We start from the raw sequence: 55,661 nt of genomic DNA on the forward strand, positions 1-55,661 counted from the left end.
AGGGAGGCGCTCGCTAATGTCGGGGTCAGTTAGTCAACTAACTGACGGCCGATTCCGCCCGACCCTGTCGATCGGGATCGCCTCCTGTCTCCACCGCTGAAAGGACCACCATGCCTGTCACCCGTGTACTCGACTCGACCATCTACCACCGTGAAACCGGCACCGGCGCACCGATCGTGTTCCTGCACGGCAACCCCACCTCGTCGTACCTGTGGCGCAATGTTCTGCCCGGTGTCGGCGCCGGTCGCCTGCTCGCTCCTGACCTGATCGGCATGGGCGAGTCGGGAAAGCCTGCGATCGACTACAGCTTCGACGACCATGCGCGCTACCTGGATGCCTGGATCGAGGCGATGGGGTTGGACAGTATGGTGCTTGTCGGCCACGACTGGGGTGGCGCGCTCGCCTTCGACTGGGCAGCACGGCATCCGGATCGGGTGCGCGGGGTCGCGTTCACCGAGACCATCATCAAACCCATGAGCTGGGAGGAGTTCCCCGAAGCCGGTCGCGATCTGTGGCGTGCGATCCGGACCGACGGTGTGGGCGAGTCCATCTTCCTCGAGGATTCGTTCGTCCGAGACGGGCTCGCCACCATCTCGGATCGGCTCGAGCCCGCCGACCTGGCGGTGTACCAGCGCCCGTTCCCGACGCGGGAGAGCAGAATTCCCGTGCTGCGCTTCGCCCGATCGATGCCGCTGGACGGAACGCCGACCGATGTCGTCGCGCGCGCCGAAGCGTACGACGAATGGCTCGCGTCCAGCCCGGACGTGCCGAAGCTGATGGTGAACTTCACCCCCGCCTACGGTGCGATGACCGAACCCGCCGTCATCGACTGGTGCGCGAAAACCATTTCCGCCCTGCATATTCGGCAGTACGACGAGGTCGCCGGCCACCACACTCCCGAGGATCAGCCGGATCTGCTGGCGGCTGCCATCTGCGAGTGGCTCGACCGCAATGATCTGCGCCGGCAGGTACATCATGCCGAGGCGCTGGTCTGACCCTGTGCGCTGCGGCGTTTGTCAGCCACCTCGGCTATCCGCAGTAAGGGTGCGCGCCCCCGGCCATCGGATCGAATGCGCCGCCCAGGCAGCCGACTGCCCCTTCGGCGCCGCTTCGAAGAAGACGGACTCACCCGCATCGGCCAGTCGAAGGCGAGCGCACCACCCCTGAATCGCACTCGCGGTTCTCGGGTGGGGGCTGGTGGCATTGCCATACTTCGACCATGCAGTCTTCGCACCGCGCGGTCGGTGGCCCAGCGTATCGGGCCGCTCCTGGGCAGAACACATGACCGGATGGATCGGGACGATGCTGTTGCGGCCCGGGTTGATGGTGCTGACGGGTGAGGTCGGAACCACGGCGCTGCATGCGCACCACACGGTGCAGATCATGCAGAGCGAGTCCGCGTTCCGTATCGGTGACGCACACGGATCGACCGCGAGCTGCCGGGCCGCGGTGATTCCGCCGAACACCAGCCACCGAGTCGTCGAGGGCACCGCCTCGGCGACATTGATCCACTTGGCGCCCGAAGCGGCGGTGGCGACCGCGCTGTGTCGCGATCCCGCGGATGCGGTCGATGTCTGGGTGCGTCACGGGGCGATGTTCAGCTGCGGCCCGATCGGAATGACTGCCCTTGTCACCGGCGCCGGCGAGCCCGGCCGTAGCGCCTGGCATCCGGCGGTGCGCCGTTCCTTGGCCGATTTGCCCGGGCTCCTCGCCGACGGCCCGGTGCGGTTCGGTGAACTCGCCCATCGGGCGGGGCTGTCGGAGAGCCGACTGGCGCACCTGTTCTCGGCCGAAGTGGGGCTTCCGTTCCGGGCGTACGTGCGTTGGCTGCGGATGCAGCACGCAATCCGGCTGTTCGCCGCAGGTCGGACCCTCACCGAGGCCGCTCATGGTGCCGGATTCGCCGACAGCGCCCATCTGAACCGCGTCTGCCACAGCATGTTCGGCGCAGCCCCGTCGCACTTCGGGCAGCTGCGGTTGGTGGACGAACTCGACGGCCCGTAGCAGGTTTGTTCAAGCAGGCGCCGCGGTGGACAGCAACGCTGTCGGGAGGCAATCCAACTCAGGAGGTCCCCATGTCCCGCATGCCTGCCGGCGTCCGATCCGCGTTCGAAGCCGAACTGAACCGCGCTCGCCTGACCACTGATATCGACGAGATGTGGCACGCCCTCGAACGGGCCCACATCCTGTCGCAGGAGTGGGCGTGGCCGCACACTCGCGCACATTGGGAGATGCTCCGACTCGCCATCCGCTGCCGCGACCGTCATGAAGTCGTCGGCCAGGTGCTCCGACTCGCGTTCGGCGGCATCGCGTCCGCAACCGGCCGCGCGCCGCTCGGCAACAACGGTAGGTCAGATGTCGGCCCCTTCACGCCCATGCCGATCCCTGAAGATCTCCTTGCCATACTTGCCGCGGGTGCTACCGCCGCACGATGACGAAGACCCCGCCGTTGTCGTGAGCGGCTCCGACGCCCCGCCGCGAACCTCCTGCCGCATTCGGTACCGAACCGAAGTACCCGACGGCAGGGACCACGGCACGATCGAGGAGAACACGAACCGCGAACCCGGCATCACCGCGTGTCAGAGGCCGAGTTTGGTGACGGCGTTGTCTTCGAGGGGGTTGGCGGTGCGGATGTAGCCGTGGACGGTGCGCGGGTTGGACCAGCGGCCCTGGCGCATGATTTCGCGGTCGCTGGCGCCGCCGAGAGCGGCTTGGGTGGCGAAACCGGCGCGTAGGGAGTGGCCGGAGAACAGGTCGGGGTCGAGGCCTGCGCGGGCGGCGTAGCGTTTGACCAGTTCGGCGACGGCGCGGCCGGACAGGGCGGTGGGGGCGATGGTGCCGTGCCGGTTGACAGTGGGGAACAAGGGGCGGTGGGGGTCGCCGCTCAGCGTGGTGCCGGTGAAGCCGTGGCAGCGGTGGATGGTGGTGTCGGTGATCGGGTTCGCGGTGACCCAAGTGCGCAGATCAGCTGTGCTGGAATGGTTTTCGAGGAGCTGCACCCAGTCGGCGAAGGCGCAGACGGGGCAGGTGTGCGGGTGTTTACCGCGTGGCAGGGCGACGCGCTGTTCGCTCGCGCCGGTGGGGTCGGTTTTGGTGGTCGGCAGGTGCACGATCAGCAGTGGTTCACCGGTGTGGTGATCGGTGCGTACCTGGACGTCGCCGATGCGCAGGGCGGCCAGTTCGCTGCGTCGCAGCGCACCGGCGAAACCGACCAGCAGGGCGAGGGCGTCGCGGCGGCGGGCCGGTTCGGTCGGCCAGCCGGGGGCGGGGAGTTCGGCGAGGAGCTGTTCGAGGGTGTGCAGCAGGACCGGGCGTTTGCGGGTCGGTGGGGTGCGGCGGGTGCGCCGGATGCCACGCAGGGTGAGGCGCACGACGTCGGACCTGGTCGGGGAGGGCAAACCGTTGGCCGCGTGCACGGCGGAGATAGCGGCGGATTTGCGGTCGAGGGTGGCGGGGCTGAATGCCCACGTGCCGTTCTCGCGGCGGGCGTCGGCGGCCGCGGCCAGATACACCGCCACGTCCAGGGGGTCGGCGGGCAGCGCCTGGCGGTGTTCGCCCGCGCACCAGCCCGCCCACGCGATCCAGTCGGTGCGGTACGCGCGCAAGGTGTTGGCCGACTGTGATGCTTCGAGATAGCGGCGTAGCGCGCCCGCTTGGTCGTCGTCGAAGCGTTCACCGACGAGCCGTAGTGCGGCGGTGTCGATCAGGACGCTGCGCACGCCGCGGCGTAGTTCGGTGCGGACCCGTTCGGGTAGCACGACCGCCTCGCTCACCGCAGCCCTCCTCGCCCGCGTCGTCGCCGCTGATCTACGGCGCGCCCAGCTTAATCCGGGTCAGGGCAGTTCCTCGAGTTCGGCGAGCTTGGTGTGGATGAACGCGGCGAGGCGGTGCTTGGCCGCGCCGGTGAGGAAGCTGGTGTCGCCGAGGCGAGGGAATCCGTCGTCCGCCGATGCCGCGGGTTCGGGGGTGTCGGTATCGCCGACTAGTTCGAGACGTGCCGGATGCTGCTGGGGGAGAGGAACATTCGGTTCGTCCGGTTCTGTCTGCTCTGCTCCGGTACGTACCATGACTCGAACAATAACGTTGTGGTCACGGCCGTTGCCAACACGATAGGCCACGGAGTGATAACAGACACGTTTTGTTCGGATTTGCGTAATAAGTCCGGTTTCAGGAGGCTCGGGCCTGCTGAGTGGTCGCGCGCACGTACCCGGCGACCGGGCTCAACCGCAGCACATCCGGCATCCGGCGGGTTACCGCGTGCGGGCCGATGAACCGCACCCGTCCGGTGTGCTGGGCGTGCGTCAGCGGCAACCGGCCGAGCCACACCTCGTACAAACCGGCCACGTCGGCGCTGATGGTGACATCGACCGGATATCCCGGATCCGTCTCGCACACCGACGCCGCGCCGGCCTCGACCACGATCCAGAATCGGCGCGGATCGTCGGTGAACCGGACCGCGAGCACCTGACGGCGACCCGGCAGTTGTGTGGTGTCGAGGCGGTTGTGCATCCACCACACGAGCAGGGCCGCGTCACGTTCGTCGGGGCGTGGTTCGCCGAAGGTCCACCGCGCACCCCACTCGCCGAGGCCGAACAGGATCGGTTCCAGGTCCCGGCCCGCCTCGGTGAGCACGTACTCGGTGCCGAGCTTGTCGACCAGGCCCGCGCGTTCGAACTGGCGCAGCCGTTTGGCCAGCAGGCTGCGCGACAGGCCGGGCAGGCCGCGGGCCAGATCGTTGAATCGGGTGGTGCCCAGGAACAGGTCGCGGGCGATGAGCAGCGACCAGCGTTCACCGAGCACGTCGAGGGCACGCGAAATGGGGCAGTACTGGGCGTAGCTGGGGGTTGTGCTCGTCATCATCACCTCGCCGACGGGGTCCAGATATTGGACCGGGGGAGTCCACTTTCTGGACTATCCGGTTATCGCGCCCGTCCCTACCTTTCGAAACATGACTTCCACGATTACTTCCGCAACCGACCGGGTCGCCCTGGCCCGCACGATCGGTGAAACCCTGCGCACCGAGGTCGCCGAGCGCGACCGCACCGGCGAGATCTCCGTCGCCGCCTTCGACCTGCTGCGCTCTTCCGGGCTCTCGGCCGCGCTCGTTCCGGCCGAATTCGGGGGCGGCGGGGCCACGCATACCGAAATGGGAGCGGTGCTGCGTGAGCTCGGCGCCCACGATCCGTCGACGGCGGTGGCGTTCGCGATGCATTCGCATCTGGTCGCCGCGCAGGTGTGGCGGCACAAGCACGGTATCGACGCCTCGGGCGTGTTCGCGAAGGTTGTCGGTGGGGCGATTCTCGTCAGCACCGGCGCCTCGGACTGGGTGGATTCCAACGGAATGGCCGTGCCGGTGGACGGCGGGTACCGGGTGAATGCGCGCAAAGCGCCCGCGAGCGGATGCGAGGTGGGCGACGTGCTCGTCACCAGCGTCCGCCTCGAAGGGAACCAGGTGCTGCACTGTGCGATCCCGATGTCGGCGGCTGGTGTGCGGATCGAGAAGACCTGGGACACACTGGGTTTGCGGGCCAGCGGATCGCACACCGTGGTGCTCGACGACGTGTTCGTGCCCGCGGCGGCGGTGTCGCTGATCCGGCCCGCCGGTGCGTGGCCCACCGTGCTGAATGTCGTGATGGGCGCCGCCCTGCCCCTGATCCTGGCCGCCTACCTCGGCATCGCCGACGCGGCGGTCGCCCTCACCGCCCACCTACTGCGCGGGCGCGCCGACGACCACACCCTGCAGACCGCGGGCGAGATGCTCAACGCCCACACCACCGCCGACGACGTCGTCACCGCCATGTTCACCGACGCCGCCGACCTCACCTTCCCCAACACCGACGCCTACGCCGCCCGCGCCCTCAGCCGCAAAACCGTCGCCGCCGAGGCTCTCATCACGACCGTCCGCCTGGCCATCGAAACCACCGGCGGCGCCGGCTACTCCCGCACCTGCGACCTCGAACGCCTCTACCGCGATGTCCTCGGCTGCCAGTTCCATCCCCTGCCCCGTCCCAAACAGACCCGCTTCACGGGGCGAGTCCTGCTGGGGCACAACCCGATCGGGTAGTGCGATCCCGCTTGCGGCGCAGCGAGCTGGGAGTTCCTCGGTGCCGGCTCCGCATCGGCCTGTTCGCCTCAGTGACATTGCAGCCGCGGGCGCGGTGCCGGCCCATCCGGATCCGCAATGACGCCGCCCTGCGGTGCACTCCTCCACCTTCCGGCGGGCAGTCCGCACAATGAGCGGGCTTCCGGTGCTGGAGGAGATCGCGGGCGCGGGCGCGGCGGAATGTGGTTGCGGGAGGAAGGAGCGGCTGGTGTACTCGGGCCGTGATGATGTTTGCGCAGCAGTGGTGGCCGGTCCGGTAGCGGTCGGCGCCGTTGTTGCGTGGCCGCCTCGCGGGCGGTCGGGTGCTTGTCGTGACGACATCTGGACGGGTCCGGGCGGCGGTCCTGGATAGAGAGGTCGACAGATGGGCGACAGCACTTCAGCTTCGGGAACCGGTGGGTTCGGGGAGATCTTGGTCAGTTCTCGTTCGCTGGACGAGTATCGGGCGATGTTCGCGCTCAGCGAGCAGGATCTGCGCCGCCGGATCCTCGATTGTCCCGGTAGTGCTGCGGGTTTCACCGCCGAGGTGTGTGCTCGGGGTGGGGACGTGACCGCATGCGATGTCGCCTATTTCGGTGACGGGTCGGCGAAGGTGGCGGCGACCGCGGTTGCCGAGGCCGAACGCGGCAACGACTTCGTTCGCGCACACGCGCAGGATTATCGGTGGGAGTTCTTCGCCGATCCCGACGCGCATCGCCGGGCACGCTCCGAGTCGGCCCGGCAGTTCGCCGCCCACAGCGGTTCGCATCCGCAACGCTACGTTCCGGGACGGTTGCCGCAGCTGCCGTTCGCGGACAACAGTGTCGACCTCGTGCTGAGTTCACACCTTCTCTTCTGCTACGCCGACGATCTCGATCCCGAGTTCCATCGTCGAGCCATCATCGAACTGCTGCGGATCGGTACCGAGCTCAGGGTGTTCCCGCTTGTCCCAATCGGTTCGCGCACCCCGTACCAACGACTGCGTGCGTTGATTTCCGAACTGGCCGACGACGGTGTCGACTGCCGAGTTGTCGATGTCGACTACGAATTCCAGGTCGGGGCCGCTCAGATGCTGATGTGCCGTCGGGCGAGAGAGAGTGCGACCCGCAGCTAGCAAAATTCCACGACGCTAACTGGGCGATCGTCCATGTTGTTCTATTGTTCATCGAAACGCGCTGGATGCGGTGCCGTAGCGGCCGGGGTGTTGTGCTTCGATCGAGCGGTCGACGGGTGAACTCGGAAAGGTGAGCATGGACGAGCAGCTCAACGTGCGGTCGAACGGTATGGGCCGGCGCGAGGTTCTCGCGGGCGCGGCCGGTGTCGTCGCGGGTCTGACGTTGGTCGGGCTCACCCCGGCCGGTGCGGTGCCCGCCGCGGTGGCGAAATTCCCGCCGACGGCGGGGCGCGGGGTGCGGGTGCTGGTCACCGGCGACGCCGGGACCGGGACGCGCACACAGTGGGCGGTGGCCGATGCGGCACGGGAATTCCATGCGCGCGAACCGTTTTCGCTCGCGGTCGGCCTCGGCGACAACATCTACGACTCCGGTCCGAACGGGCCCGACGACATCCAGTTCGCGACGAAATTCGAGGACCCCAACACCGGCCTGGACTTCCCGTGGGCGATGGTGCTCGGCAACCACGACACCAGTTCGGTGTTTCCCGGCGACGGCGGCTGGCTGCCGCGCGGCAACCACGAGGTGGCCTATCACGCCCATTCGCCGCGCTGGTGGATGCCGAGCCGCTACTACTCGCTGCGCGTACCCGAGCAGAACCCTGTCGTGGAGTTCTTCGTTCTCGACGTGAACCCGCTGGCCGCCTACATTCCGCCCGTGTTCGACCCGTACTGGGCGGTCGACGGCCCCTACATGAACGAACAGCGCGCCTGGCTCGACCGGGCCCTGGCCGAGTCGACCGCGCAGTGGAAGATCGCCTGCACCCACCACCCCTACCTGAGCAACGGCTCCCACGGCGACGCGGGCAACTACGAGGGCCTGCCGATCGAACCGCTCAACGGCATCCACGCCAAACGCTTCTTCGAAGACCACGTCCTTGGCAAGGTCTCGCTGCTGCTGTCCGGCCACGACCACACCATGCAGATCCTCGAACCCACCCCCGCCACCAAGGGCACCCGTCAGATCATCTCCGGCGCCTCGGCCAAAACCTCCACCGGCCAGCCAGGCGAACCCGCCGGCCGCCACAACGCCCTCTATCAAACCCATCACGAACTGGGCTTCATGGTTCTGGACCTGCACCCCGACTCGATGCGCGCCCGCGTCGTCACGGTCGACCCGGCCACCGGCTCGAGCACCCAGGTCTTCGACCGCCACCTCGCCTGAACCGACTCTGACTGAGCTTCGCCGGTCGTGCGGCTGACGCTTATCGGGTCTTTTCTGGTGGCTGGTCGGCGAGGATGATCGGGGGATGGGCTTTTATACCGATCGGGTTCTTCCGCATCTCACCGACAAGGTGTGTGGGGCGCGGGTGAACGACTCACTGCGGCGGCGGGTGTGTTCCGGGTTGCGGGGGAATGTGGTGGAGGTGGGGTTCGGGTCCGGGAACAATGTGGGGTTCTATCCCGAGACGGTGGAGCGGGTCAGCGGGGTCGAGCCCGCTGAGGTGGGGTGGAAGATCGCGGCGAAAAAGGTTGCGGCCAGCGGGGTTCCGATCGAGCGGGCCGGATTGGACGGGCAGGCACTGCCGTTCGGGGACGGCAGTTTCGACACCGCACTGTCGACGTTCACGTTGTGCACGATTCCCGATGTCGCGGCGGCGCTCGCCGAGATCCGGCGGGTGCTCAAGCCCGGCGGCACCTTGCATTTCGTCGAGCACGGGTTGGCGCCGGACGAGTCGGTTCGGGTATGGCAGCACCGCCTCGATCCGATCCAGCAGCGGATCGCGGGCGGGTGCCACCTGACGCGCGACATCCCCGCGCTGATCGCCGACGCCGGATTCGAAATAGTGGAACTCGACCGGTTCTATCAACCCGGAACCCCGAAAACCTTCGCGGCATTGTCGCTGGGGGTCGCCCGTTGAGCAGGGGTTGAAATCACCCGGAAATCATCGGTTGGCCAGGCATCTACGCGTCGATAGCGTGCGGGCATGACCAGTCAGCTCGCGGCCTTGAACAGCATTTCCGAAGCGACAGCGAAAGCGGTGGCCCTCGATACCGCCAATGCGCACGTGGTGTTCCGTGCGGCGGCGACGCCCGAGGGCACGGTGGGCAGCGTGGTCACCGCGCGCACCCACACGGTGCGCGTGGACGAACCGCCCGCGCTCGGCGGCGCCGACACCGCCGCCAATCCGGTGGAGGTGTATCTGGCGGCACTCGTTTCCTGCCAGGTGGTGACCTACCGATTCTGGGCGGAGCGACTCGGGATCAGCGTCGACGATCTCGAGATCACCGCCGAAGGCGACCTGGATGTGCGCGGGTTCTTCGGCATCGATGACACGGTGCGTGCGGGGTTCCAGGCGGTGCGGGTCACCGTGCGGATCAACGGCCCCGAGACACCGCAGCGCTACGCAGAACTGCGGGAAGCCGTCGACGCACACTGCCCCGTGCTCGATTCGACGACCGGCGCCACCCCGGTGAACACCACCCTCGAGGTCGGCTGACTCACCGTTCCGTCGGGCGGACCGTTGTGCTGGTGAGGAACTCGGTGACAGCGGCGGCGACCGCGTTCGGCTGGTCGAGCATCGACAACACGTAGGCGTCGTCGATCTCGACCAGTCGGGCGCGGGGCATCAGGTCGGCGAGGCGACGGCCGTGCTCGCGGGGCATCACCTTGCCCGCCGACGACCACAGGATCAATGCCTCACCCCGGAAGTGTTGCAGCGCTTCGGTTGCGGCGATCAATTCGGCCTTGTCGAAACCGGAGCGGGTGTAGGCGAGCAGGTCGCGGCGGATACCGGCATCGCGCAGACCGGGGTCGGTCCAGGCGCGCACGAGCTCGTCCGACAGAGGGAATTTCGCCATCCAGCCGAACAGCAGTGGAGTCTCGCGCAACCAGCGCACGCGCAACTGGCGCAGGGCCAAGGTGATACCGCCCGGCAGGTAGGAGGCGAGGATCGCGGATTTGCCGGGCAGGCCGGGCGGGAAGTTGTCGAATGCCTCGCTGGGGAAGACGATCAGCCGACCCACCCGCTCGTCGAGACCGTAGGCGGTCAGGAACAGTCCACCACCCCAGTCCGAGTGCACGAGGGTGACATCGTGCAGGTCGAGAGCGGTGAGGAAGTCCGCGATCAGCTGATTGAGCCCGCGCAGACTCAGGTCGGTGCCCGGTCGCAGCGGCTCGGGGTGCGCGCCCAACGGCAGGTCCGGCAGCACATAGCGGAACCCGGTGGGCAGCAGATCGATGACCGAATCCCAGACCCGGTGGTTCATCAACAAGCCGTGCAGCAGCACGACCGGCGGTCCCTCCCCACGCTCTGTGTAGTGGATGCGGCCGGCGGGCAGTTCGACGGACGGCATGAGAACCTCCAGTTAGAGCGAACACTCTAGTGCGTTTGCTCTAGTCTGGAGCGGTGAGGGAGAAGATGTCAACGCCCACCCGGGAACGCCTGGTCACCGCCGTCGCCGAACTGATGCGCACGCACGGGTACAGCGCGATCACGGTCAAGCAGATCACCGCCGCCGCCGACGCGCCGATGGGCTCGCTCTATCACCACTTCCCGCAGGGCAAACCGCAGATCGCCGCGGTGGCGCTGCGCGATTCCGGTGCCGCCTACATCCAGTTGCTGCCGCTGCTGATGGACCCGCACGAGGACCTCGCCGTCGCGGTGTCGTCCGCGTTCGCCGACGCCGCCCGCACGCTCGAGGAATCCGGGTGGATCAATATGTGTCCCGTCGGGACCGTGGCGGGCGAGATCGCCGACTCCGAACCGGACCTGCGGGAGGTGGTGGCCGAGGTCGTCGCGGACTGGATCGATCAGGGCACCACGTATTTCGTGCGTCGTGGACTGGTCCAGGACGAAGCACGCGATCTTGTGCTGGCGATTCTGTCCGCGCTGGAAGGGGCGTTCGTGCTCGGCCGGACATTGCGCTCGGCCGAACCGCTGCTGGCGGCCGGGAATGCGATGCGGGCCCGGGTCGAGGCGGTGCTGATTCGGGCCGAGTCGTAGTTCTTACCGAGCGGGAAAGACGATGCGCGCTACCAGGGCTCGATGGTCGGCGCCGGGAAGATCAACTGTTTCCACGTTCGTGGCGTGCGCGTCGGCGAGTAGGAAATGGTCGATGCCGACCAACGGGGGAATCGATTTGTCTGTCGGATAGGTGACCAGATGGCCCGCGCCCGCCTGGGCGGCCGCGTCGGCGTAGCGACCCGAGGCAATAGCGCGGAACCGGGCATGGTCGTGGGTGGCATTGAAATCGCCGCCGACGAGCACCGGACGATCGGCGGGCGCGCCGTCCAGCACCTGCCGAAGCCGGGACAGTTCATCGGCCCAAACACGCGTGTCGTAGATCGGCGGGACCGGGTGGAAGGCATACACCGTGACCGGGCCGACCTCGGGAACGGTGGCAATCGCCGAGATCTGGTTGAGGACGTATCCGTCGTATTCGACGGTGTCGGACAACGGGTATCGGCTCCAGATCCCGGTCCCACTCGCGGTCTGACCGGGTGCCAGGTAGCGGTACGGGAGCAGGGCATCCAGACCCGCACGACCCAGGTCATCGACCGCAGGGCGGGTGAGCTCGTTGACGGTGAGCACGGCGATATCCCGCGCTCGCACCTCGTTCACGAGCACCACCGGATCGGCACCGTCGAACAGCAGATTGGCCTGCATCGCCATGATCGCAGGCCCCTCGCCACCACCATCGGCGAAGTACAGCGGTGCCTGGGTCGCCAGACCGGCGGCGACCACGATCCCCGCCACCCCGACAGCCACCCACTGCTTGATGCCCGCGAAACCAGCGGCCCCCACCACCGCACCGCACATCAGATACGGTGCCGCCGACGCCGCCAACACAAGCGGCTCCACATCCCACCGCCAAAAATGCAACGCCACACCGGCGATTCCGGCCAGCGTCGCCACCCCGGCAACCACCCCGACCCCGATCCGAACAATCCGCGCGCTCACCAGGCCAGCCAAACACGTGCAGCGAGACTTTCCGAACTCCGGGGTGCGCTCGGCGGGGACCTCACATTCGTTGTCGCTGTCTCGTCGGACTACCGAAAAGGTCCGAAGGTTGCGGAAGGAGATGCGGGATGTCGGGTGAGACCGAGATCAGGGAGTTCTTGGAAAGTCGTACCCGGGCGCACGAATCGAAGGATATCGACGCGGCGATGTCGTTCTATGCGCAGGACGTCGTCTACTACGATGCTGTCGCGCCGCTGCGGTTTTCGGGAACCGAGGAGGTGCGGGCGAACTTTCTGCGGTGGTTCGACGGGTACGACGGGCCGATCGATCTGGAAACGCATGAGCTGACGATCGCCGTCGACGGAGACGTGGCCTTCGCCAATATGCTCCATCTGGATTCCGGCAAGCACAAGGGCGGCATCGAATTGTCGATCTGGGTGCGCGAAACCGTCTGCCTCCGGCGGGTGGACGGTCGATGGGTGATCACGCACGAGCACATCTCGATTCCGATGAGCCCCAAGACCTTTCAAGTCTGGTGCGCGCCGAGCAAAGACGCGCCCGCCGATGCGGGCAGGACGATCTTCGGTCTCGCGGCGCGGGCGCTGCTTGCGCGGTTCGGTGTGCGCAGGGCAGCCGGCAGGTCGGTGTGATCGAGACGACCACACCGACCTGCTCCGGTTTCGGCTAGGCGCGCGCGGGGCGTTCCGTGAGCAGCAGTGCGGCTGTCAGCACGAGGAACAGCATTGCCGAAATATGCACGGTCAGCGCTGTCGTCATCGTTCCGCCGTGCGTCACCACGGCCATTGCGTCGCCGAACGGGATCACCGCATTGATCAGCACGATCCAGCCGAGGACGCGACGGTGGCCGAGGGCGAGCACGAGGAACGCCACCGCGGCGACAGAGATATCGCGTACGCCCTTGACGACGAAATAGCCGTCGGCATTGCCGGTGGGCCACGGCGTGATGCCGAAACCGGCGGGCGAACTCTCGGGAGCGAGCAGGAAGCTCAGCCCGAAATACAACGGTGCCGCCGCGCAGATCACGGCCATCACGGTGGTGACCCGATACCTCGTGACCACCTTTCGTCCCACTGTGCCGATCCGCGTGCCCTGGGTGCTGATGCTCATACTGTCCTGCCTTTCAACGGGTTTCGATGTGAACGAGACTGCTCGCCGAGCTTTGGAAGGCAGTTGGAGCCGACTTGGAACCGTGCGGGTCGGCGCGCGTACGATATGGCTGGTCATGGTCTTGATCCGGGTGTTGGGCTCGTTTGCGGCCGAGGTCGGTGGCGAACCGCTTCCCCTCGGTGGCCCGCGTCAACGCGGTGTGCTCGCACTGCTGGTGGCCGCGCGCGGGCAAGTGGTGCCGGTGGACCGGCTGGTCGAAGACCTCTGGCGTGGGGAAGCACCGTCGCGGGCGTTGGCGTCGTTGCAGGCGTATGTGTCGAACTTGCGCCGCCTGCTGGAACCGGACCGACCACCACGGGCACCGGCCCGTCTGCTGGTGAGCGCCGCACCCGGTTACGCGCTGCACCTGCCCGAGCACGCGGTGGACGCCTGGCGTTTCGAGGAACTGCTCGAACAAGCTCGCACACTCACCGATCCCGACGACACGCGCGCCCGGCTGGACGAGGCATTGGCGCTGTGGCGCGGTCCCGCGTTCGCCGAGGTCGCCGACGAGCCGTGGGTGGCCGCCGAAACAGCACGGCTGCACGAGTTGCGCCTGGTCGCGCGCGAACTGCACATCGATGCAGGTCTGCGCCTGGGCCGGGCCGCGACGGTCGTTCCCGACACCGAGACCCTCACCCGCGACGAACCCCTGCGCGAGGAAGGGTGGCGGCTGCACGCGCTGGCGCTGTGGGGCAGTGGGCGTCAGGCCGATGCGCTGACCGCACTGCGTCGCGCCCGAACCCTGTTCGCCGATGAGCTCGGCCTCGATCCGGGCCCGGACCTGGTGGAACTGGAAGAGGCGATCCTGGCTCAGCGCACGAACTTCCTGCGTGCGGCGGTTCCGGTGGCGTCCTCACAGCGGACTGTGCTGCCCAGGAGCCGGAATGCGCGCGAAGATGCTGCGGCTGCGGGCGGCGGCCGTGAGGCAGAGGTGGGCAAAGTCAGCCCCGGCGCGGTTGACTCCGGCGAAGTCCGCTCCGGTGCGGCCGGACCAGGTGCGGCCGGACCAGGTGCGGTCGACCCGGGTAATAACTACTCCGGGAGCGTCGGATCGCACTCAGCGGCAACGGTATTCGACAACGGCCGGTCGCCCACCCCGTTTGTCGGACGCGACCACGAACTCGCAGCCCTGACCAGAGCCGCCGAGCAAGCGATCACCGACGGCGCGAGAACCGCCCTGATCACCGGCGAAGCGGGACAGGGCAAGTCGACCCTGCTCGAGCACCTCGCCACGACACTCACCCTCGACGGCTGGCTCGTAGCCGCCGGGCGCTGCCCTGACGTCGACAGCGCACCACCGGCCTGGGCCTGGGTCGAAGTGCTGCGATCGATCGCCGAAAGCACTGCGCCACAACCGTTCTCCGACGATCTGGCTCCACTGCTGGGCGACTCCGCGCCCGCACACGGTGACGCGGCAGCCGGACGATTCCGGCTCCGGCGAGCCGTGTGGGCCTGGCTCGCCGTAGCCGCCACCAACCGTCCCGTCGCCGTCGTCCTGGACGACCTGCACTGGGCCGACGCCGCCACCCTGGAACTGCTCACCGGCGGCATCGACACCAAGGCCCCGATCCTGATCGTCGCCGCCTACCGTTCGGACGAAAGCGAGCGCCTCACCGAAACACTCGCCACCCTGGCCCGCACCGCCCCACTGCGGCTCGACCTGCCCGGACTCGACCGCGACGCCGTCGCCGAACTCGTGCGGACCGAATGCGACACCGACGACTCGACCGTGGCCGGAATCGCCGAAAGAACCGGCGGCAACCCCTTCTACGTGCGCGAGACCGCCCGCCTGCTCAACGGTGAAGGCGCTTTGGTCGCGCTCTCGGAGGTTCCCGAGGGTGTCCGCGACGTGCTGCGGCGACGGCTCGCACGGTTGCCCGACAGCGGTGTGTCCGTGCTGCGGTTGGCGGCGGTGGCCGGTCGCGAATGCTCGGTCGACGTGCTCGTGCGCGCCGCCGACACCGACGAGGACGGCGTGCTCGACGCCGTGGACGCGGGCGTCATCGCCGGGCTGCTCGACGAACCGGGGCCCGGTCGGGTCCGGTTCGTGCACGCCCTGGTCAGAGACACCCTGGTCACCGGTGTCAGCCGGGCGCGCACGACGAGGATGCATGGACGGATCGCCGCGGCGCTCGAAGGCTCCGGCGACATCGTCGCCCTGGCACACCACTGGGCGCGGGCCGGATCGCCGAAAGCCGTCGGGTACTGCGTGCAAGCCGCGGAACTGGCCGAGGCGCGCTACGCCCACGATGTGGCGGTCGCGCTGCTCACCGACGCCGTCGTCGCTGCCCGCGAACCCGACGAACGGGTGGATCTGCTCGGCAGACTGCTGCGAGCACAGGTCAGGGCCGGGTCCATCGCGGGCGCCAGGCGCACGCGCGAGGAGGCCGTGGAGTTCGCCGAGTCGCTGGGACGTGAGGATCTGATGATCGCCGCGTTCACCGCCTGGACCGAACCGACACCGTGGCAGTCCCGGATGTACGGCACGGTCGACCGCCCGATCGTCGAACGGCTCGCCCGGTTGCTCACCCGCACCGATCTCGACCGCGAGGTGCGCGCTCATCTGCTCATCGCCTACACCCACGAGCTGGTCGGCGAAGACGATCCGACGGTCATGCCAGCGGCCCTGGAAGCACTCGAGTCGGCGACCTCCCCGGGTCTGCGCGCCGCCGCCCTGCTGATCCTGGCGCGCGCCTCCGGTCGGCAGGAGTACTCGCGGGAACTCCTGGCGATCGGCACCGAACACGACCTGCCCGTGTACCGCATCACCGCCCTGCTCAACCTGGCTGCCGGTGCCGCCGCCGCCAACGATCCGACGACCATGCGTCGCGTCAGTGAACAAGCGCGTGACCTGGCCCGCGCCTACCGGATGCCCGAAGCGGTCGGCGCAGCCGAGATCGCCCTGGCCACACTGGTACTGATCGAGGGACGGTTCGCCGACGCCGAACGCCGCTACATCACAGCCACCCAGCGCATGGAACGCGCCGGATCGGTGCACGCCGCCGGGTTCCTCCGCATCGCCCGCGCGGCGATCTGGATCAACGACGGCACCCTCGGCGCCCATCTGGACGAGGTCCGCGCCTTCCACGCCGCGCTCGGCCCGATGGTCACCGACCTGCTGACACTGGCACTGCACGCCGCGGGTCGCGGCAACGAAGTAGTGCCCACACCACCGGCCCCGATCCGAGCCGACTTCTTCTTCACCTTCCTGACGAGCCTGCGCGCGCTGGCCCTGATCGCCGTGAACGACCGCGACGGTGCCGAACGGGTCTACACGGACCTGCTGCCACACCGCGACGGTCCGCCCGCGGGCGCGGAGAGCGTGTCGCTCGCCGTGCGCCCGGTCGCGCACGTACTGGGCGAACTCGCGGTGTTCCTCGGTCGTGGCGACGAGGCGGCCGCGCATTTCGCGCAGGCAGCCGACATCGCCGAACGGTGGAACGCACCACACTGGTCCACCGAAGCCAGGGCACGCGCCGCCGCGGCGATCCGCACCTGACAGAGCAGGTCACGGTGACGTCCGATTCGGCTCCAACTCCCTTCCAAGTCGCCCGAGCAGGCTGGAATCCATCAGCACTGATGGAGGAGCGAATCATGAACACAGCCGGAACTTTCCGGGCCGCCGTCGTCCGCACACCGGCCGGACCGGACTCGATCGAGATCATCGACGTGCCCGTCGTCGAGCCCGGACCCGGTGAGGTTCGGGTGGGCGTCGCGGCCGCACCCGTCAACCCCACCGACCTCGGTGTGGTCAGCGGCTTCTTCCACGATCTCGGGATGATCGACCAACCCGAACACACCGGACTGGGCTGGGACTTCGCCGGCACCGTCCTGGCCACCGGACCCGGCGTCGACCTGGCCGTCGGGACCCGAGTCGCCGGTGTCGTGCTCGGCTTCGACCGCGACTTCGGCACCTACGCCGAACAACTCGTCGTGCCCGCCACCGACCTCGCAGTGGTGCCGGACGGGCTCGACCTGGTCACGGCAGCCACGGTGCCGCTCAGTGGTCTGAGCGCCGCACAGATCCTCGACATGCTCGGCGACGCACCCGCCGACGGTGACCGGCTGCTGGTGATCGGAGCCGCCGGTGCCATCGGGGCCGGTGTCGCCGCGCTCGCACCCGACCGCGGCTGGCGGGTCACCGGTCTGGCCAAAGCGGCCGACGAACAGTTCGTGCGTGGACTCGGCGCCGACTTCGTGACCGCGGTCGAGCCCGGGTGGGACGCGGTCGTCGACGCCACCCCGCAGCAGACGTGGGGCCTGAAACCGGTCCGCGACGGTGGAGTGTTCGTCGGTGTCCGGCCCAATATCGTGCCCGCGGTGGAGCGGGGGATCACCGTGAACGTGCTGATGGTGCGATCGGACGGACCGCGCTTGGGGCAGCTGCTCGCCCTCGCCGCGGCAGGCCGATTGCCCACGCGGGTGCACGCGGTCCTGCCGCTGGACCGGGCCGCCGACGCCCACCGGGCCATGGCCGAAGGTGGGGCGCGCGGTCGTTACGTGCTCGAACCCTGAGCCCGGCCGGGCGCGGACAAGCCGAGGGTGGTTTCGAGGTGGTGTGCCCACCACTGTGCGTGTGCGTCGAAGGTCGCGGCGGCGTCGGTGAGCCCGGCGCTGCGCCGGAAAGCGTTGCCGTAGCGGACATCCATCGCCACGGCCTGATGCAGAGCCGCGACAGCGTGGCGGGTGTCGTCGAGGCAACTGCCCGGTGGGCGGGCACGGTGCAGGGCCTCGACGACGGGGTCGAGCATGCCGCTGCCCCGGTCACGCCAACCCGCGGCGTGCAGGGCGACGGCCAGATCGGCGTAGCCGCCGCGGTAGAAGTCGTGGAGTGCGGTGATGAGTGCGGGCAGGTCGGCGTTGTCGTCCAGCCACCCCGCGACGATGTTCGCGAGGCCCGCTCGGAGCCGGCGGCCGCCGTGCCGCAGGAGTTCGGTGAGCAGGGTCTGCCGGTTCCGGAAGTGATGGGTGACGCCCGCGTCGGTCATGCCGACGCGGGCGGCGACCGCACGGACCTGCACGGCCGCGGGGCCGCCCTCGGCCAGGAGCGTCGCGGCGGCGTCGAGGATCGCCTGACGCGCCTCCTCGGGACGCCTCCGCACTCTCGGCATGCTCACATCGTCACACTACCTTGACCGGCCAAGGTCGCGAGGCCTACCGTTACCTGGACACGTCAAGGTTTGGGGTACCGCGATGATCCATACCGATATCGTCCTCGGCGATGCCACACTGCGCGCCACGGTCCACGGCCATGGACCCACGGTCCTGCTGCTGCACGCCGGGGGAGAGCGTCGCGGCGTGTGGTCGCCGATCGCGGCACGGCTCGGGGCGCGTGGCTACCGCACCGTTGCGGTGGACCTGCGCGGCCACGGCGAGAGTTCCGGGCAGGTCACCACGCTTCGGCCGCTCGCCGACGACGTGGCCGCGCTGATCGGCCGTGAGTCCGGACCCGTGGTGGTCGCCGGAGCCTCCCTCGGCGGCTTCGCCGCCATGGCGGCGCTGGCCGAACCTGCCGTCCGATCCAGGGTCGCCGGGCTGATCCTCGTGGATGTCGTTCCCGATCCGGATCCGGAGCCGACACGAACCTGGTTGCGCGACCAGGGCTTCGGCGCGAGCCTCGAGGACCTCACCGACGACATCCTCGGATCCGGGCCCGCATTGCTCAGCACCATCGGCACAGTGGACCTGCCCATCCTGCTCGTGCGCGGCGGCCGCTCCTTCCTCGCCGACGACGATGTGCACCGTCTGCGACGGGCGAACCGGCGCGTCACCACCGCCGTGATCGCCGAAGCAGGGCACCTGGTTGCCCGCGACGCACCGCAAGAACTCGCGGATCTCATCGCGGTGCACGCCGATACCTGTCTCGACGAGGACACCGTGCGCGCGGCATTCGAATTCCAGCGAGCACTCGGCGCCGAACGCGTCGAGCACCCGGGCGGGAACCTGCTCGATCACCTGCGGCGCGTGCATGCCGTCACCGCGGAGTGGAACGCCCCACTACGCACCCGGCTCGCCGCGATCTGCCACGCCACCTACGGCACGGACGGGTTCGCCACGGCACTCTTACCGACCACGCGGCGACACCGATTGGCCGAGGTGATCGGTTGTCCTGCCGAGGAATCGGTCTATCTCTACGGCGCCTGCGCCCGCACACCGACCTACCGTGAACTCGGGAAACCGTCACTGCGGGTCACCGACCGCTTCACCGGCGGACCGGTCACGATCACCGGGGACGACCTGCACGCCTTCGCCGTCCTCACCATCGCCAACGAGCTCGACGTGGCACGCCACGCCCGCCTCGCACCGGGCATGCGGCAAGGAATCCGCCATCTCGTCACCGCCCTCGCCCACCACGCACCGCGAGAGGCGGCGAAAGCGCTCGCAGACGAGGCGTTGGCCGCGACTGTGCGAGGCTCCTGACGGCCTTGCCTCCGCTCGTCGCTACTCGGCGCCGGTGTAGAAGCAGGCCACGCGGTCGGCGACCGTGCGGGCAGTCGCCGGATCGGTTCCGGCAGTGGTGTGCGCGTCGCCCCAGGCGCTCGCGGCGCGCCGGATGTACTCGGCGCCTTCCGGTGTGGACAGCAGCTTTTCCAGCTCCGCCGGGGTCGCCCTGTCGTCACCGGACAGGAAGAAACCCACTGCCAGGAACGAGGTTTCCCAGCCGACGCCGGTGGCGCCGGGGCCGAAGGTTCGCCAATGTTCGTTGTCCGGCACGGAGTGCGTGAGCTCGAGGGTCGCCCCATCCTCGGTGCCGGTGATCGTCACCTCGACCACGCTCGTGTCGTCGCCGTACTCCCAGGTGATGCGCAGCCGTGTCGGCGCGACGCACTCTTCGATGGTGCCGGTCGTTCCGCTGCCGTCGAGCCGGTAGCGGCCGCCCTCCCGCAGCTCGCCACTGACCGGCTCGAACCACCGTGACAGCCGGTGCGGGTCGGTGCACGCGTCCCACAGATCCTCGGTGGTCGTGTCGTAGGTCCGTGCGAGCCGCACCTGTTTCGACGGCCCGAGGTCCGTCATGGTGCGATTTATCTGATCGATGATGTCGAGCATTGCTGTCTCCTTCAGCTGCGTCGCTCGCGTTTGCCGCGGGCGATCTCGGTGTCGAGGGCGTCGAGCCGGGTCTGCCACAGGTGGCGGAACCGGTCGAGCCATTCGTCGGCCTGACGCATACCGGCGTTGTCGACCGCGTAGAGGCGCCGGGTGCCTTCCGCGCGAACGGTCGCGAACCCGTTCTCCCGCAGTACCCGCAGGTGATGTGACACCGCGGGGTGGGAGATCGGGTATTCCTGTCGCACAGCGTCACTGATCGCGCCTGCACCGCATTCACCGGCGGCGAGCAGTTCCAGAATCCGGCGGCGAACCGGATCCCCGAGGATGTCCAAAGCGTGCACCCCCTTATTTAAGCACAGATTTAATTAAGTCAGCATCTAAACACGGGGGTGATGCCCACGCGGGGCGCGTCGAGACGACCAACAGTGGTAGGAAAGGGGCGTGGTGGCATCTGGCGAAAGTTCTGGAGTCGATCGACGGTCTCGCGCGGAAGACGAGGTGGTGGAGCTGGTCAGTACGCTGATCCGGTTCGATACCTCCAATACCGGTGAGCTCGCGACCACCAAGGGCGAACGAGAGTGTGCCGAGTGGGTCGCGGCGCAACTGCAGGAAGTGGGGTACGAGACCGAGTACGTCGAATCGGGAGCGCCGGGGCGCGGCAATGTGTTCGCCCGCCTGCGCGGGGCCGACCCGAGCCGGGGTGCGCTCATGATCCACGGACATCTCGACGTGGTTCCCTCCGAAGCGGCCGACTGGAGCGTGCACCCGTTCTCGGGCGCCGTGCAGGACGGATACGTGTGGGGGCGCGGCGCGATCGACATGAAGGACATGGTCGGGATGACCCTGGCGCTGGCGCGCCAGTTCAAGGCCGAAGGCACCGTGCCGCCGCGAGACCTGGTCTTCGCGTTCCTCGCCGACGAGGAGAACGGCGGCAAATGGGGCTCACAGTGGCTGGTCGACAATCGGCCCGACCTGTTCGACGGCGTCACCGAAGCCGTCGGTGAGGTCGGCGGGTTCTCGCTGACCGTGCCGCGCCCGGACGGCACCGAACGCAGGCTGTACCTGGTGGAGACAGCCGAGAAGGGCCTGGGCTGGATGCGGTTGCGGGCCAAGGCTCGCGCGGGTCACGGGTCGTTCCTGCACGAGGACAACGCGGTCACCATCCTGGCCGACGCGGTGGCCCGGCTCGGGAAACACACCTTCCCCGTGGTGCTCTCGGATTCGGTGGCCGAATTCCTGGCCGCCGTCACCGAGGAAACCGGCCTACAGTTCGACCCGAACAGTCCCGACATCGAAGGTCAGCTCGCCAAGCTGGGCACCATCTCCCGCATCATCGGTGCCACGCTGCGCGACACCGCCAACCCGACGATGCTCTCGGCCGGGTACAAGGCCAACGTGATTCCGCAGACCGCCGAGGCCGTGGTCGACTGCCGGGTGGTGCCGGGGCGTCAGGCCGCGTTCGAACGCGAGGTCGACGAACTGATCGGCCCCGACGTGGAACGCGAGTGGATCACCAAACTCGACTCCTACGAAACCACCTTCGACGGCCACCTCGTCGACGCCATGAACGACGCGGTGCTGGCCAACGACCCCAACGGGCGAACCGTGCCCTACATGCTCTCCGGCGGAACCGACGCGAAAGCGTTCGCCCGCTTGGGAATTCGCTGCTTCGGTTTCGCGCCGCTGCAGCTGCCGCCTGACCTCGACTTCACCGCCCTGTTCCACGGCGTCGACGAACGGGTACCGGTGCAGTCCCTGGAATTCGGCACCCGGGTGCTGGAACACTTCCTGCTGAACAGCTGAACCCGCGGGCCCAGCCGCCAACAACACAGAGAGGCCGCTATGACCTACAACCCGTACGACGCGCTGCCGAAGGTGCCGTCGTTCACCCTCACCTCCACCGACATCACCGACGGGCAGCCACTGGCCAACGATCAGGTCTCCGGGGTGTTCGGCGCGGGTGGCAAGGACATCTCCCCGCAGCTGAGCTGGTCGGGATTCCCCGAGGGCACACAGAGTTTCGCAGTCACCGTGTACGACCCGGACGCCCCGACCGCGTCGGGGTTCTGGCACTGGGCGGTCGCCAACATCCCCGCCTCGGTGACCTCGCTCGACACCGGTGCGGGCAGCGAGGGCGGCACCCTGCCGACCGGTGCGGTGTCGTTGCGCAACGACGGTGGGTTCCCCGGGTTCGTCGGCGCGGGTCCGCCGAAAGGTCATGGGCCGCACCGGTATTTCGTGGTCGTGCACGCCGTCGACGTGCCCGAACTCGAAGTCGGCCCCGATGCCACCCCGGCCTACCTCGGGTTCAACCTGTTCTTCCACACGCTGGGTCGTGCCACCCTCGTCGGCACCTACGAACAGCACTGAAAACACCGGTGGCCCCGCACGGATGCGGGGCCACCGGTTCTTTCGGACCTACTTCACGTTCACGACGCCCGCGGGCGGTTCGGCCGCGTAGAGCTCGGCGATCCGGTCGGCGTATTTGTTCGCGATGGGGGTGCGCTTGAGTGACATCTTCGGGGTCAGCTCGTCACCACCGGGCTCCCACAGCGTCTCGACGATGTGGAACCGCTTCACCTGCTCCACCCGCGACAGCTTGCGGTTGCCCGCGAGCACCGCCTCCTTGACCTCCTCGATGATCTCGGGGCGACGCGACAGCTCGGCCAGGGTGGCGTCGGTGGCACCGAATTCCTTGGCGCGCAGGGCGGCGACATCGGGATCGAGCATGACCAGGGCGGTGATGTAGGGGCGGGCGTCGCCGATCGCGACGGCCTGACCGATCATCGACGAGGCCGCCTTCATGGCGTTCTCGATATTGGAGGGGGCGATGTTCTTGCCCGCCTCGCTGATGATGAGCTCCTTCTTGCGGTCGACGATGCGCAGGTAGCCGTCGGCGTCGAGCGTGCCCACATCGCCGGTGTGCAGCCAGCCCGCGTCGTCGATGGCTTCGGCGGTCTTGTCGGGCATGTTGCGGTAACCGCGGGTGATGATCGGGCCACGGATGAGGACCTCGCCGTCGGCGTCCAACCGCAACTCGACCCCGTCCATGACGCGACCGACCGAACCGGGGCGCGGTTTGTCGATCTCGGTGAACGTGCCGACACCCGAGGTCTCCGACATGCCCCACACCTCGCTCACCGAGAAACCGAGTCCGAGGAAGTACTCGAGGGTTTCCGGCGGCACCGGGGCGGCACCGGAGGCGGCGACCTTCAGTTCGGCGAAACCCAGCGCGTCACGCAACTTCGACAGCACCAGCGCGTCGGCGATCTTGTGCTGCACACCGAGCAGCAGCGACGAGCCCTCGCCCGCCAGCTTGGCGCGCGCGTCGGCGACGCCGACACCGATCGCCCAGTTGGCCAGCGCCTTCTTCACCGGGCTCGGTTCCACGGCGAGCTTGTTCTCGATTCCGGTCTTGATCTTCTGCCACACCCGTGGCACGCCGAAGAACACCGTCGGGCGGGCGTCGGGCAGGGCGGCGGCGATCTCACGCGGGTCGGGGACGGTGGTGATCTGCACACCGGTGAGCAGACTGATCGCGTGCGCGGAAATGCGGTCGGCGACATGGGCGGCGGGCAGATACGACACCGCGCGGTCGTCGAAACCGACCGGCAGCGGGCCGGAAACCAGGCCGACGACCTGGGCGATCACATTGCTGTGGGTGAGCTCCACGCCCTTGGGCGGGCCGGTGGTGCCCGAGGTGTAGATGAGGGTGGCCAGGTCACCGGGCTCCACGGCCTGCCAGGCGGCGTCGAAATCGAAGTCCGGCAGCGGGTCCGATTCGAGCTGGGCGAGTGACACGGTGTTCTCGGCGGTGCCGTCGACGAGGACCGTGTGCGCGATCTCGGCGCCGGATTCCCGGATCGCATCGAGGAAGGCCTGCTCGGTGATGACGACCTGGTTGCCCGCGTTGGCGAACACGTGCGCGATCTGCTCCGGCGAGCTGGTGTTGTACACCGAGAACGGGGTGGCGCCCAGGTGCAGGGCGGCGGTGTCGACCAGGTTGAACTCGGGCCGGTTGGTGAGCATGATGCCCACCGAATCGCCGTGTCCGACACCGAGTTTCGCGAGGCCGGCGGCCAGGGCGCGCACCCGGGCGGCGTATTCGGACCAGGTGATCTCCTGGGTGCCGCCGACGGTGCGCAGCGCGATCTGGCCGGGCCGCAAGGCGGCGGTCTGCTGGAAGGCGGCGGGTACGGTGTGCACCGTGACCCCGGAAGCGTGCGCGAAACCGATCTCTGTCATATCCCTGTTCCCATAGGCCGAGCTGAAGTGCCGAACCAATGAGACGACCTTCCTCGCATCATCTCGAGGCGAAGGCGTCAAAAGTGGCACGGCTCACATATCGTAGCCGGATATCGGGAATCCCGGGGCGTTTACCTGCGGCGACCGGGCCACCACCACATCCGGCGGCGGGTGCCGGTGACCTGATCGTCGACGGGGATGGTGTGGTGACGGTGCACGCGTTTGGCCTGCAGATACCGTCTGCCGCGGGTCGAGGAAAGGGTGATCGTCAGCGGTACCGGGTCCACATCGATGCCCGCATCGGTCAGTGCCCGGCACTTGTCGGGGTTGTTGGTCAGCAGGCGTACCCGGCGCAAGCCCAGCTCGGCGAGCGCGTCGGCGGCGGGTGCGAAACGACGGGTGTCGGCGGGCAGGCCGAGGCGCTCATAAGCCTGGAACGTGTCGGCGCCCGACAATTCACTCTCCCGGTACCCCCTGGCCTTCCAGATCAGGCCGGCGCCGCGCCCCTCCTGCTCCAGGTAGACCAGCACACCGCAGCCCTCGGCTTGGATGCGGTCCATCGCGGTGCGCAGTTCGGCGCCGCAGTCGCAGTCGTCGGAGCCCAGGCTTTCGCCGTAGAGGCAGCGTGAATGCAGCCGCACCAGGCACCCGTCGCCGGGCTCGCCGAAAACCAGCAGATGCCCGCCGTCGTGGAGGTCGGCGATCTCGACGACCCGAACCGGAAGCTGCCCGCCCGCACGGCCCAAACGGTGGGCGGTGTCGGACCCGGCGCGTGTGCTCGCGGCACTGCCGAACGACAGGATGGTCAACGATCCTCCGAGGTGGGACGGGGTGCGGTGCGACGCCGCGACTTTACCCCCGGATCAGGCGCGCGGCGCGTACAGGCGCACGATGCGGTCGATGTCGTCGACACCGGGCATGGTCACCGCGACCGCGCCCAGCTTCTGGGTCGGAATCATCGCGGCGGTGGCCCAGGTGAAATCGGCTGCGGTGAGCGCGGTTCGGCTGTTCACCAGCCGATGCGCCAGCGCCCCGGTGAACGCCGCCGCCGCACCGACGGAGGCCTTGAGCACCTGGGGGAAGTGATCGATGACGGTGTCCACCGTGTCGGAGGCGACCACGCAGTGGAAGTTCTCGACCGTGCACACGGTGCCGACGCCGAGCCCGCGCAGTAACCGGGCGATGTCGTCGCCGGACTCGGCGGGCACGTCGGGCAACAGCGCGGCGAGTTCGGCGGCCGTGCCGACCAGGTAGTCGACGGCGCCGAAATGCTGATACAGCCCTTGGGGAACCGGCATCGACGGGGTGGGACACACGATCACGGGCGGTTTGGGTTGCAGCTGCGACACCGTGGCCAGCACCTGTTCGATCACCGCCGGGGGCTGCTCGAAACTCAGGATCACCACATCCGAGGACTCGAGGGCGGCCCGCAGTTCGGGGCGGTGCAGGTCCTCGTCCTGCAACTGCACGCGGGTGTCGCGGCAGCCGATCATCCGCGATTCGCCGTTGGGAGCCAGCACGACGGCGGTCACCAGCGACGGCGCGAACAGGACCACCTTCACCAGATCCAGGTGCACGCGCTCGGTTTCGAGGAACTCACGGATGCGGCGGCCGTACTCGTCGTCGCCGACCGCGCACACCAGGTGCACGTCGATGCCGAGCCGGGCCGCCGCCACCGCCCGATTGAGGCCTTTGCCGCCGGGATGACCCGTGAAGCTGCCGCTGGCCGCGCTGGTCGCGGTGGGAAAGTCGTCCACTCGGTACAGGTGGTCGATCACCGCGTCACCGAACACCGTCACCACCCCGCGCTGGGCGGGCGGCGGCGCGGTCGGCGCGGGCGCGGCGGGCTGAGCCATCGGATAGCCCGAGTCGGCGGCGAGCAGCCCGGCCAGCGCGGTGAACGCGGCGTGTTCGGCGACGGTGCGCAGACGTTTGACGGTGGGAGTCTCGGGGATCGGGTCGACATCGAGCAGGGTGTGCAACGCGACCCACTGTTCGGTCAAGGCCTCTCGACGTTCGCCGAGGTTGTCCGCATACAGGCGATCGACATCGACACCGACGCCCGGCCGGTCCCGCCACAATCCGAGACACAGGGCGGCATCGACGATGAGCCGATCGGTCGGGGAGAGCCACTGGGCGACCTCGCGCACCACCGGCAGGATCGCGGCTTCGACACTGTCACCGGTGCGCCTGGCGTGCCTGCGCACCGACAGCAGCTCGAGCAGCGGCGCGGCGTCGATTTCGGTGTGGCGCAAGCGTTCCGCGCTGAGGCCGGAGTATTTGCCGAGGCGCGTGAGGATGCTGCGGATAGCGGCGATACGGGCGTCCTGGGGAACCATCGACATGTCTGCCTCCCGTCACCTGACGACCCGCGACCACGCGGTCGCCGGACTGCGATCGCCACAATGCCGGGTTTGCCACGCCCGGTTTGCGGCAATTACCTCTCTACAATGGCAATTGACCCGGACAAAAGGCAAATGCCACACTGGGTTACGGGGGAGCGCCCGCCCCGCCGGACACCCGGACAGGTGAAGCGCCCGCCGGGGAAGGCAGGTCCGCGATGATTTTCCGCACCGACGACACCATGCGCAGCGACCGCACACCGGAATACGCCGAACGCGTCGGCCCCGATTCCTGGACTCTGAGCTGGTTGCCCGGCTATCTGCTCACCACGGAACAGGCTCGCGCGGGCATGGAACTGGACGAACTCGTCAGCGATCTCGGCATGGCCTACGACCGCATCGCCCACGCCGAGATCAGCGCCCGCGCCGACATCCTCGGCATGATGTGGCAGCAGGCGCTGATCAAACTGGCCAAACGACTCGACGCCCGCGCCGGTCGCGAACCCGCGGGCGAATCGTTCCACGATCCGCCCGACCGCCGGGTCGGGTGGGGGCCGCCGAAATTGCCGCACGGCGACCGTGCGCGGAAGGTGTACTACGGGTGAGGTTCAGGCCTTCGCGGTGCGGTGTTCGGCGCCGACGGCTTGGGCCAGCGAGGTGAAACCGCCCGCGCGCAGGTTGGCGGCGATGCCGCGATGGATGCGGGTGGTCCAGAAGGGCCCGCCGTAGATGAAACCGGTGTAGCCCTGCAGCAGGGTGGCACCGGCGAGGATGCGCTCCCAGGCCTGCTCGGGGGTTTCGATACCACCCACCGAGATCAGGACGAGCTTGTCGCCCACGCGGGCGTAGAGGCGGCGCAGGACCTGCAGGGAACGCTCGGCCACCGGGGCGCCGGACAGCCCGCCCGCGCCCATCGCCTCGACCTCGGCGGCGGGAGTCTTCAGGCCGTCGCGGCGGATGGTGGTGTTGGTGGCGACGATGCCGGCCAGACCCAGCTCGACGGCGAGGTCGGCGACGGCGTCGATGTCGTCGTCGGACAGGTCGGGGGCGATCTTCACCAGCACCGGCACCGACACCACCTCGAGCACGGCCGCCAGGATCGGGCGCAACGATTCGACCGCCTGCAGATCGCGCAGGCCGGGGGTGTTGGGGGAGGACACGTTGACCACGACGAAGTCGGCCAGCGGACCGAGCAGGCGCGCGCTGGTGGCGTAATCGGCTGCGGCCGCATCGGGTTCGACGACCTTGGTCTTACCGATGTTCGCGCCGATCGGCACCGTGGGGTGCGCGCCGTGCAGGCGGGCGGCCGCGGCGGCCGCGCCGTGATTGTTGAAACCCATGCGGTTGATGAGGCCGCGATCGGCCGACACCCGGAACAGCCGCGGCGCGGGATTGCCGGGCTGGGCCTGGGCGGTGACGGTGCCGATCTCGGCGAACCCGAAACCGAGCGACCCCCAGGTGTTCGCGCCGTCGGCGTTCTTGTCGAAACCGGCGGCCAGCCCGAGCGGCGCGGGGAAATCGACACCGAACGCGGTGGTCGCCAGGATCGGGTCCTCGACGACGGTGAGCTTGCGCGCCAGCCACCGCGTGGGCGGGAACCAGGTCGCGAACCGCAGGGCCGCGAACACCAGGTGGTGCACCCGCTCCGGCGGGATCAGGAACATCAAACGTAATAGCAGGGCGTACATGGGTCGGCTCACAATCCGGGTTCGGGCACAGGGAGGACGGCGGTCTTGCGGCGGCGCAACAACACCCGGCGGCTGCCGTCGGTGTAGGCGCGCACCCGCGACAGTTCCCAGCCACCGAATTCGGCCTGGATGGCCAACCGCATGGAGGCGGAGACCCGGGTGACCTCCGGTGGCAGGCGAAGCGGCACGTATTCGTAGTCGTCGTTGCTGGTTTCCCAGCTCGGGGGAGTCGCCATCACAGCCCTCTCTTCCGCTGTCCGGCCCCGATCCGCTGCAGACCCTCGCCCGCGGCCGAGGCGACGAACAGGTCGCCGGTGCGTTCGTCGACAGTGATCGCGTCGGGCTGACGCACGGTGGTCAAGCGGTCGACCTCGACACCGATGCCGGTCGACAGGTCGTACCCGACGACCTCGTTGCTCTCTGTGCACGACACCCAGACCGTGTCCGAGCGCGGATCGTAGGCCAGGGCGTAAGGCGCCGATCCTACCGGGAACCGCTGACGCAGCACGAGCGGACCGGCCGAGTAGACGAGCAGTTCACCACCGTCGGTATCGGCGACGAGGATACGGTCGTGCGGGTCGGCAAGGGCATTGGTCGCGCCGTCGCCCGCGCGCAGCATCAGGCCGAGCGCGTCGGTGCCGACACCGACGACGGCGGTCTGTTTGCGGTCGAGGACGGTGATGGCGTCGCCGGTGACCGCGAGCGCGTCGGCCGAGACCAGACCGGTGACGGTGCGGGTGACGACGCCGGTGGGGTCGAGGACGCGGACGGTGCCGTCGGCGGTGCCGACGACCAGGCTCGCATCGGGCCGGATCTGCACACTGCGCACGTCACCCTCGACGGGCAGTTCGGTGATCGCGCCCGAATCGGCACGCACCCGCAGCACCCGGCGGTCGGCGGCGACGAGCACCTCTCCGGCCGTCCCCTGTGCCAGGGCGGCGCCCGCGACGGGCAGGGCGACCCGCTGGGTGCCCGCCGAGTCGATCAGGGCGAGCGTCGTGCCCGCGGTGTCGAGCGCGGCGAGCCGACCGGTCGCCCGTTCGGCCAGTAGCGCTTTCGTTGCCGACAGCGGCGTGACACTCCCGGCCGGGACACCTGCCACGACGGGCGAGACCGCGGCGGTCGCCGGTTCCCGGGTCGGCACAGAGGGACCGCTGTCCTCACCCGCGCAACCGGTGGCCACCACAAGTGCCGCCAGCAACGTCGAGGCGACCGAGCCACGAAGGCGCATGCACCGAACTCCTTCAATTCCGCACGAGATGACCGCAGATCACCATCTGACCATGATGACTCACCAGTAGCTCCGACCGGGTGGCCCGCGCCGCGACGTCGGTGACGCGCGTTACTGTTGACGTGTCGACAACTGATCGCCCCTCGCAGCGGCAGGAGAACACACGATGACCGAGCCCACCGCGTCGGGTTTCGGTATCGATGACCTCTCACTCGGCCCGTTCGCTCACGGTTTCGGCACCACCGACGACGGGCGGCCCTTCGCCTTCCGCACCCGGCGCGCCACCCTGACCGTCCAGATATACCGCCCCGACCTGGGCGAAACCGTGCCCGGCTCGGCCGATGTGGTGGCCCAGGCCGGCGCGCAGGTCACCGATATCGACCTCGACGACGAGCGAAGCGTCGTCGCGTTCGTGCGCGACCTGATCGAGCACGCGCAACCCGTGCATCGACCCGAAACCAGTGTTCGCGGCATCCTCGGCCGGATCGGTGCCGTCATTGATGGTATGTAGATGGTGATGTCTTCCACACTTTTCGCCAGGGCCGCTGCGGCCACCGCCTGCCTCACGGCCCTCGCCGTCCTCACCGCCTGCGGTGGGACCGACGAGGCCTCGGTCGACGCCGCACGGTCCTCGGCCAACGCCTCCCTGTCCTCCTCGGTCGCGATCTCGTCGAGCAAGGCCAACGTGCCGCTGCCGACCGCCGCCGAACTCGACGCGCAGATCAAACGCGCGCTCGACCCCAACCTGCCCGACGACGAACGCACCGCTCTCATCGAGGACGGTGCCGCGTTCAAGGACGCGATCCCCGACATGTACAAGGCGCTGCGCGACAACCCGCACGCCGTGTACGGGGTCGTGGACCCGGTGTTCGACAACCGTGACGGCACGCTCACCGCGACCATGCGCCTGGACAAGGACGGGTCGGGCACCAATGTCCGCACCACCATCGTGCATTTCGTGCTGATCGACGGGAAGTGGAAGATCTCGCGCACCGATCTGTGCGGCATCCTGCGCTCGGCCGACTATCGCACCGCCGCCTGCGGCTGAGATGCGGGAATCGCGGTCGATGCGGTGGGGGCGGTTCGTCCACCGGCATCGTTTTCTCGTGCTCGGGTTGTTCGTCCTCGCGGTGGCAATCTCCGGGTGGTACGGCCGTGACCTGGCCGGTCGCTACACCCAGGAGGGCTGGTTCGACGAGGACAGCCAGTCGGTCGCCGCGTCGAAACTGGCCGACGACACCTTCGGGCGCGACACCGACGGCGACCTCATCGTCATCTACACCGCCCCGGCCGGCGCCACCGTCGACGATCCGGCGGTGCGCGGCCCGGTCCTGGCCGCCCTCAACGGTTTACGTGCCGAGCACGGCGAGCGCATCCACAAGATCGACAGCTACTGGGACAGCCCGTTCTCGGCGAACGCCTCCGACCCCACCAAACAGCACGCCTTCGCCAGCATCGGGCTGGCCGGTGGCGGCGGCACGGCAACGGTCAACAACTACCTGGCACTCAAACCGCACCTGAACGCCGGTGTGCCCGGCGGCGGGCCCGGTGGGACGACGGTGCAGTTGGCCGGGTTGCAGCCGGTGGTCGAGGGCATCAACATCGGGATGCAGCACGACATCCGGCGCGCGGAGATCATCGCGTTGCCGATCGTGGCGGTCCTGCTGTACTTCGTGTTCGGCGGGGTGATCGGTGCGTTGCTGCCGGTGCTGATCGGTGGGCTCACCATCCTCGGCACCTCGGGGATCCTGCGGGTGCTCACCGACCACATCGAGGTGAATGTTTTCGCCAGCGCCGTGATGACGCTGGTCAGCCTCGGATTGGCCATCGACTACGGGCTGTTCACGGTGACCAGATTCCGGGAGGAGTTGGCCGCCGGACGCAGCGTGGAAGAAGCGACCGCCCGAACGGTGGCGACCGCCGGGCGCACCGTGCAGTTCTCGGCGGGCATCATCGCGCTCAGTCTCGGCGCGCTGTTCATCTTCCCCAACGGGGTGTTGCGCTCGGTGCCTTACGGTGGCATCTCGGCGGTGATGCTGGCGGCGGTGCTGTCGGTGACCGCGCTTCCCGCCGCGTTGAGTATCGCCGGGCGGCGCATCGACTGGCTGGGGTGGAAACGGTTCTCCCGCACCAAGACCGAGGCTCAGATCGATGCCGGATTCTTCTCCCGGCTGGCGGTCTGGGCGATGCGCAGGCCGTGGGCGGTGGTGATCCCGATCGTGCTCGGGTTGCTGGCGTTGAGTATCCCCTTGCGCCACATCGAGTTCGGCGGGATCAGCGAGAAGTACCTGGCCGCCGACAACCCCGCCCGGGTGGCGCAAGAGGATTTCGACCGGCTGTTCCCGGGGTTCCGCACCGAACCGCTGAAACTGGTGGTGGTCGGCGCCTCGCCGCAGCAACTGAGCGACATCCGGTTCGAGGCCAACCAGGTCCCGGGTCTGACCGGGCGGTTCGAACCGGCCGCGCCAACGAAGAACGATGTGAACGTGCTCTCGGCCGGGCTCGGGGACAAACGCGACGCCGACCGGGTGATCGACACCTTGCGCGCACTGCCCGCACCACCGGGCGTCGAGATCATGGTCGCCGGCATTCCGGCGCTGGAACGCGACAGCATCAACGGGTTGATCGACGGGCTGCCACTGCTGCTGGCGATTCTCGTCGCCGCCGCCCTGGCCTTGATGATCGTGGCATTCCGCTCGGTGATCCTCGCCGTGAAGGCCGTGGCGATGAGCGCACTCAGCCTGGTGTCGACCTTGGGTGTGCTGACCTGGATCTTCGTGGAAGGGCACGGCGCAGGGGTCTTCGAGTTCACGCCCGGGCCGTTGATGTTCGCGGTGGTCGCGTTGATCGTGACGGTCATCTTCGGTTTGTCCACCGACTACGAGGTATTCCTGCTCTCACGCATCGCGGAGAAACGCGCCTCCGGTGCCGATGCCACCGAATCGATCCGCTACGGCGTCGCACACACCGGCGGGGTCATCACCTCCGCCGCCGCCATCCTCATCGTGGTGACCGGTGCGTTCGGATTCTCCGATCTGGTGCTGATGAAGTACATCGCCTACGGGATGATCGTCGCGCTCATCATCGACGCCACGATCATCCGCATGGTGCTCACCCCCGCCCTGCTCAAGATCATCTGGCGGTGAGGGAGAACCCGACGGTCGGCCCCGGCGCGGAGGGTGCGGTCGACCACGGGGTCATCATGTGGATCAGCCCGTGTGAAAGGCCGTGTCGGACAACGTAGTTCTGTCACAATGAGGTATGGGCCGCACGGTACACGTGAGCACACTCGCGAACCTGGTCGAGAATCGGCACCTCGATGTGATCGGTGAACTGATCCGGGACCACGACTATCTCGCGTGCGTGAGCGATCCGGGCTTCCGATCGGATGCGTACCCGGACACCGCGATCTCCGACAGCGACTACGACCGGTGGCGTACGGCGACCGAGGATCTGGTCGGCGCCATCAGCGAATTACAGGCGCGCGCACGGGAAGTGGGTGCGCACCTCGAGCCGCCACTCGGCGGGACCCTGTTGTGGTCGCTGCGGTACGCGCGCAGAAACCGGCGGCTGCGCGCGAACTACGATACGCACGCGGCCGAACTGCGCGCCGAGTTCCACCGGGTGATCGCGGAGTACAAGCAACGTACCGGCGACCTGACCGAATTCCTGGAAGAAGAGCACCGACGCGCACGGCAGCGTATCGAAGAGGAACAGCGGCGGCGTGAGGAAGAACGAGAGCGCGAGCGCGAGCGCATCCGTTCGCGTCGTGCCGCGGCGCTGGACGCGGCCACCGGGGCGCAGTGGGCCTACGAGATCACCGACTACTCGAATGCGCGCACCTTCTGGATCTACCTGTCCTCACTGGACGCCATTCTCGGGGCGGAGGGCGAACTGACCGTGGCCGAAGTGCAGGAAGCCTTGCGTGCCGAGCGCGAACACCACCCGTATACGCAGGTGTTGTGGGGTGCCGAAACCCGGCGGGCACTGACGGACAGGTATTCGAGTGAGGCCGAAGGGTGGCAGGCGCTGACCGGTGAGCTGATCGATCCGCATCCACACGATCCGAGCAGGCCGCGACGATCCGGGAAGTATTACGGCCCCTCCAGCACCTATGGGGGCGACGGAGGTGGTGGCTACTCCGGCTGTTCCGGTGGTGGTTACTCCGGTGGATTCGGCGGCGGTTTCCGGTAGGACCAGCCCCCGCCGGTTACACCTGTCGACCAACTGTCGGCCGCGGTAGAGGGTGCGGACCGCTGCGGAGCTCGGTTACGGCAGGCGCCTTCGTCGCAGCGTGGTGCGAGTGGTGGTTCAGGGGCGGGTGCGGTCGGGCAGGACCAGTTGCAGGCCGGTGACGGGGTGATCGAAGACGTCGACCGGGTGTCGGTAGATCTTGGTCAGCAGGTCCCGGGTGAGGACTTCGCGGGGTGGGCCGTCGGCGGCAACCCGGCCCTCGTCGAGGACGGTGACGCGGTCGGCGTAGGCCGCGGCCACCCCTAGATCGTGCACCACCACGACCACCGCCGCGCCCTCGGCGGCACGGTCGGCGGCGAGCCGGAGGACCGCCTCCTGGTGGCCGATGTCGAGGGCGGCGGTGGGTTCGTCCAGGAGCAGGGTTGCGGTGTCCTGGGCGAGGACCCGGGCCAGGGCGACGCGGGCGCGTTCACCGCCGGACAGGGCGGGAAAGGTGCGGGCGGCGAGATGGGTGACGTCGGTGGCGGCCAGGGCGGCGGCGATCAGTTCGTCGTCGCGGTCGGCGGCGGGGGTGTGCAGCCACGGTGCGCGACCCATGGCGACGACCTCGCGAGCCGTGAACGGGAAGCCGACGGTATGCGATTGCGGCAGGACCGCGCGGCGGCGAGCCATATCGGCGTGGGTCCAGTGCGACAGGGCGTGGCCTTCGAGTTTCACCGTGCCCGAGGTGGGCTCCAGCTCACCGGCCAGGGCGGCGAGCAGGCTCGACTTGCCCGCACCGTTGGGTCCGACCAGCGCGACGATCTCACCGGCCGCCACCCGGAAGTCGACGTCCTCCAAAACCGTGCGCTCCCCACGGCGCACGGTGAGATCCGTCGCCCGCAGCGTGACGGTGCCCGGTTCCGGGCGCGCGGGGACATCGGGAGTACGGGCGAACAGCGACCGCCACGACGTCGCCTTCCGCCGCTGAACCGGGGTACTCGCGGCCGTTCGGTCGAGTACCGGGCGGGAAGAGGACCGGCTCGGTGTGCTCATCCCCAACCTCCGGCCTTGGCCCTGGTGCGGCGCAGCAGCCAGAAGAAGAACGGGCCGCCGATCAGTGAGGTCAGCATGCCGAGGGGCAGGTCTGCATTGCGGACCAGGGTGCGCGCGGCGACGTCGGCACCGAGCAACACCACCGCCCCGACGACGGCGCTGAGCGGCACGAGCACCCGGTGCCCCGGCCCGACGAGCATCCGCACCACATGCGGCACGATCAAGCCGACGAACAGGATGATGCCGCTGAACGCCACACCCGCGGCGGTGAGCACGGCGACCACCACGATCACCTGCCTGCGCAGCCGCTCCACGTCGACACCGAGGTGACGGGCGGCGGAATCACCCAACGCCAGCAGATCCAGGCGCGGCGCGATGAGCACGGCGGCCAGGATCCCGCTCGCGGCGAGGGTGGCGACGACGGCGACCGACTGCCAGGTGGCGCCGTTGAGACTGCCCAGCTGCCAGAACACGATCTGATCGCGGGCGGCGGGGGTGGCGATGAACAGCAGCAGCGCGATGAGACCACCGGCGAACGCGTTGATCGCCACACCGGTGAGGATCAATGTCACCACCTCGGTGCGCCCACCCGAACGCGACAGCACATAGACCAGCGCCGTCGTGACGAGCCCGGCGACGAACGCGGCCGCCGCGATCGACCAGGCGGCGACGAACGCACCACCGATCACGATCACCGTGCCCGCACCGACCGCCGCACCGGCGGACACCCCGATCACACCCGGTTCGGCCAGGGGATTGGCGAACACGCCCTGCAACAATGCACCCGCTGTCGCGAGGACCGCCCCGACCAGGATGGCCAGCACCACGCGGGGAAAACGCACCTCCCACAGCGTCACCTCGCCGGCCGGGTGCGCGGGCATCGGCCCGAAATCCAGTCCGATCCGGTGCGCGACGCTGCCAACCACCTCCGCGGCAGTCGTGGGCACCTGTCCGAGCACCGCCGATACGACTGCCAGGATCACCAGTGCGGCCAGTGCGACCGCGAATACCACCGTCACCCGGGTAGCGCGGTGCCGCGGACGCGGCAGCGGGTCAGGCGTTGCATCGGTGATCCGCGCCGGATCGGCGGACTTGATCAGCTCCGGGGCGTCACTCATGCGACGTCTCGGTGCTCGTCGCGGGCAGGCTCAGTCGTCATCGGGCGACGACGCCGACCTGGCTGTCGAGTGCGAGAGCTATCGCCACCGCCCGGCGCTTCGCGGGTAACCGGCGCCAGACGTTCGAACTCCGGGCATCGCCGACTGCGCCGGACGACCGGGTCGACCGGCTGGAGAACACGCGCCCGGCAGGTCACTCCTGCTGCTCGCGGAGTCATGACGTCTTCCCGTAGATGGCATCGGACAATGCCGAGATCACCCGGCCGGTGTTGGGGCCGAAGCTCAGCACCACCGCGTCGGACATGTCGACCACACGCCGATCACGCCCGGCAGGCGTCTGGGCGATGCCGGGCACCTTCACCAAACCGTCGACACCGCCCACCGACTTCAGACCGTCCGTCATCACCAGCAGCACATCGGGCGACGCGGCGATCATCGCCTCACTGGTGATCGCGGTGAACGGTTCGCTCAGCCCGGCCGAGGTCCCCGCGTCGACTCCGCCCACCGCGGTGATCAGCGAATCGGCACCGGAACCCGGGCCGGCCATCATCGTGATCGCGGCGCTGCGCAGGTACAGGAACGCGATCTTGGGTTTCGGGTCGGCGGAGGGCACGCGGGCGGTGGCGGCGGCGATCTCGTCGCTGGTGCGCTGACCGAGCGCGCGCCCCGCGTCGGGAACCCCGAGCGCGGTCGCGACGGCCTCGATCTGCGGGACGACACCGTCCATGCTGCGGTCGGGGTCGAAGTACACGACCGTCACACCGGCGGCGCGGAGCTGATCGCGCACGGCGGGCGCGGCGCTGGTGGTGTCGGTGAGGAACACCGACGGGCGAAGGGCGAGCACCGCTTCGACGCTGAGGCTGCCGTTGCCGCCCGCCACATTCGGCACGTCGGCGACGGCGGGGAACGAGGCGGAGGTGCTTCGCCCGACGAGATTGTCACCGAGACCGAGCGCCCAGACAGTCTGGGCGAGCGTGCCGTACCGGTCGACGGCGATGATGCGCGAGGCATCGGTGACCGTCACCTCGGTGCCGTCGAACGACCGCGCGGTCGCGGGCATCTTCGGCGTAGGTGCGGGCCCGATCGGGACAGGATCGAGATCGGCGAACTGGGCGGTCACCGGCCCACGGGTTTGTGCAGTCGATGCAGGATTGCTTCCGGTGCAGGCGACGGCGCCGGTCAGGACCGTCGCCGCCAGCATCGCCGTCAGCACACCACGCAGTTTCATGCAGGTAAGGCTAGCCATCATTCCGAACGGGCGCTCACATCGTCGAGGGCGGCCGCGATCGCCCGCGGCAATTCCAGGGTCTCGGCGGCCAGCACCCCCGTGAGCTGACCGATATCGCGCGCACCGACGATCATGCTCGCGATGCCCGGCCGGTCCCGGATCCAGGCCAGCGCCACCGCCAGCGGCGAAGTCCCGAGCCCGTCGGCGGCGGTGACCAGCGCATCGACCACCCGGGTCGCGCGGTCGTCGTCGAGGCGGCGGCGGATCTCGGCGGCCGTCGACTCGTCGGCACCGCGCGAATCGGCGGGCACACCGTCGCTGTATTTGCCGGTGAGGATGCCACCGGCCAGCGGCGCCGAGGCGATGATCCCCACCCCGTGATGGCGTGCGGCCGGAATCACATCGTTCTCAGGGGCGCGCGCCAGCAGCGAATACGGTGTCTGCGCGGCCGTGACCGGGCCGACCGCGGCCAAGCTCGCGAGCTGCCAGGCGCTGAGGCCACGCACGCCCGCGTACCTGGCACGCCCGGTGGCGATCACCGTCTCGAGGGTGGCCGCGACCTCCTCGAGAGGTGTGTAGGGATCCCAGGCGGCGATGCTGAAGATGTCCAGATGGTCGGTGCCGAGGTTGGCGAGTGTGCGGTCGAGCTGGCGCAGCAGGGTGCGCCGGGAGGCGTCGACGACCGGGCCGACCGCGGCAGGCGCGGGAACCGTGTCGCCCACTCCCGCGCCCGGCTTGTGGGTCACCACACCCGCGCACCCGCTGAGCACCACGTCCTCACGCGAAACCACCTCACCGAGCAACCCGGCCAGGATCTGATGCGCGGCGCCGTCACCGTAGACGGGGGAGAGGTCGATCAGTGTCCCCCCGGCATCGGCGAACGCCGCCAGCTGCACCGAGGCCTCCTCGGCATCGGTATGGGTGCCCCAGGTGTGGGTCGCCAACCCGATCCGCGACACCCGCAGTCCGCTTCGTCCCACCGTTCGCTGTTCCATCACCGCGCCCGTGCTTTCGTCACGGCGCCCAGCCTAATGCGCGGCGTGGCCGTCACCGCCGCGCCGACCCGGCGCGAGTCGGGTTCACCGGTGGGCCGACGACACCGATCCGGCCCGACGGGTAGGGTCGCTGCGGGATCGCGGGCCCACACGGCCGGGCGAGTAAGCAAAAGCCCAGGAGGACGCGATCTTTCGGGCGCGAGAAGTGGTAGGAGGATGTGGTGGGCGAGTCGATGACCTGGTTCCAGGCATTGGTACTCGGACTGGTGCAGGGGCTCACGGAGTTCCTGCCGATCTCCTCCTCCGGACACCTGCGCATCGTCTCGGGTGTGTTCTTCGGCGACGACGCGGGCGCGTCGTTCACCGCCGTCACCCAGCTCGGCACCGAGGCCGCGGTCCTGGTGTACTTCGCCAAGGACATCTGGCGCATCCTGATCGCCTGGTTCACCACCCTCGGCATGCGATGGCGCGAACGCTCGCAGCGTGCGGTGGCCGTCGGTGACCGGGTGACGACCAAACTGCCGGTGATGGACCGCAGCGCCCGCGAAGCCCACGAACGCGACACCCAGCGCGAACTGGACTACCGCATCGGCTGGTACGTCATCATCGCGACCATCCCGATCGGTGTGCTCGGCTACCTGTTCAAGGACGAGATCCGCACCGGGGCACGCAACCTGTGGCTGGTGTCGTTCATGCTGGTGGCGTTCGCGCTGGTGATCGCCGCCGGTGAGTACTACGGCAAGAAGGCCCGCCCGATCGAACAGCTCACCACCCGCGACGGCATCATCATGGGCCTGGCCCAGTGCCTCGCCCTGATCCCGGGTGTGTCGCGTTCCGGCGCCACCTCGACCGCGGGCCTGTTCCTGGGCCTGAAACGGGAAGCGGCGGTGCGGTTCTCTTTCCTGCTCGCCATTCCCGCCGTCACCGCGTCGGGCCTGTTCAGCCTGCCCGACGCCTTCGAACCGGCCGGTGAGGGACTCAACGCCAGCGGCCCACAACTGCTGGTCGCGACCGTCCTCGCCTTCGTCGTCGGCTATGCCTCGGTGGCGTGGCTGCTCAAGTTCGTCGGCAAGCATTCCTTCTACTGGTTCGTCGGCTACCGGATCATCCTCGGCCTCACGGTGATGGGCCTGCTCGCCGCGGGTGTCGTCTCCGCCACCTGAGCCCGCGGCCCGCTGATGGTTAGGCTGGTCCCATGACGGTGATCCTGCTCCGGCACGGAGTGTCCACCTCCAACACCGCGCGCACCCTGGCTGGGCGCGCACCCGGTGTGGAGCTCACCGAGCGTGGTACCGAACAGGCCGCCGCGGTCGCCGACCGGCTCGCCACCCTGCCGATCGAACACATCGCCAGCTCACCGCTGCTGCGCTGTCAGCGCACCGTCGCCCCGCTGGCCGACAAACTGGGTCTCGAACCCGAGCACGACGAACGGCTCATCGAGGTCGACTACGGCGAGTGGACCGGGCGCCCGATCGCCGAGCTGCTCACCGAACCGCTGTGGAAAGTGGTGCAGGGGCACGCTTCCGGTGCCGTGTTCCCCGGTGGCGAAGGTCTGGCCCAGGTGCAGCAGCGGGCGGTGGCCGCGATCCGCGACACCGAACGCCGCCTCGCCGACAAGGCCGGTCGCGATGTGCTGTGGGTGGCGTGCGCGCACGGTGATGTCATCAAGTCGATCCTGGCCGACGCGCTCGGCCTGCATCTGGACAGTTTTCAGCGGATCGCGGTGGAACCGGCCTCGGTCAGTGTGGTCCGGTACAGCCCGCACGGGCCGTCGGTGTGGAAGTTCAACGACACCGGCGCCGACCTGTCGGCCCTGTCCGCGGGTACACCACCGCCACCGCTGCCCGGCGGAGAAGTACCCGGGACAGCGAGTGCGGATAATGGGAATGTGAGACACCGCGATTCTCCTTGAACCAGGAGGTTGTTCGTGAGTGTCGTTGAGGGTCACGTATCAGGAGGTGCATGTGTCACGCGCAATCCATGTATTCCGCACCCCCGATCGTTTCGTCGCCGGGACCGTGGGCGAGCCGGGCGATCGTTCGTTCTACCTGCAGGCCGTGCAGGAACCGCGCGTGGTCAGCGTGCTGCTGGAAAAGCAGCAGGTGAAGGTGCTCGCCGACCGGATGGGGTTGCTGCTCGACGAGGTGGCGCGTCGTTTCGGGGCCGAGGTACCGCCCGAAGGTGAGGACGTCACCGATGTGGCGCCGCTGATGACTCCCATCGACACCGAATTCCGGGTCGGCACCATGGGTCTGGGCTGGGACGCCGACGCGAACGCCGTGGTGGTGGAACTGCTGGCGATCACCGAGACCGAGGTCGACGAATCGGTGGTGCTCGACGACACCGACGAAGGCCCCGACGCGGTGCGCGTGTTCCTCACCCCCATGCAGGCGCGGGAGTTCGCGTTGCGCTCCACCCGGGTGATCGCGGCCGGGCGCCCACCGTGCCCGCTGTGCGGGGAACCGCTGTCGGCGCGCGGGCACATGTGTGTGCGCACCAACGGGTACAAGCGCGGCGAGATCTTCGGTGCGGCCGAACTCGACGAGGAGTGAGACGTGTCCGGCATCACCGACAGTGAGCTCGAGATCATCGGACGGGTCGGCGTCGCCAGCAACCTGACGCTGGTGTGCGAGATCGCCGCACCCGAACCCGATGGTGCGCCGCTGCGGGTGGTGTACAAGCCGGTGCGCGGTGAACGACCGCTGTGGGACTTCCCCGACGGCACCCTCGCCGGGCGCGAGGTGGCCTCGTATCTGATCTCCGAACAGCTGGGATGGGGTGTCATCCCGGAGACGGTGTTGCGCGACGGCCCGTTCGGGCCTGGCATGGTGCAGCGGTGGGTGACCTCGGTCGACAACCGCACCGACGCACGCCAACGCCTCGACCTGGTCGATCTGTGTTCACCGGGCACGGTGCCCGAAGGGTTCTGCGAGGTGCTGCGCGCCCTCGACGACACCGGCAACGAGATCTCGCTCGTGCACGCCGACGATCCACGCCTGCAACGCATGGCGGTGCTCGACCTGCTGCTCAACAACGCCGACCGCAAGGGTGGGCACGCGCTGGAAGGTGTCGACGGGCAGGTCTACGGCGTCGATCACGGCATCTGCCTGCACAGCGAACCGAAGCTGCGCACGGTGCTGTGGGGGTGGGCCGGTCAGCCCATCGACGAGGCGCTGATCGCCGATGTCACCGCGTTCGCCACGAATCTGACCGGTCAGATAGCGGATTCGCTCGCCGAGCACATCACCGACGCCGAGATCACCGCACTGACCGAACGCACCAAAGCCCTGCTGGAACGCCCGGTCATGCCCCTACCGAATTCGGCCCGCCCGATACCCTGGCCCGCGTTCTGAGGGCGCGAACCCGGCCGCGACCATGACGAGCAGCCCGCAACAGCCGACGAGAAGCCAGCCCGGCCGCGCGGCCTGAGCCAGTTCCGTCTGTGCGGCGCCGCCGATGAACCCGCCCGCGACCGCGACGCCGAGGGCGGCACCGAATTGGCGTGCGGTGGAGGTGATTCCGCCTGCCACGCCGGCCCGGTCGGCGGGCAGCCCGCTCACGGCGGTGGTGGTGATGGGCGGGTTGGCGAAGCCGAATCCGATTCCGACCAGCAGCAACGCCGTCAGCAGCAGGGGCAGCGGGCGGTGCTCGCGGACCGCGACGAACAGCAGCCCACCACCGAGCGCGGTGAATCCGCCCGCGAGCTGTAGCGGTCGCCGCGCACCGTGACGGCTCACGAGCACACCCGAGAGCGGGGCGAACACGATCGCGGGCACCGCAAGTGGCAGCATCACCGCACCGGCCGCCGCCGGTGACATCCCGCGCGCGTCCTGCAGATACAGCGTCGTCAGCAGCAAGGTGGCGCCGAGGGCGACGAACACCGCGACCGCGCTGAGGACAGCCGCGGTGAACGGTGCGCGACGGAACAGATCGGGGTCGATCAACGGTTCGGGCCTGCGGCCTTCGAGCCGGACGAACGCGATGATCGCCGCGCACACCACCGCCGATCCGATGATCGTCGCCGGCGAAGCCCAGCCGAGACGCGGGCCCTCGAGAAGCACACCGACCGACCCCCCGACCACGATCACCAGCAGCACCTGCCCGAGTCCGTCGAGCCGCCGCACCCGCACCGCTCTCGACTCGGGAACCACCAGTGCGGTCAGCACGAGCACCACCGCGATCACCGGCAGATTCACCCAGAACACCCCGCGCCACCCCAGACTCTGCACCAGGGCGCCGCCGACGACCGGGCCCGCCGCCATCGCCACCCCGAACACCGCCGCCCACACCCCGATCGCGCGTGCCCGTTGCCCCGGGTCGGTGAACACCCCGACGACGATCGCCAGCGCCACCGGGCTCAACATCGCGGCGCCCGCGCCCTGTGCGATCCGCGCGGCGAGCAGCACACCGACCGTCGGGGCCACCGCGCACAGCACCGACGACGCCCCGAACAGCACCAGCCCCACCCGGAACACCCGTCGCCGCCCGACCCGGTCGGCGATGGCGCCCGCGGAGATGAGCAGGCTCGCCATCACCAAGGTGTAGGCGTCGACGATCCAGGCGATGCCACGGACTCCGGTGTGCAGGTCGCGGGCGATGGAGGGCAAGGCGGCGTTGACGATGGTCGTGTCCAGCCCCACCAGGAACAGTCCCGTGCTGCACACGGCCAGCACCGCCCATCGTCGTCGCGAGCCGAGGGCTTGGTCTTTCGCTGTGTCGATCATGGCAAGAATCGTCGAGGCGCAGCCGGGCGGACAGGTAGAGATTTTGCGAAGACCGCAAAATGGGGGTGTGGACGACGCACAGATCATCGACGAGATCGGTCCGCGCCTGCTGGCATTGCGCCGCGGCCGTGGCCTGACCCTGCACGAGTTGTCGGGCGAGACCGGTATCTCGGTGAGCGCGCTGTCGCGGCTCGAAACCGGCAAACGGCGCCCTACCCTCGATCTGCTGCTGCCGTTGGCGCGGGCGCACAGGGTCTCGCTCGACCAGTTGATCGCCGCGCCTGCCACCGGTGACCCACGCGTGCACCTCATCCCACGCCGCAGCCGCAACGGCAGCATGGTGGTGCCGCTCACCGACTATCCGGGACGCATGCAGGTCTTCAAACAGGTCCTCGGCCCGAACACTCCGAGACTGGTCACCCACGCCGGCTACGAGTGGCTGTATGTGCTGGCCGGGGACCTGCGGCTGATCCTCGGCGAACAGGAACTGCTGTTGCGCCCCGGGGAGGTCGCCGAGTTCGACACCGACCAACCCCACTGGTTCGGGCCCGCAGGCGACCGAAGCGTCGAGATCCTGCACATGTTCGGTCCGCAGGGCGGGAAAGCGCGGGTGCGTACACCCTTCTGACCGGCACGGATTTTCCTGGGTGTACGACGATGCCGGTGCTAGTGTGCTCCAAGCACTTTCGCTGTCCCCGCATCATCAGAGGAACACCATGTCGACTCGTTCGATCGTCACCGGATCCGCCGCCGCCCTGCTGCTCGGCGCCGTCGTCGCCGCTCCTGCCCAGGCCTTCCCCGCCGGCTGGTTCGACGACCAGACCTACGTCTGCACCGCCACCGACCGCACCACCGGCGCCTGGCTGCCCGAGGTCGTCGTCGAGGCTCCCGACCAGGTGGGTGCCGGTTTCTACGCGCTGCCCCTGCTCGGTCCCAACGCCGACAACCTCAACCTGCACTGCCGCCCGGCCTGACCGACCCCCCGGTGTTGCCGCGAGTCGGGGCGCGGCGACACAGGGTCAGTGGGCGAGCAGGAAGTGCCGTACGGCTTCGCTTTGCCCCAGCACGGCATGTCCGACACCGGGCAGGAGACGCACCTGCGCATCGGCCAATGCCCGAGCGCGTCGAGCCGTGCCCGCCGAATCGAACAGTGCGTCACGCTCGCCGACGATCACAAGTACCGGAATACCCACCGACCGCAACTGCGTGTCGGAGAACCTCGGTAGATTTCCCGAGCGAGCCGAGAAATGGGTGAAGACCAGTTCCACGTCGTCGAGGATTTCCTCCGCCGCCGGACCTGTGAGCCCGAGACCGGTGCGTGCCATCTCGCGCACACTGTGTCGGCCGAGTAGCCGTCGTCCGAGAGCCTGCACCAGCCACCCGTACCGGTGCCTGCCCAGACCACCCGGGCACAGCAGCGCCAGCGCGTCGACTCGCCCCGGTCTGCGCGTCACGTAATCCAGCGCGGTCCAGCCGCCGAGCGACATTCCAATCATCGACACCGTGTCCAGTTCGAGCCCGTCGAGGACCTCGTCGAGCCAGTTTGCGCACGCATCGGTGTTCAGCGGCAGCCGGGTGGGAGCGCTGAAACCGGGCTCGCCGGGCAGATCCACCGCGTACACCCGGAACCGGGCAGCCCAGTCGGCGATGTCGCCTCGCCAGGCGCTCGCATTGGAGCCCGAACCGTGCAGCAACACCAGTGGTGGCGCGTCGACCGGGCCACAGACCAGCACGAACGTCTCACCCGCCGCGGTCGGAACGAGCCGCTGCTCCCATGGAACGGGCCAAGCCGCCAGATGTTCGCGGTAGCGCGCGCTGATGCGTTCGCGGCCCTGCTCTGAGGTGTAGAGGGTGCTCATGGGGCGAGGACTCCGTCCAGGTAGTCGAGCAGGCGTGCGGTGTCGGCGAGTCCGCCGAGCAGGATCACTTTCAGGCGTCCGCGTGCCGGGTCGTAGCTGGTTTCGACCCGCAATGCCCGCCCGCCGGGCCCCCGCGTGGCGGCGGTGGCGGTGAGCAGGGTCGCGACACGGTCGACGGTGGCGCGGTCGATGTCGTCGATCTCGACGATGCAGGAGGCCTCCGCGTGCCCGGCGGTCGCGGGTTTCGGTGCGCTGATCGGGAGGCCGGTGAAGGTCTCGAGGTCGTCGTGGGTGATGCGGTACTGCTTGCCGATGCGGGCGGCGGGCAGTTTGCCGTCGCGGACATATCCGCGCACGGTGCGCACATGCAGTCCGAGCAATTCCGCGACCTGTTCCACCGAATAGAAACCTTCTGGCATGAAACGACTGTATAGGAACGTAAGAATAGGTGCAAATAGGGAAGGTTGGGGAGTAGGCGCGAGGCGTGCCGACGACGGCAGCTACCGTTCGCGGATTCGGCGACCGAGACCTCGACACAACGTCCCACCGCACAAGCGCACCCCCTGCGGCCTGGGAATCCTCGTGAGCGCAACCCTTGACAGCGCCGGTCGAACACGTTTGTGTGCAGGTTGCGGGCCGCGCCGAATCCGGCCGGGCAACCGGGTGGACCGGGCCGCGAGGCGAGCACTCCGGCCGGGGCTCTACCCTCGAATCATGCAGTCCTGGTCCGATAACGCCCTTCCGACCGTCCCCGGAGCAGGGCCGCCGTTGCGGTTGTACGACACCGCCGACCGCCAGGTCCGCCCGGTCACCCCCGGCGCGACCGCGAAGATGTACGTCTGCGGAATCACCCCCTACGACGCCACCCACCTCGGCCACGCCGCGACCTACCTGACTTTCGACCTGGTCAACCGGTTGTGGCGCGACGCCGGACACGACGTGCACTACGTGCAGAACGTCACCGACGTCGACGACCCGCTGTTCGAACGCGCCGCCCGCGACGGCGTCGACTGGCGCGACCTCGGCAGCTCCGAGATCGACCTGTTCCGCGAGGACATGTCCGCCCTTCGGGTGCTGCCGCCCCGCCAGTACATCGGCGCCATCGAATCGGTCGAAGAGGTCGTCGAGGTGGTGCAGAAACTGCTCGCCTCCGGCGCCGCCTACATCGTCGACGACGCCGAACACCCCGACATCTACTTCCGCACCGACGCCACCGAACAGTTCGGCTACGAGTCGGGCTACGACCGCGCCACCATGGAGAAGTTCTTCGCCGAACGCGGCGGCGACCCCGACCGGCCCGGCAAGCGCGACACCATCGACGCCCTGCTGTGGCGCGCCGAACGCCCCGGCGAACCGTCGTGGCAGGCACCGTTCGGCGCCGGGCGCCCCGGCTGGCACATCGAGTGTGCCGCGATCGCACTCAACCGCATCGGCACCGAGTTCGACGTCCAGGGCGGCGGCTCGGACCTGATCTACCCCCACCACGAGTACTCCGCGGCGCACGCCGAAGCGATCACCGGCACCCGCCGTTTCGCCCGCCACTACGTGCACGCCGGGCTGATCGGGCTCGACGGCGAGAAGATGTCGAAGTCCAAGGGCAATCTGGTGCTCGTCTCGAAACTGCGCCGCTCCGGAGTCGACCCCGCCGCGATCCGCCTCGGCCTGTTCGCCGGGCACTACCGGCAGGACCGCATGTGGACCGACGCGGTCCTCGACCAGGCCAAGGCGCGGCTCGCCCGCTGGCGTGAAGCGGTGTCGCTCGCCTCGGGACCGTCGGCGACCGACACCGTCGCCCGCCTGCGCCAGCACCTGGCCGACGACCTCGACACCCCCAAAGCCCTTGTCGTGGTGGACAACTGGGCCGAGCAGGCGATCGCCTACGGCGGCACCGACACCGACGCCCCGGCCCTGGTACGCACCGCCGTCGACGGACTCCTCGGTATCGCCCTCTGACCCGGCGCGGGCATTTGCGGCAGGATTGCCGGAGCGTGCGGTGTTTATACTGTGGCGAACCGCCGTCGTCGGATCGGAGAGGGTCCCATGGACCGCTACCAGCGCATCGTGGTGGGAACCGACGGGTCGGAGGCCGCGCAACTGGCGGTCACCGTCGCCGGTGAGGTCGCGCTCCGGCTCGGAGTCCCGATCACCGCGCTGACCGTCTGGAAGGAAAAGGCGCGCAAGTCCGCCCTCGACCCCGAATCAGCTGTACGGATCAGCGCCGCGGCCGTCGCCGCGCTCGTCGAGGCGGGCCTGTCGCAGGTGACGGCCCTCGATATGCCGGGGACACCGAGCGCGGCGCTGCTCGAAGTCGGTGCGCAGGACCCGGGCACGCTGCTGGTGATCGGGGCGCGTGGGCTCGGCCGCTCCAAGGACCGGCTCACCAGTTCCACCGCCAACCACGTCTCCCACCACAGCCCCACCGACGTCTTGTTCACCCACAAGGTGCCCAAACGCTGGACCACCGTCGGCCTGGCCACCGACGGCTCGCCCAGTTCGATGCTCGCGGTGCGCCGCGGCTACGACCTGGCCCTGGAACTCGGTGCGCGCCCGTTCCTGGTGACCGCGACGAAAACCGACGCCGACGGCGCGGAAACCCTGGCCCAGGTACACGCGGCCCTGAACCTCGACGATCCCGAACTGCTCGGCCACGACGTGCTCACCGGCGTGCCGCCCGCCGAAGCGCTGTGCAACGCCGCCTGGAAATACGACCTCGTGGTGATCGGCAACCGGGGGATGAGCGGACCCGCGCGGCTGCTCGGATCGGTCGCCAACAAGGTCACCCACGACATCGACACCAACCTGCTGCTGGTCGCCACCACCCATGGGTCCGACGATCCCGACCCGGAGCCGGACCCACCGCGTTAGCCTGGAATACGTACCTGCGCAGGGTCGAACCAACGCCGGGTCCGGACATGATCGCAGGTTTGCTCCGATATTGCGGGTAAGTGCCCAACTTGCCCGGAACCTCCCGATCTGTCACCTAAGATGACCGAAACGCGCGATGTTCGGAACACGACGGAGTGGACGCCGGATGAATGCTGAGATCGAGGCGGCGGGCTTCTTCGGCCTGCTGAACTGGGAAGAGATGACCGGGCTCAGCAAGTTCTGGGTCGACATGATCAGCATTCCGATCTTCAGCGCCATCGCGGGTCTGATCACCAACTGGACCGGCGTCATCATGCTGTTCGCACCGGTGCGATTCACCGGCTTCTATGTGCCGGGCCTCAAAACGCTGTTCCCGTTGCTGCCGCGCAAAGTTCAGATCCTGCCGACGTTCGCACCGGGCGGCATCCTCGGATTCCAGGGGTTCATCCCGGCACGCGCGGAGAAGATGGCCAGCCTGATGGTCGACAACGCCGTCGCCAAGATCGGCACGGCCAAGGACTTCTTCGACCAGATGGACCCACGCAAGATCTCCGCCCAGGTCGCGCACGTGGCGTTACCGAATGTGCGCTCGATGGTCGATTCGATCATGACCACCGAACACCCGCAGCTGTGGGCGGACATGCCGCCGCGCGCGCGTGAGGCGATCTACGCGCGCGTCGAAGCCGAACTGCCCGCGATCACCGATCGTGCCTTCGACTTCATCGGCGCCAATATCGACCAGCTGCTCGATGTGAAGCTGATGGTCGTCGGATATCTGCGGCGCCGCCCGGAATTGCTCAAGGACGTGATCTACGGGCTCGGCGCTCCCGAACTGCGGTTCATGACGCGCAGTGGGGTACTGGGTTTCCCCTTCGGTGTGGTCGTGGCGCTGTGGTTGTCGCTGCTGCACTACAGCTCCCCGCACGGTGACACGCCCGCGATGATCGAACTGCCCGGCTGGTTGCACACCCTGGTACATCTGGTGCCCGCGTGGCTGGTCGTGGTGCTCGGCGGCGCCGTGGTGGGTGTGCTGGTCAACATCATCGCCATCAAGGTGGTGTTCGAACCCGCGAACCCGCAGCCGAGATACAAATACCCGTGGGGTGTCGCGAAATTCGCCAAACGCCAGTACCAGGCGGCGGCCGATCTGGGGCACGCGATCGGGTATCAGATCGTGACCCTGGACGTGGTCACCGAGCAACTGCTCGACGGGCCGAGCGGTGACAAGACTCGCGCGGTGATCGCGCACTTCCTGCAGCTCGAGATCGACCGTATCCTCGGCCCGCTGCGGTCGGTGACCCGATTGGCCGTCGGCCCACGGCATTTCGACGCCATCCAGGCCACCGCTGGCGCGAGCCTGGCCACCGAGATGAAGCCCTGGCTGGTCGAGGACGTGGAGTTCTCCCAGTCGACAGCGGCCAGCGTCGACGAGCTCGCCACCGAGAAACTGCGCGAACTACCGCCCGAGGAATTCGTCGAAATGCTGTACACCGCCATCGAACAGGACGCGTGGCTGCTGTATTTGCACGGCGGCATCCTGGGCGCCCTCGTCGGCGGCGTGCACCTACTGGTCTTCGGAGCGTGACCATGAACGACGACCGCGATTCCGGTATCCCCACCGACTTGGCGGGTCTGGCCCGCATCGCCGGGCTCACGATGCGGCAATTCGTCGGTGCCGTCACCAAGGGTGCTGTGCACACGGCCACCGAACTGGTCGACGACATCCGGGCGGGCGAACCGATGTCGCGCATCATCGACGAACGCGTCGATGTACTGCGCCGGGCGGCACTGAGTGCGCTCGGCTTGGCGCCCACCGCTTCCGGTGCCCTGCGCGCCATCGATTCCGATGTCGACGCCGAAGATCTCAAGACCATTGGCGACGCCATGATCAACGAGGGCTGGGACTCGGCGCAGCAGCCCCGCGACGTGCACCCCTCGTTCGTGCCGATCCTGCACGACCTGACCCCCGACGAGGCCAGGATCCTGCGGTTCCTCGCCGTCGCCGGACCACAGCCCGCCATCGACATCCGCACCAAGACACCCTTCGGGATCGGGTCCCAACGCCTCGCCGACGGGATCAACATGATCGCCAATATGGCCGGGTGCGCGATGCCCGAACGCGACCAGCATTACCTGGGCAACCTCAACCGGCTCGGGCTGGTCCGGTTCTCGAGCGAACCGGTCGCCGACTTCCGCCGCTACGCCTTCCTCGAGGCCCAGCCCGCCGCCCAGGCCGCCTACAAGTCGGTGAAGATGCGGGCGATCAGTCAGTACCGCAGCATCTATCTGTCGGTGTTCGGGAAACAGTTCTGTGACGCCTGTTTCGTCCTCGACGGGTATACCGGCGGCGGCTGGGCCACCGACGACCGTGGTGATGTGTATCTGGGCAAGGGCCCGCGGCTGCCGTGATCAGTTCTTGCCGCGCAAGGCGGTGAGCACTCCCTCGAACATCACCGATTTGATGGCCGTCATCGTCGGCTGATCCTTGCCGCCCAGGGGAGCGACCGAGGCGAGGGCGGCGTCGAGGACCTCGGCGGCGGTGGTGTCGACCAGGTCGAAGGCGGCGGCCTCGGTGCCGTCGAAGCGGCGGGCGGTGGTCATGGCCGCGATCGCCGTCTTGGGGGGCACTTTCGCCTGGATGAGGGCGGCCATTCCGTTGGTGAACGGGATCCGCAGCTCGGCCTCGGGGAAACAGAAGAACCCGCGATCGGCGCGCATCACGCGATAGTCGTGGGCCAGCGCCAGCATCGCGCCTGCCCCGAACGCGTCTCCGCCGATCGCGGCGGCCGTGGGCATCGGCAGGGTGAGTACCCGGGCGAGCAGGGTGTGCACGGCGGCCACGTAGGCGGCGGCCTGGTCGCCGTTGGCGGCCAACCATTCGAGGTCGAGGCCGTGGGAGTAGACCGGGCCGGTCGCGGTCGTCACCATGGCCTGCGCACCGGTGGTGACGACGGTGTCGAGGTGGGTGTTCATCTCGGTGAGGAAGTCGGGGGAGAAGCGGTTCTCGCCGTCGCCGAGGTCGAGGACGGCGACGGTGCCGTGATGGCGCAGGGTGGGCATACGGTTCCTTTCGGTGCGTAACCAGATGTGCGCCAGCACTTCCCGGCATGCGCCGAGGCGGTGCCTACCGTTCACCCGCAAACGACGGTTCCGTGAAGGTGGCGGAACCTGTTCGGGCAACAGGGTTTCGATGGCGTCGAGCACGGTCCGCGGGGCCATGAAACAGGGGCCCCTACTGAACAATACTTTACAGAGCTATTGCTCCGTTATTCCATCCGGGACCTCCCTTCGCCGCATGGAGCACCGATTATGTTCCAGCCCTTGGTATTTCGGGAGACGCGACGGCGTTCGGGCCACAGAATAGATTTCGTTACGGTGCTCTGGGCCCTCGATACGATGGGGTACTGTTCGCATTCTTCGGCCCTGCCCGCACGAACAGAACGGCATCGCGATGTCCCGAGTGGTTACCAAGGAGCAGTACTTCGACACCGCTGTGGCGGTGCTCGCCGAGTTCGGCTTCAAAGGTCTCAACATCGGCGTGCTCTGCCGTCGTCTCGGGGTCACCAGCGGCTCGTTCTACCACCACTTCGGCTCCTGGCAGGGCTTCGTCGACGCGCTGCTCGAACACTGGGAGAACCGGCAGATGGTCGAGCTACGCGCCCTCGACGTCGGCCATGGCGACCCCGACGCCGACGTACGCGCCATGTCCGAACTCACCGGCGGCCTCGAACACGGCGCCGAAGCGGCCCTGCGTGCCTGGGCCGCAAACGACGAATCGGTCCACGTCACCGTGAAACGGATCGACGAATCACGCAGGCGCACCGTGCACCGGGTGATCGACAGCGTCATCGGCGACGACGACACCGCGGCCGTGGTCACCGAGGTCGGCATGGCCATGCTCATCGGCTACCAGCAGCTCGCCGCCACCGGCGAACCGACCGAACTCGACCGCCTCCTGTCGCAGTACGCGCGCCTGATCTACTCGCACCGCCGCTAACCGAGCAGTTCGTCGAGATAGCACCAGCGCCACTGCTCGCCCGGTTCGACGCTACGCATCACCGGGTGCGCGGTGGCATGGAAGTGTTCGGTCGCGTGATTGCCCACCGAGGACTCGCAGCAGCCGATGTGCCCGCACTCCAGGCACATCCGCAGATGCACCCACCGCATCCCGGCGTCGCGGCACGCACGGCACACCGGTTCGCCCGCAGGGGGCGCGGTGTCGGGTGCCTGTTCCAGATGCGCGCAGCCGGCGGTGGCGTTGCCGAGGGGTTCGGTCGAGGTGTCGTCGTCGTCCTCGTCGAACCGGTCGATCATCGACTCCTCGAGATCGAGGCGGGCCAGCACATGCTGGAGCACTTCGTAATCCACCGCACCCACGTCACGCACCGCGAGCACGGCGTCGCGTTCGGCGGCCAGCATCGCCAGCCGTAGCCGCCGGTACTCCGCGGTCGGTGTCACCCATTCGGCCTCCGGACGACCGAGCCGCTCCCAGGCGGCATTGCTGCGCCAGGTGAGGCGTTGGCGCAGTGATTCGATCACCGGTTCCGGCGTGTGCGGGCCGATCCGGCGGTCCAGCTCGGCGAGCCCGGCCACCGAAGCCTGGTGCAGCAGATCGGCTTTGGTGAGCGCGTCCTCGGCGCGGCTCGGCCCACGCAACCGGAGCAACCGCACCAGCCACGGCAACGAGGTGCCCTGCACCAGCAGCGTGCCACCGACCACCACCAGCGCCAGCAATTCGAGCACCGGCAGCTGCGGCGTCGAATCCGGCAGCAACAGCACCGCGGCCAACGTCACCACCCCGCGCATCCCCGCCCACGACACCACCGCCGCATGACTCAACGGTTCGGTTTCGCGCCCGAACAGCCGGGCGACCAGTACCGGGGTGAACACCCACACCGGACGCGCCAGCATCACCGCCGCCAACACCGCCACCGCCGCGAGCACCAACGTGGAGTGGTCGAGACCGGAATGCCAGGCGCCCTCCACGATCCAGCGCACCTGCAACCCGATGACCAGGAACACCGCGCTCTCCAGAATGAACTGCACCGTGCGCCAATTGGTTGTCTCGGCGACCCGTGAGGCCGCACCCTGCCAGCGGTGCGCGCCGTGGCCGAGGATCATCCCGCACGTCACCACCGCGATCACCCCGGAGGCGTGCACGTGCTCGGCGGGCAGGTAGGCCACGAACGGGGCGAGCAGCGACACCGTCGTGTCCAGCACCGGGTCCTGAATCCGCCTGCGCAACACCACCAGCACCGAGGCGACCAGCGCACCGACCACCGCGCCACCGACCGAGGCGAGCAGGAAGTCGCCACCGATCTGCCACACCGTCACCGCACCGGCCATCGCCGCGATCGCCCCACGCAACGACACCAGCGCCGTCGCGTCGTTGAACAGCGACTCGTCCTCGAGCACCGTCACGATGCTGCGTGGCATCCCGGTACGGCGCGCGATCGCGGTGGCCGCCACGGCATCCGGGGGAGCCACCACCGCACCGAGCGCGACCGCTGCCGCGAACGGCACCGGCAGCAACCACCACACCACCAGCGCGACAGCGAACGTGGAGAACAACACCAATCCCACCGACAGCGACGCGATGGTGCGCAGATTCTTCCGGAAATCGACCAGCGAGGTCTTCAGTGCCGCCGTGTACAGCAGCGGCGGCAGCAGACCGAGCAACACCATTTCCGGTTCCAGATGCACCTGCGGAACCATCGGGACATACGAGGCGAGCACACCGGCCACCGTCAGCACGAGCGGTTCGGACACCCCGAAACGCCGCGCGGTCGCGGCAAGAGCCGCCGCGGACCCGATGAGTACCACCAAACCGATCGCGATATCCACCCCGGCATTGTTCCACCCCCGCTACCGCAAGGTGCCCGCCCAACCGCGCCGTGCCACCACCGACCACAGGTACACCCCGAGACTGGCCCCGACCCCCAACGCCACACACACCGCCCCCGCCTGCACGAAATACTCGACTCCCGACACCTGATACACCGAAAGCATCAACCCCTGGCACACGATCAGACCGGGCAGCAACGCGCCGGTGATACCGACCAGGGCCAGCGCCGACATCGGCAACCGCAACCGGTCCGCACACGCCGCCGCGAGGAAACCGAGCACCACCGCGGCAATCGGTCCCGCCCACGCCGAGGGCATGTTCCCCAGATGGATCAGCGTCTGGTTCACCGACGCGGTCACCAGACCCGCCACCGCAGCGGGCAGCAGCAGATCCCTGCCACCGGAATTGAACAGCGCGTTGCCGATCGCGCCGAGCACCGCGAACACCACACCCAGCCACACCGGAAGCACCGGCAGGTCAGCGCTCACGGGAACACCGAGATCGAATCGCCACGACAACGACAGCACGAGCAGCCCACCCAGGACGATCCCACCGATGATCAATCCCGCCCCGAGCGCCCGCACCAGCGCCGACATGCTGTCTCCGCTCACCATGTCGATGGCGGTCGAAATCAGTTGGGGCAGTGGGGCGATCAACACCCAGGTGGTGGCGACCACCGTCGCCGCCTGCGCCACGGTCAACCAACCGGCCAGATGACACAACCCACCCAGGCTGCCCGCCAGCGCCGCCTGCACCGCCACACCGAACAGTTTCGGCACCCCACCGGCCCCGAAGCCCCGACCGGTCACGTTCACCACCAACTGGATGACCGCGGCCGCCGACGCCGCGAGCATCCCGCCACCGATCTGCACACAGATGCAGAACGCCAGCAACATCCCACCCGCCTGCGCCCACCACCACGGAAACACCGGCGGACCGGAATCGGCCTCGGTCAACCGGCGGCATGCGGTTTCCGGGTCGAGCCGTTCGGTCACCGTCGCGCGCGCCACCGCTTTGACGCGGCGCATCCGGTCGCAGTCGAAGCTGTCCAGGCCGGCCGACTCACCCACCCGGGAGACCAGATGCCCCTGCCCGTCCTCGCACTGCACGATGAGCACCCGGCCCATCCCCGTCACCGTCAGCCGCGACAAGCCCCACGCCGCAGCGCACGCCCGCACCATGTCCTCGGCGGCGGCCGTGGCGTAACCGCACTCGAGCGCGTCGGTGCCCAGCCTGGTCAGGAACTCGAGGGCCGCATCGAGGTGGGCAGTGCCGGTGCGGCCGGTGTCCTGGTTCGGCATAGCGCCAATCTAGGGGCGGGGCGACCGCCTTCCATGCCGACACGCATGGGCTCAGCCGTCCCGCTCACCCACGGTCAGGTGATCGACGGAACCCCACACCCGCAACGCCAACCGGTCGCCCTCGCGCCGCCACTGCGACACCGAGGCGTTGGGCACCGGTTCCAGCGAATCCGGGACGGGCGCGCCGAGGCCGTCGAGGATGTAGCGCACCGACACGACCACCGCGTCGTGGGTGACCAGCAAGACCTGTTCCCCGGCGGCGACGGCGTCGAGTTCGTCGAGGAAACCGCGCACACGCACCGCCACGTCGGCCAGTGACTCGCCGCCGGGTGGCCGGTACACCCAGTTGCCGACCTGCTCGCGGCGCGATGCCTCCTCGGGGGCGCGTCGCCGGATCGCCCGGTAGGGGTGCAGTTCGAACACACCCATCTCCCGATCGCGCAGCCGTTCGTCGACGAGGGTGCGGATCGGGGGGAAGCGGCGTTCGCGCACGGCCGCGTCGGCCATCAACGCCCACGTCAGCCGTGTCCGCAGGTAGGGGGAACACACCACGAGGCCGGGGCGCTGCGAGCTCGACAACCCGGCCAGCCACCCACCCAACCGCTGACACTGGG

General features: G+C 68.6%; 57 protein-coding genes (1 of these 57 only partly in view). 31 read left to right on the plus strand and 26 right to left on the minus strand.

Annotated elements, in window-relative coordinates; translation table 11 throughout:
• Positions 1–41 precede the first annotated feature (41 nt).
• From NCO8_RS09765 to NCO8_RS09775, 3 genes are all read left to right on the plus strand, one after another.
• A complete protein-coding gene (locus NCO8_RS09765) occupies positions 42–995 on the plus strand; it encodes a haloalkane dehalogenase (RefSeq protein ID WP_281201977.1) in 954 nt (317 codons plus the stop codon).
• Between the two features lie 286 nt (positions 996–1,281).
• Positions 1,282–2,004 (plus strand): AraC family transcriptional regulator, encoded by a 723-nt coding sequence (locus NCO8_RS09770; RefSeq protein ID WP_067638305.1) that lies wholly within the window; start codon positions 1,282–1,284, stop codon positions 2,002–2,004.
• Positions 2,005–2,075: 71 nt separating this feature from the next.
• Entirely contained in the window at positions 2,076–2,435 is a 360-nt protein-coding gene (locus NCO8_RS09775) for a DUF3703 domain-containing protein (protein ID WP_067638307.1), read from the plus strand.
• A 144-nt stretch (positions 2,436–2,579) separates the two neighbouring features.
• Here the strand turns inward: NCO8_RS09775 and NCO8_RS09780 are convergent, their stop codons facing one another.
• From NCO8_RS09780 to NCO8_RS09790, 3 genes are all read right to left on the minus strand, one after another.
• Entirely contained in the window at positions 2,580–3,773 is a 1,194-nt protein-coding gene (locus tag NCO8_RS09780) for a site-specific integrase (protein WP_067638309.1), read from the minus strand.
• 60 nt (positions 3,774–3,833) lie between these two features.
• Positions 3,834–4,067 (minus strand): hypothetical protein, encoded by a 234-nt coding sequence (locus NCO8_RS09785; RefSeq protein ID WP_067638311.1) that lies wholly within the window; start codon positions 4,065–4,067, stop codon positions 3,834–3,836.
• Positions 4,068–4,167: 100 nt separating this feature from the next.
• On the minus strand, positions 4,168–4,857 hold the full coding sequence (locus tag NCO8_RS09790) for a winged helix-turn-helix transcriptional regulator (protein ID WP_067639919.1): 690 nt from the start codon (positions 4,855–4,857) through the stop codon (positions 4,168–4,170).
• 91 nt (positions 4,858–4,948) lie between these two features.
• On the opposite strand from NCO8_RS09790, the gene NCO8_RS09795 reads away from it, so the two are divergent.
• The 5 genes from NCO8_RS09795 to NCO8_RS09815 all read left to right on the plus strand — a co-directional run bounded on the left by NCO8_RS09795 (position 4,949) and on the right by NCO8_RS09815 (position 9,694).
• Positions 4,949–6,064 carry an acyl-CoA dehydrogenase family protein gene (locus NCO8_RS09795; protein WP_067638313.1) on the plus strand — a complete coding sequence of 372 codons (1,116 nt, stop codon included), beginning with the start codon at positions 4,949–4,951 and terminating at the stop codon, positions 6,062–6,064.
• Positions 6,065–6,551: 487 nt separating this feature from the next.
• A complete protein-coding gene (locus NCO8_RS09800; RefSeq protein ID WP_245655297.1) occupies positions 6,552–7,196 on the plus strand; it encodes a methyltransferase domain-containing protein in 645 nt (214 codons plus the stop codon).
• Positions 7,197–7,332: 136 nt separating this feature from the next.
• Positions 7,333–8,418, plus strand: coding sequence for a metallophosphoesterase (locus tag NCO8_RS09805; protein ID WP_067638317.1), 1,086 nt, complete (start codon positions 7,333–7,335; stop codon positions 8,416–8,418).
• Positions 8,419–8,503: 85 nt separating this feature from the next.
• Entirely contained in the window at positions 8,504–9,115 is a 612-nt protein-coding gene (locus NCO8_RS09810) for a class I SAM-dependent methyltransferase (protein WP_067638319.1), read from the plus strand.
• A gap of 66 nt (positions 9,116–9,181) precedes the next feature.
• The gene (locus tag NCO8_RS09815) at positions 9,182–9,694 is read left to right on the plus strand and encodes an OsmC family protein (protein ID WP_067638322.1); all 513 of its coding nucleotides are present in this window, start codon (positions 9,182–9,184) and stop codon (positions 9,692–9,694) included.
• Position 9,695: 1 nt separating this feature from the next.
• Here NCO8_RS09815 and NCO8_RS09820 read toward each other — a convergent pair whose 3' ends face one another.
• Positions 9,696–10,550, minus strand: a complete 855-nt coding sequence (locus NCO8_RS09820; RefSeq protein ID WP_067638324.1) for an alpha/beta fold hydrolase — start codon at positions 10,548–10,550, stop codon at positions 9,696–9,698.
• A 65-nt stretch (positions 10,551–10,615) separates the two neighbouring features.
• On the opposite strand from NCO8_RS09820, the gene NCO8_RS09825 reads away from it, so the two are divergent.
• Positions 10,616–11,200, plus strand: a complete 585-nt coding sequence (locus NCO8_RS09825) for a TetR/AcrR family transcriptional regulator (protein ID WP_067639921.1) — start codon at positions 10,616–10,618, stop codon at positions 11,198–11,200.
• 3 nt (positions 11,201–11,203) lie between these two features.
• Here the strand turns inward: NCO8_RS09825 and NCO8_RS09830 are convergent, their stop codons facing one another.
• Complete coding sequence (locus tag NCO8_RS09830; protein WP_312032638.1) at positions 11,204–12,157, minus strand: endonuclease/exonuclease/phosphatase family protein; 954 nt, start codon at positions 12,155–12,157, stop codon at positions 11,204–11,206.
• Between the two features lie 128 nt (positions 12,158–12,285).
• On the opposite strand from NCO8_RS09830, the gene NCO8_RS09835 reads away from it, so the two are divergent.
• Positions 12,286–12,807, plus strand: a complete 522-nt coding sequence (locus tag NCO8_RS09835; RefSeq protein ID WP_067638326.1) for a YybH family protein — start codon at positions 12,286–12,288, stop codon at positions 12,805–12,807.
• A gap of 34 nt (positions 12,808–12,841) precedes the next feature.
• Here the strand turns inward: NCO8_RS09835 and NCO8_RS09840 are convergent, their stop codons facing one another.
• A complete protein-coding gene (locus tag NCO8_RS09840; protein WP_167353267.1) occupies positions 12,842–13,285 on the minus strand; it encodes a DUF4267 domain-containing protein in 444 nt (147 codons plus the stop codon).
• Between the two features lie 115 nt (positions 13,286–13,400).
• On the opposite strand from NCO8_RS09840, the gene NCO8_RS09845 reads away from it, so the two are divergent.
• On the plus strand, positions 13,401–16,826 hold the full coding sequence (locus NCO8_RS09845; protein WP_067638328.1) for an ATP-binding protein: 3,426 nt from the start codon (positions 13,401–13,403) through the stop codon (positions 16,824–16,826).
• A 95-nt stretch (positions 16,827–16,921) separates the two neighbouring features.
• Entirely contained in the window at positions 16,922–17,842 is a 921-nt protein-coding gene (locus tag NCO8_RS09850) for a zinc-binding dehydrogenase (RefSeq protein ID WP_067639927.1), read from the plus strand.
• Here NCO8_RS09850 and NCO8_RS09855 read toward each other — a convergent pair.
• Entirely contained in the window at positions 17,824–18,438 is a 615-nt protein-coding gene (locus NCO8_RS09855) for a TetR/AcrR family transcriptional regulator (protein WP_210739948.1), read from the minus strand. The genes NCO8_RS09850 and NCO8_RS09855 overlap by 19 nt on opposite strands.
• A gap of 82 nt (positions 18,439–18,520) precedes the next feature.
• Between NCO8_RS09855 and NCO8_RS09860 the strand changes: the two genes are divergently transcribed.
• Complete coding sequence (locus NCO8_RS09860; RefSeq protein ID WP_067638332.1) at positions 18,521–19,747, plus strand: alpha/beta fold hydrolase; 1,227 nt, start codon at positions 18,521–18,523, stop codon at positions 19,745–19,747.
• A 21-nt stretch (positions 19,748–19,768) separates the two neighbouring features.
• Here the strand turns inward: NCO8_RS09860 and NCO8_RS09865 are convergent, their stop codons facing one another.
• Entirely contained in the window at positions 19,769–20,377 is a 609-nt protein-coding gene (locus NCO8_RS09865; RefSeq protein ID WP_067638334.1) for an SRPBCC family protein, read from the minus strand.
• A gap of 11 nt (positions 20,378–20,388) precedes the next feature.
• Positions 20,389–20,718 (minus strand): ArsR/SmtB family transcription factor, encoded by a 330-nt coding sequence (locus NCO8_RS09870; protein ID WP_067638335.1) that lies wholly within the window; start codon positions 20,716–20,718, stop codon positions 20,389–20,391.
• A gap of 100 nt (positions 20,719–20,818) precedes the next feature.
• On the opposite strand from NCO8_RS09870, the gene NCO8_RS09875 reads away from it, so the two are divergent.
• Both NCO8_RS09875 and NCO8_RS09880 read left to right on the plus strand, forming a co-directional pair.
• Positions 20,819–22,180, plus strand: coding sequence for a M20/M25/M40 family metallo-hydrolase (locus tag NCO8_RS09875; RefSeq protein ID WP_084456840.1), 1,362 nt, complete (start codon positions 20,819–20,821; stop codon positions 22,178–22,180).
• A 39-nt stretch (positions 22,181–22,219) separates the two neighbouring features.
• A complete protein-coding gene (locus NCO8_RS09880) occupies positions 22,220–22,747 on the plus strand; it encodes a YbhB/YbcL family Raf kinase inhibitor-like protein (RefSeq protein ID WP_067638340.1) in 528 nt (175 codons plus the stop codon).
• 48 nt (positions 22,748–22,795) lie between these two features.
• Here the strand turns inward: NCO8_RS09880 and NCO8_RS09885 are convergent, their stop codons facing one another.
• The 3 genes from NCO8_RS09885 to NCO8_RS09895 all read right to left on the minus strand — a co-directional run bounded on the left by NCO8_RS09885 (position 22,796) and on the right by NCO8_RS09895 (position 26,967).
• Positions 22,796–24,622, minus strand: a complete 1,827-nt coding sequence (locus NCO8_RS09885) for an AMP-dependent synthetase/ligase (protein ID WP_067638343.1) — start codon at positions 24,620–24,622, stop codon at positions 22,796–22,798.
• 131 nt (positions 24,623–24,753) lie between these two features.
• A complete protein-coding gene (locus NCO8_RS09890; protein ID WP_067638345.1) occupies positions 24,754–25,431 on the minus strand; it encodes a GTP cyclohydrolase II in 678 nt (225 codons plus the stop codon).
• 54 nt (positions 25,432–25,485) lie between these two features.
• The gene (locus tag NCO8_RS09895; protein ID WP_084456842.1) at positions 25,486–26,967 is read right to left on the minus strand and encodes a PfkB family carbohydrate kinase; all 1,482 of its coding nucleotides are present in this window, start codon (positions 26,965–26,967) and stop codon (positions 25,486–25,488) included.
• A 215-nt stretch (positions 26,968–27,182) separates the two neighbouring features.
• On the opposite strand from NCO8_RS09895, the gene NCO8_RS09900 reads away from it, so the two are divergent.
• Positions 27,183–27,569 carry a hypothetical protein gene (locus tag NCO8_RS09900; RefSeq protein ID WP_067638347.1) on the plus strand — a complete coding sequence of 129 codons (387 nt, stop codon included), beginning with the start codon at positions 27,183–27,185 and terminating at the stop codon, positions 27,567–27,569.
• 3 nt (positions 27,570–27,572) lie between these two features.
• Here NCO8_RS09900 and NCO8_RS09905 read toward each other — a convergent pair whose 3' ends face one another.
• From NCO8_RS09905 to NCO8_RS09915, 3 genes are read right to left on the minus strand one after another with little or no spacing between them, the layout of a single operon-like run.
• Positions 27,573–28,652, minus strand: a complete 1,080-nt coding sequence (locus NCO8_RS09905) for a quinone-dependent dihydroorotate dehydrogenase (RefSeq protein WP_067638349.1) — start codon at positions 28,650–28,652, stop codon at positions 27,573–27,575.
• A gap of 8 nt (positions 28,653–28,660) precedes the next feature.
• A complete protein-coding gene (locus NCO8_RS09910; RefSeq protein WP_067638350.1) occupies positions 28,661–28,888 on the minus strand; it encodes a DUF5703 family protein in 228 nt (75 codons plus the stop codon).
• Positions 28,888–29,883 carry a YncE family protein gene (locus NCO8_RS09915; protein WP_067638352.1) on the minus strand — a complete coding sequence of 332 codons (996 nt, stop codon included), beginning with the start codon at positions 29,881–29,883 and terminating at the stop codon, positions 28,888–28,890. Before NCO8_RS09915 ends, NCO8_RS09910 begins: the two co-directional genes overlap by 1 nt.
• 166 nt (positions 29,884–30,049) lie before the next feature.
• On the opposite strand from NCO8_RS09915, the gene NCO8_RS09920 reads away from it, so the two are divergent.
• The 4 genes from NCO8_RS09920 (at position 30,050) to NCO8_RS31225 (ending at position 34,077) form a co-directional block, all read left to right on the plus strand.
• Positions 30,050–30,394: a hypothetical protein gene (locus tag NCO8_RS09920; protein ID WP_067638354.1), complete on the plus strand. Its 345-nt coding sequence runs from the start codon at positions 30,050–30,052 to the stop codon at positions 30,392–30,394.
• Positions 30,395–30,400: 6 nt separating this feature from the next.
• A complete protein-coding gene (locus NCO8_RS09925) occupies positions 30,401–30,931 on the plus strand; it encodes a WKL family lipoprotein (protein WP_225279939.1) in 531 nt (176 codons plus the stop codon).
• 1 nt (position 30,932) lies between these two features.
• Entirely contained in the window at positions 30,933–33,029 is a 2,097-nt protein-coding gene (locus NCO8_RS09930) for an MMPL family transporter (protein ID WP_067638358.1), read from the plus strand.
• 133 nt (positions 33,030–33,162) lie between these two features.
• Positions 33,163–34,077 carry a hypothetical protein gene (locus tag NCO8_RS31225; RefSeq protein ID WP_157104861.1) on the plus strand — a complete coding sequence of 305 codons (915 nt, stop codon included), beginning with the start codon at positions 33,163–33,165 and terminating at the stop codon, positions 34,075–34,077.
• Between the two features lie 117 nt (positions 34,078–34,194).
• Here NCO8_RS31225 and NCO8_RS09940 read toward each other — a convergent pair whose 3' ends face one another.
• The 4 genes from NCO8_RS09940 to NCO8_RS09955 form a co-directional block, all read right to left on the minus strand.
• Complete coding sequence (locus NCO8_RS09940; RefSeq protein ID WP_084456844.1) at positions 34,195–35,112, minus strand: heme ABC transporter ATP-binding protein; 918 nt, start codon at positions 35,110–35,112, stop codon at positions 34,195–34,197.
• The gene (locus NCO8_RS09945) at positions 35,109–36,230 is read right to left on the minus strand and encodes a FecCD family ABC transporter permease (RefSeq protein ID WP_245655299.1); all 1,122 of its coding nucleotides are present in this window, start codon (positions 36,228–36,230) and stop codon (positions 35,109–35,111) included. Before NCO8_RS09945 ends, NCO8_RS09940 begins: the two co-directional genes overlap by 4 nt.
• Positions 36,231–36,444: 214 nt before the next feature.
• On the minus strand, positions 36,445–37,458 hold the full coding sequence (locus NCO8_RS09950) for a heme/hemin ABC transporter substrate-binding protein (RefSeq protein ID WP_084456846.1): 1,014 nt from the start codon (positions 37,456–37,458) through the stop codon (positions 36,445–36,447).
• 17 nt (positions 37,459–37,475) lie between these two features.
• On the minus strand, positions 37,476–38,453 hold the full coding sequence (locus NCO8_RS09955; protein ID WP_067638363.1) for an aldo/keto reductase: 978 nt from the start codon (positions 38,451–38,453) through the stop codon (positions 37,476–37,478).
• Between the two features lie 233 nt (positions 38,454–38,686).
• Between NCO8_RS09955 and NCO8_RS09960 the strand changes: the two genes are divergently transcribed.
• Genes NCO8_RS09960 through NCO8_RS09975 form a run of 4 tightly spaced genes read left to right on the plus strand, consistent with a single transcriptional unit; the run spans position 38,687 to position 41,806 of the window.
• Complete coding sequence (locus NCO8_RS09960) at positions 38,687–39,616, plus strand: undecaprenyl-diphosphate phosphatase (RefSeq protein ID WP_067639935.1); 930 nt, start codon at positions 38,687–38,689, stop codon at positions 39,614–39,616.
• A 32-nt stretch (positions 39,617–39,648) separates the two neighbouring features.
• Complete coding sequence (locus tag NCO8_RS09965) at positions 39,649–40,365, plus strand: histidine phosphatase family protein (RefSeq protein ID WP_067638366.1); 717 nt, start codon at positions 39,649–39,651, stop codon at positions 40,363–40,365.
• A gap of 52 nt (positions 40,366–40,417) precedes the next feature.
• A complete protein-coding gene (locus tag NCO8_RS09970; protein WP_067490390.1) occupies positions 40,418–41,005 on the plus strand; it encodes a DUF3090 domain-containing protein in 588 nt (195 codons plus the stop codon).
• A 3-nt stretch (positions 41,006–41,008) separates the two neighbouring features.
• Positions 41,009–41,806, plus strand: a complete 798-nt coding sequence (locus NCO8_RS09975; protein WP_067638368.1) for an SCO1664 family protein — start codon at positions 41,009–41,011, stop codon at positions 41,804–41,806.
• On the opposite strand, the gene NCO8_RS09980 is transcribed toward NCO8_RS09975, so the two are convergent.
• Positions 41,765–43,177, minus strand: coding sequence for an MFS transporter (locus NCO8_RS09980; RefSeq protein WP_067638370.1), 1,413 nt, complete (start codon positions 43,175–43,177; stop codon positions 41,765–41,767). The two genes, NCO8_RS09975 and NCO8_RS09980, sit on opposite strands and share 42 nt — an antisense overlap.
• 67 nt (positions 43,178–43,244) lie before the next feature.
• On the opposite strand from NCO8_RS09980, the gene NCO8_RS09985 reads away from it, so the two are divergent.
• The gene (locus NCO8_RS09985; RefSeq protein ID WP_067638372.1) at positions 43,245–43,805 is read left to right on the plus strand and encodes a helix-turn-helix domain-containing protein; all 561 of its coding nucleotides are present in this window, start codon (positions 43,245–43,247) and stop codon (positions 43,803–43,805) included.
• Between the two features lie 88 nt (positions 43,806–43,893).
• Entirely contained in the window at positions 43,894–44,151 is a 258-nt protein-coding gene (locus NCO8_RS09990; protein WP_067638374.1) for a hypothetical protein, read from the plus strand.
• A 45-nt stretch (positions 44,152–44,196) separates the two neighbouring features.
• On the opposite strand, the gene NCO8_RS09995 is transcribed toward NCO8_RS09990, so the two are convergent.
• Together NCO8_RS09995 and NCO8_RS10000 are read right to left on the minus strand one after the other, a co-directional pair.
• The gene (locus NCO8_RS09995) at positions 44,197–45,036 is read right to left on the minus strand and encodes an alpha/beta fold hydrolase (protein WP_067638376.1); all 840 of its coding nucleotides are present in this window, start codon (positions 45,034–45,036) and stop codon (positions 44,197–44,199) included.
• Entirely contained in the window at positions 45,033–45,455 is a 423-nt protein-coding gene (locus NCO8_RS10000) for a helix-turn-helix domain-containing protein (RefSeq protein WP_067490050.1), read from the minus strand. The genes NCO8_RS09995 and NCO8_RS10000 overlap by 4 nt, the downstream gene beginning before the upstream one ends.
• A gap of 295 nt (positions 45,456–45,750) precedes the next feature.
• Between NCO8_RS10000 and mshC the strand changes: the two genes are divergently transcribed.
• The 4 genes from mshC (at position 45,751) to NCO8_RS10020 (ending at position 50,310) form a co-directional block, all read left to right on the plus strand.
• On the plus strand, positions 45,751–46,989 hold the full coding sequence (gene mshC, locus NCO8_RS10005) for a cysteine--1-D-myo-inosityl 2-amino-2-deoxy-alpha-D-glucopyranoside ligase (protein ID WP_067638378.1): 1,239 nt from the start codon (positions 45,751–45,753) through the stop codon (positions 46,987–46,989).
• A gap of 87 nt (positions 46,990–47,076) precedes the next feature.
• Positions 47,077–47,901 carry a universal stress protein gene (locus NCO8_RS10010; RefSeq protein WP_067638380.1) on the plus strand — a complete coding sequence of 275 codons (825 nt, stop codon included), beginning with the start codon at positions 47,077–47,079 and terminating at the stop codon, positions 47,899–47,901.
• Between the two features lie 166 nt (positions 47,902–48,067).
• Complete coding sequence (locus NCO8_RS10015) at positions 48,068–49,486, plus strand: DUF445 domain-containing protein (RefSeq protein WP_067638382.1); 1,419 nt, start codon at positions 48,068–48,070, stop codon at positions 49,484–49,486.
• A 2-nt stretch (positions 49,487–49,488) separates the two neighbouring features.
• Positions 49,489–50,310, plus strand: a complete 822-nt coding sequence (locus tag NCO8_RS10020; RefSeq protein WP_067490038.1) for an Abi-alpha family protein — start codon at positions 49,489–49,491, stop codon at positions 50,308–50,310.
• On the opposite strand, the gene NCO8_RS10025 is transcribed toward NCO8_RS10020, so the two are convergent.
• Complete coding sequence (locus NCO8_RS10025; RefSeq protein ID WP_067639937.1) at positions 50,311–50,961, minus strand: enoyl-CoA hydratase-related protein; 651 nt, start codon at positions 50,959–50,961, stop codon at positions 50,311–50,313.
• Between the two features lie 391 nt (positions 50,962–51,352).
• Here NCO8_RS10025 and NCO8_RS10030 point away from each other — a divergent pair, with 391 nt between their 5' ends.
• Positions 51,353–51,898, plus strand: a complete 546-nt coding sequence (locus NCO8_RS10030; protein WP_067490032.1) for a TetR/AcrR family transcriptional regulator — start codon at positions 51,353–51,355, stop codon at positions 51,896–51,898.
• On the opposite strand, the gene NCO8_RS10035 is transcribed toward NCO8_RS10030, so the two are convergent.
• The 3 genes in view from NCO8_RS10035 to NCO8_RS10045 are tightly spaced (at most 51 nt apart) and all read right to left on the minus strand, a layout consistent with a single transcriptional unit that may run on beyond the window.
• A complete protein-coding gene (locus tag NCO8_RS10035; protein ID WP_067638384.1) occupies positions 51,895–53,745 on the minus strand; it encodes a Na+/H+ antiporter in 1,851 nt (616 codons plus the stop codon). The two genes, NCO8_RS10030 and NCO8_RS10035, sit on opposite strands and share 4 nt — an antisense overlap.
• Positions 53,746–53,766: 21 nt before the next feature.
• Positions 53,767–55,047 carry a threonine/serine exporter family protein gene (locus NCO8_RS10040; protein WP_067638387.1) on the minus strand — a complete coding sequence of 427 codons (1,281 nt, stop codon included), beginning with the start codon at positions 55,045–55,047 and terminating at the stop codon, positions 53,767–53,769.
• Positions 55,048–55,098: 51 nt separating this feature from the next.
• On the minus strand, positions 55,099–55,661 hold the 3' portion of the coding sequence (locus tag NCO8_RS10045; protein WP_084457114.1) for a histidine phosphatase family protein. The gene runs 193 nt beyond the window's last position; the window shows 563 of its 756 coding nt (coding positions 194–756); its start codon lies beyond the right edge, outside the window; the stop codon is at positions 55,099–55,101.

It is taken from the genome of Nocardia coubleae NBRC 108252, assembly GCF_001612805.1.
GTDB lineage: Bacteria > Actinomycetota > Actinomycetes > Mycobacteriales > Mycobacteriaceae > Nocardia > Nocardia coubleae.

Excerpts from the sequence above, each read along its gene's own strand:
- NCO8_RS09770 (WP_067638305.1), top strand. The coding sequence starts at position 1,282 with ATGACCGGATGGATCGGGACGATGCTGTTGCGGCCCGGGTTGATGGTG.
- NCO8_RS09775 (WP_067638307.1), top strand. The coding sequence starts at position 2,076 with ATGTCCCGCATGCCTGCCGGCGTCCGATCCGCGTTCGAAGCCGAACTG.
- NCO8_RS09785 (WP_067638311.1), bottom strand. The coding sequence starts at position 4,067 with ATGGTACGTACCGGAGCAGAGCAGACAGAACCGGACGAACCGAATGTT.
- NCO8_RS09790 (WP_067639919.1), bottom strand. The coding sequence starts at position 4,857 with ATGACGAGCACAACCCCCAGCTACGCCCAGTACTGCCCCATTTCGCGT.
- NCO8_RS09795 (WP_067638313.1), top strand. The coding sequence starts at position 4,949 with ATGACTTCCACGATTACTTCCGCAACCGACCGGGTCGCCCTGGCCCGC.
- NCO8_RS09800 (WP_245655297.1), top strand. The coding sequence starts at position 6,552 with ATGTTCGCGCTCAGCGAGCAGGATCTGCGCCGCCGGATCCTCGATTGT.
- NCO8_RS09805 (WP_067638317.1), top strand. The coding sequence starts at position 7,333 with ATGGACGAGCAGCTCAACGTGCGGTCGAACGGTATGGGCCGGCGCGAG.
- NCO8_RS09810 (WP_067638319.1), top strand. The coding sequence starts at position 8,504 with ATGGGCTTTTATACCGATCGGGTTCTTCCGCATCTCACCGACAAGGTG.
- NCO8_RS09815 (WP_067638322.1), top strand. The coding sequence starts at position 9,182 with ATGACCAGTCAGCTCGCGGCCTTGAACAGCATTTCCGAAGCGACAGCG.
- NCO8_RS09820 (WP_067638324.1), bottom strand. The coding sequence starts at position 10,550 with ATGCCGTCCGTCGAACTGCCCGCCGGCCGCATCCACTACACAGAGCGT.
- NCO8_RS09825 (WP_067639921.1), top strand. The coding sequence starts at position 10,616 with ATGTCAACGCCCACCCGGGAACGCCTGGTCACCGCCGTCGCCGAACTG.
- NCO8_RS09835 (WP_067638326.1), top strand. The coding sequence starts at position 12,286 with ATGTCGGGTGAGACCGAGATCAGGGAGTTCTTGGAAAGTCGTACCCGG.
- NCO8_RS09840 (WP_167353267.1), bottom strand. The coding sequence starts at position 13,285 with ATGAGCATCAGCACCCAGGGCACGCGGATCGGCACAGTGGGACGAAAG.
- NCO8_RS09845 (WP_067638328.1), top strand. The coding sequence starts at position 13,401 with ATGGTCTTGATCCGGGTGTTGGGCTCGTTTGCGGCCGAGGTCGGTGGC.
- NCO8_RS09850 (WP_067639927.1), top strand. The coding sequence starts at position 16,922 with ATGAACACAGCCGGAACTTTCCGGGCCGCCGTCGTCCGCACACCGGCC.
- NCO8_RS09855 (WP_210739948.1), bottom strand. The coding sequence starts at position 18,438 with ATGCCGAGAGTGCGGAGGCGTCCCGAGGAGGCGCGTCAGGCGATCCTC.
- NCO8_RS09860 (WP_067638332.1), top strand. The coding sequence starts at position 18,521 with ATGATCCATACCGATATCGTCCTCGGCGATGCCACACTGCGCGCCACG.
- NCO8_RS09865 (WP_067638334.1), bottom strand. The coding sequence starts at position 20,377 with ATGCTCGACATCATCGATCAGATAAATCGCACCATGACGGACCTCGGG.
- NCO8_RS09880 (WP_067638340.1), top strand. The coding sequence starts at position 22,220 with ATGACCTACAACCCGTACGACGCGCTGCCGAAGGTGCCGTCGTTCACC.
- NCO8_RS09885 (WP_067638343.1), bottom strand. The coding sequence starts at position 24,622 with ATGACAGAGATCGGTTTCGCGCACGCTTCCGGGGTCACGGTGCACACC.
- NCO8_RS09895 (WP_084456842.1), bottom strand. The coding sequence starts at position 26,967 with ATGTCGATGGTTCCCCAGGACGCCCGTATCGCCGCTATCCGCAGCATC.
- NCO8_RS09900 (WP_067638347.1), top strand. The coding sequence starts at position 27,183 with ATGATTTTCCGCACCGACGACACCATGCGCAGCGACCGCACACCGGAA.
- NCO8_RS09905 (WP_067638349.1), bottom strand. The coding sequence starts at position 28,652 with ATGTACGCCCTGCTATTACGTTTGATGTTCCTGATCCCGCCGGAGCGG.
- NCO8_RS09910 (WP_067638350.1), bottom strand. The coding sequence starts at position 28,888 with ATGGCGACTCCCCCGAGCTGGGAAACCAGCAACGACGACTACGAATAC.
- NCO8_RS09915 (WP_067638352.1), bottom strand. The coding sequence starts at position 29,883 with ATGCGCCTTCGTGGCTCGGTCGCCTCGACGTTGCTGGCGGCACTTGTG.
- NCO8_RS09920 (WP_067638354.1), top strand. The coding sequence starts at position 30,050 with ATGACCGAGCCCACCGCGTCGGGTTTCGGTATCGATGACCTCTCACTC.
- NCO8_RS09925 (WP_225279939.1), top strand. The coding sequence starts at position 30,401 with ATGTCTTCCACACTTTTCGCCAGGGCCGCTGCGGCCACCGCCTGCCTC.
- NCO8_RS09930 (WP_067638358.1), top strand. The coding sequence starts at position 30,933 with ATGCGGGAATCGCGGTCGATGCGGTGGGGGCGGTTCGTCCACCGGCAT.
- NCO8_RS09940 (WP_084456844.1), bottom strand. The coding sequence starts at position 35,112 with ATGAGCACACCGAGCCGGTCCTCTTCCCGCCCGGTACTCGACCGAACG.
- NCO8_RS09945 (WP_245655299.1), bottom strand. The coding sequence starts at position 36,230 with ATGAGTGACGCCCCGGAGCTGATCAAGTCCGCCGATCCGGCGCGGATC.
- NCO8_RS09950 (WP_084456846.1), bottom strand. The coding sequence starts at position 37,458 with ATGAAACTGCGTGGTGTGCTGACGGCGATGCTGGCGGCGACGGTCCTG.
- NCO8_RS09955 (WP_067638363.1), bottom strand. The coding sequence starts at position 38,453 with ATGGAACAGCGAACGGTGGGACGAAGCGGACTGCGGGTGTCGCGGATC.
- NCO8_RS09960 (WP_067639935.1), top strand. The coding sequence starts at position 38,687 with ATGACCTGGTTCCAGGCATTGGTACTCGGACTGGTGCAGGGGCTCACG.
- NCO8_RS09965 (WP_067638366.1), top strand. The coding sequence starts at position 39,649 with ATGACGGTGATCCTGCTCCGGCACGGAGTGTCCACCTCCAACACCGCG.
- NCO8_RS09980 (WP_067638370.1), bottom strand. The coding sequence starts at position 43,177 with ATGATCGACACAGCGAAAGACCAAGCCCTCGGCTCGCGACGACGATGG.
- NCO8_RS09990 (WP_067638374.1), top strand. The coding sequence starts at position 43,894 with ATGTCGACTCGTTCGATCGTCACCGGATCCGCCGCCGCCCTGCTGCTC.
- NCO8_RS09995 (WP_067638376.1), bottom strand. The coding sequence starts at position 45,036 with ATGAGCACCCTCTACACCTCAGAGCAGGGCCGCGAACGCATCAGCGCG.
- NCO8_RS10000 (WP_067490050.1), bottom strand. The coding sequence starts at position 45,455 with ATGCCAGAAGGTTTCTATTCGGTGGAACAGGTCGCGGAATTGCTCGGA.
- mshC (WP_067638378.1), top strand. The coding sequence starts at position 45,751 with ATGCAGTCCTGGTCCGATAACGCCCTTCCGACCGTCCCCGGAGCAGGG.
- NCO8_RS10010 (WP_067638380.1), top strand. The coding sequence starts at position 47,077 with ATGGACCGCTACCAGCGCATCGTGGTGGGAACCGACGGGTCGGAGGCC.
- NCO8_RS10015 (WP_067638382.1), top strand. The coding sequence starts at position 48,068 with ATGAATGCTGAGATCGAGGCGGCGGGCTTCTTCGGCCTGCTGAACTGG.
- NCO8_RS10020 (WP_067490038.1), top strand. The coding sequence starts at position 49,489 with ATGAACGACGACCGCGATTCCGGTATCCCCACCGACTTGGCGGGTCTG.
- NCO8_RS10025 (WP_067639937.1), bottom strand. The coding sequence starts at position 50,961 with ATGCCCACCCTGCGCCATCACGGCACCGTCGCCGTCCTCGACCTCGGC.
- NCO8_RS10030 (WP_067490032.1), top strand. The coding sequence starts at position 51,353 with ATGTCCCGAGTGGTTACCAAGGAGCAGTACTTCGACACCGCTGTGGCG.
- NCO8_RS10040 (WP_067638387.1), bottom strand. The coding sequence starts at position 55,047 with ATGCCGAACCAGGACACCGGCCGCACCGGCACTGCCCACCTCGATGCG.